This is a genomic window from Nocardia sp. NPDC050413, assembly GCF_040655475.1.
Taxonomy (GTDB): Bacteria; Actinomycetota; Actinomycetes; order Mycobacteriales; family Mycobacteriaceae; genus Nocardia; species Nocardia coubleae.
In genome coordinates this window covers 514,460-570,119 of record NZ_JBFAJZ010000003.1, presented here as the reverse complement: position 1 = coordinate 570,119, position 55,660 = coordinate 514,460, and the positions used below count along the sequence as shown (strand labels likewise).

The following is a 55,660-nucleotide window of genomic DNA, read 5'->3' as shown; positions in this document are numbered from 1 at the left end:
TCGAGGTAGAGCCGGTGCGTCCAGGCGACTGGCTGCGCATCGCCGAACTCGTTGCGCGCTACCGTGACTGGCCGCTGGGAACGGCGGACGCGTCGGTTGTCGCTACCGCCGAGAGATTGGGCATCACCGAGATCGCGACAGTCGACCGCCGGCACTTCGGAGCGATCCGCCCTGCTCATACCGAGGCTTTCCACCTCTTACCGTGAGCTCGACGTTGTAGGTGCGGTAGGCCGATGTCGGGTGGCGTCTCGCGGGCGCCACACTTGTGGGCGATGAGACTTCCCGAACTGCCCGATCTTCCGGTGCGGCCCGCGCTGGCGGACATCACGCGCACCCTGGCCGATCGGGGTGTCGCGGTGCTGGTCGCGCCCCCGGGGACCGGGAAGACGACGCTGGTGCCGTTGGCCTTGGCTGCGGACGAGTACGTGGGGCCAGGGATGGCGGTGCCGTCGGCCTCGGCTACGGACGAGTTCGTCGGATCGGGGAAGACGGCGCCGTGGGCTTCGGTGGCGGGCGGTGGGCGGGTTGTGGTGGCCGAACCGCGGCGGTTGGCGGCGCGGGCGGCGGCCGCGCGCATGGCCGGGCTGCTCGGGGAACGGGTCGGGGAGACCGTGGGGTACGCGGTCCGTGGGGATCGCAAGGTAGGGCCGCGCACGCGGATCGAGGTGGTGACCTCCGGTCTGCTGGTCCGGCGGTTGCAGCAGGACCCGGAGCTCGCGGGTGTCGGCACGGTGATCCTCGACGAGTGCCATGAGCGGCACCTCGACGCCGATCTGCTGCTTGCCCTGCTGCTCGACGCCCGGTCGGGTCTGCGTCCCGATCTGCGCGTGCTCGCCACCTCGGCGACCGTCGCCGCCGACCGGCTCGCCGAACTGCTCGGTGGTGACGAGCGGGCCCCGGTGCTCGAGGTGCGGGGACGGACGTACCCGGTCGACATCGGTTATGTGCCGGCCTTGCCCCGGGAACGGGTGGAAGGCCATGTCGCCCGGGCGACGCGTGTCGCGCTGGATCAGACCGAGGGCGATGTCCTGGTTTTCCTGCCGGGTGTCGGTGAGATCAACCGGACGGCCGGGTTGCTGCGTGATCTCGATGTGGATGTCGTGCCGTTGCACGGTCGGCTGGCCGGGGCGGCGCAGGACAGTGCGCTACGGCCGGGCGCGCGTCGACGGGTCGTGTTGTCCACTGCCGTAGCGGAATCCAGTCTCACCGTGCCCGGTGTGCGTGCCGTTGTCGACTCCGGGTTGTCACGGGTGTCGCGGGTCGATCATCGGCGTGGGCTTTCCGGCCTTGCGACAGTGCGTGTTTCGGCCGCGGTCGCCGAACAGCGTGCCGGACGTGCCGGTCGTGAGGCGCCCGGTCGGGCCTGGCGTTGCTGGCCCGAATACGAACACCACACCCTGCCCGCCTACCCCGACCCCGAGATCCGCACCACCGAATTGACCCGCCTCGCACTCGAATTGGCCTGCTGGGGCACCCCCGACGGTTCCGCCCTCGCCTGGTGGGACGCCCCACCCGAAGGCGCGCTCACCGCCGCCCGCACCGTCCTGCACGCCCTCGGCGCCCTCGACGGCAACGACCACATCACTGCCCGCGGCCGCGCCATGGCCACCCTGGGCCTGCACCCCCGCCTGGCCCGCGCCCTCCTCGACGGCGCCGCCCACCTCGGCCCGAAACTCGCCGCCGAAATGGTCGCCCTGATGGACGACGACACCCTCGCCCCCGGCGCAGATGCCACCGCGGCCCTGCGCACTCTCCGCACCGAACGCCCACCCCGCTGGACCCGAGAAGTCACCCGCCTCACCCGCCTCGCCGGCGAATCCGATGGCTCGGCCGTGCCCGGCGAGAATGCCTATGGCGCAATCGCATCGGGCGCGGAGACCGGCGGCGCGGTGCCGGCCGGCGCGGAAAGCCGTGCTGTGGGGGTGCTCGAAGAAGGGGTGGCGTTGATGATCGCGTTGGCGCAGCCGGAGCGGTTGGCGCGGCGGCGGGGGAGTGGGTCGGGGTCGTATTTGATGGCGGGTGGGACGGCGGTTTCGTTGCCTGCGGGGTCCGGGTTGGTGGCGGCGGAGTGGTTGGCTGTTGCCGTGGCGGATCGGGATCCCGGGCGGGCAGAGGGCCGAATTCGGCTGGCGGCCATCGCTTCTGAGGATTTGGCGCGGGAGGCGGCGCCTGGGCTGGTCAGCGTGCGGGAGGAGGTGCGGTGGGACGGCGGGGATGTGATCGCGCGGCGGGTCGAGCGGTTGGGTGCGATCGTGCTGTCCGAAAAGCCGCTGCGTGAACCGGATTCGGCGTTGGTGGGCGCGGCGTTGCGGGAAGGACTGCGCGCGGAGGGGATCGGTCTGCTCCGCTGGTCCGACGACGCGCGCAACCTGCGTGATCGCCTCGCCTTCCTGCACCGCACGCTCGGCGCACCATGGCCCGATGTCGACGACGACGCCCTCCTCGCCGACCTCGACTCCTGGCTCGGCCCCGAACTCACCACCGCCCGTCGCCGCGCCGACCTCGCCCGCATCGACGCGGGTACCGCCCTGCGCCGCCTCCTGCCCTGGCCCGAGGCCACCCGCCTCGACGACCTCGCCCCCGAGCGCCTCGAGGTCCCCTCGGGCAGCCGCGTCCGCGTCGACTACAGCGCCGACCAGCCGGTCCTCGCGGTGAAGGTCCAGGAAATCTTCGGCTGGACCACCCCGCCCACCCTCGCCGACGGCCGCGCCACCCTCCTCCTGCACCTGCTCTCTCCAGCCCAGCGCCCCGTAGCCGTCACCGCCGACCTCCCCTCCTTCTGGCAAACCGGCTGGCCCCAGGTCCGCGCCGACCTCCGCGGCCGCTACCCCAAACACGCCTGGCCCGAAGACCCCACCCGAACCCCCGCCCACCGAGGCACCGCCCGCCGCCTCCGCCCCACCTGATCGGCACCGCCGCATGGATGGCGGCATCGCCCCGATCAGCTGAACTCAACGAGCTGGGCACCCGATCACCGCTGTCTGATGGCGGCATCGACCGAGAAGCGAACACCACCAGAGCGTGGTGATCTCGGTTCAGGGGGTGGGGGTGAGGTGGACGGCGAGGAGGTCGCCCGAGGTGGTGGGTTCGCAGGTGAAGCCGGCGGCGGCGCAGCGGTCGGTGAGGCGGGTGGGGGTGGGTTTCGGGGAGGTGGGGGTATCGGTGGGGGTGCCGTAGCCGTAGCAGAGCCAGAGGTGGCCGGTGGGGGACAGGCAGGTGCGGAGCGTCGCCCAGGCTTGGGGTGCGGGGGAGGTCCAGAAGAGGTTGACGTTGACCGCGTAGATCAGGTCGAACTGCTCGCCGGGATCGAGTTCGGCGAGCAGGCGGGATGGTGCGATCTTTCCGATCTCGCCCTCCACCAAACGGATTCGGCCTGCCGCGATCTCGTCGGCACAACGCTGCTCGGCTCGCGCCAGCGCGGTCGCCGAACGCTCCACGCCGACGATCCGCCCGTCGCCGAGCCGCTCCGCCATCCGCGCCAACGACGCGCCGTTACCTGGCCCCACTTCGAGGACCCGCTCACCGGCCCGCACTCCCATGACATCGGCGAACCACTCGAACCGCGCATCATCAGCCACCTGCCGCGCCCCTCCCGCACTCCGAGAACCACCAGTACTCAGCCACGATCATCCCTCCGGAGGAAAGGTTTCCGCAGGCCATCCATCCACCGGCCCGGGCGGATCGTCGGCCAACCGCGCCGCATGCCACTCGTCGACGCGAACCCCACGCTGCACGCCACCCAACCGGGCTTTCCCTTCATAGTGGAATCCGTTGCGACGAGCGGCGGCGGCCGAGGCGTGATTGCCCACCATCGCGCGCCACGTGATGCGTTGCAGACCAAGCCCTTCGGGTGCGAAGGCGAAATCGCAGGCGAGGCTGATGGCACGTGACATCAGGCCGCGACCTCGATGTTCGGGGCTGAGCCAGAAGCCGATCTCGCAGGCGCCCGGACCCCGGCCGTGCAGGCCGACCATCCCCTCGACGCGGCCGTCGGCTGCGGTGCGAATCGACCAGATCGGCTCGTTGTTGAGCCAGCCGCCCGCCACGTTCCGGTCGAGGAACTCCTCGGCGTCGGTACGGCCGTAGGGCACGGGGATGGTGGTCCAGCGCCCTACGGCGGGGTCTTGGCAACACTCGACGATGCGGTCGATGTCGGCGGCGGTCGGCCGGATGAGCCACACGGTGCCGTCGGTGAGCGTGTGCTGGTACATCACCTCATCCTGGCAGGACGGGCGCATAGTTCTCACCGCATTTTCCGCGCGCGACGGCAAAACCGGTACACCCGTGCAACCAGCGGGAACCCACTCCGTAGGATCAGCGGCGATGGTTTCCCCGCTTCTCGCCGACCTGTTCGAATCGCATCGAGCACATCTCATTTCGGTGGCCTACCGGCTCACCGGAAGCGTCGGCGACGCCGAGGACGCGGTGCAGGAGAGCTGGCTGCGGATGGCGGGCGCCCACCAATCCGAGATCGAGGACCTGCGTGCCTGGCTCACCACCGTGGTGAGCCGGATCTGCCTCGACCACCTGCGCAGCGCGGCGGTGCGCCGGGAAACCTACGTGGGCCAGTGGCTGCCGGAACCGATCGTCACGGGGCAGGCCCGTACCGACGACCCGCTCGAGGTGGTCGTCCGCAATCAGGACAACCGGATGGCGGCGATGGTGGTGCTCGACGCGCTCACCCCACAGCAGCGGGTGGCGCTGGTGCTGCACGACAGCCTCGCCGTCCCGTTCGACGAGATCGCCGACATCCTCGGCGTATCGCCCGATGCGGCAAGACAATTGGCGGTACGTGCCCGCAAGACCGTGGCCCGCACCCCACCCCCGGTGACCGACGACGCGCACGACGAGGCGGTGCAGCGTTTCCTGGCCGCACTCGCCACCGGCGATATCGCCGCGGTGGCCGCCACGCTGCATCCGGACGTGAATTTCATCGCCGACGCGGGCGGCACGGCACGCACGGCGCTCAATGTCGTGGAGGGTGCGGAGAAGGTGGCGCGGCTGGCGGTCGGCCTCTGGCGCAAGCAGCTCGAGGAGCCGGCGCTGGAGATCGGTTTCGCCGCGGTGAACGGGCAATCGGGTCTGGTACTCACCGATCCGAACTCGCCGTTCGGCCGGGCGGTTCGGGTGCTCGCGTTCTCGGTGCGCGATGGGCTGGTCTGTGCCGCTTACGATTTCGCCAACGTGGCGAAGCTGTCGGGCGCCCGGCTGCGCACCTAGCCGGACCGGACCCGCGCGATCCGATCCGGCGCTGCGGTGTCTACGGGTAGGTGGACCCCCACTGGTGGTCGCCGGTGGACGACCCGAGGTTGTGGTCCCCGGTGGAGGAGCCCATGTTGTTGTCCGGCGTGGCCGACCCGGTGAAGAAATCGACGATCGGGCTGGCTTCGAGCTGTTCCTGGATGAAGCGAAGTGCCGAACCGGCGACCTCCGACGCGGCCGGTTGCAGGATGAAGTCGAGCAGAGGTGAGGCCATGCGAGCCCCTTTCGATATGCCACCACGCTGTGGTGTGTGAGGTAGAACACGGCGAGGCTAGCTGAGGTTGAGTGATCGCACAATACCGCAGGTCAAAGGCCAAAAACGTTTGTGAAACATAGGTGTTCGCTATCGTGCGGCAACGGCTGGGAAAGGTGGGATACGCTGCGGAGATGTCGTCTGTGCCGCCCACCGTCGCCCGCTTGCGCCCCTTCGGCTCGACCATTTTCGCCGAGATGACCGAACTGGCCGTGCGCCACGACGCGGTGAATCTCGGACAGGGATTCCCCGACACCGACGGTCCGGCGAGCATGCTCGAGGTGGCCCGCGCCGCCATCGCCGACGGCCACAACCAGTACCCGCCGGGCCGAGGGGTGCCCGCCCTGCGCCGCGCCGTCGCCGACGATCGTGCCCGCCGCTACGGCACCCGCTACGACCCCGACACCGAGGTCCTGGTCACCGTCGGTGCCACGGAAGCGATCAGCGCGACGCTGCTGGGCCTGGTCGAACCCGGCGCGGAAGTGGTGCTGATCGAGCCCTACTACGACTCCTACGCCGCCGCGGTCGCCCTGGCGGGTGCGCAGCGCCGGACCGCGCGGTTGGTTCCCGACGGCGACCGCTTCGTTCTCGACCTCGACAGCCTGCGCTCCGCGATCACCCCGAAAACCCGCATGCTGGTGATCAATTCACCGCACAACCCCACCGGCTCGGTGCTCTCGCGCGACGAACTCGCCGCGATCGCCGAGCTGGCGCGCGAACACGATCTGCTCGTGCTGGCCGACGAGGTGTACGAGCACCTCGTGTACGACGGCGTGGAGCACATCAGCATCTCGACGCTGCCGGGGATGCGCGAGCGGACCATCGTGGTGTCCAGCGCGGCGAAGACTTTCAATGTCACCGGCTGGAAGATCGGCTGGGCGTGCGCGCCCGCGCCACTGCTGAACGCCGTGCTCACGGCGAAACAGTTCATGACCTTCGTCGGTGGCGGGCCGTTCCAGCCCGCCGTCGCCCACGCGATCGATACCGAGCTGGACTGGGTGCGCGGCATGCGTGACGGTCTCGCCGACAAACGTCTCCGGCTCTCGGATGCGTTGCGCGACACCGGCTTCGCCGTCTCGTCCACCGCGGGCGGCTACTTCGTGTGCGCTGATGTGCGACCGCTCGGCATCGACGACGGGTTGACGTTGTGCCGGGAGATGCCTGCGAGGTTCGGTGTGGCCGCCGTACCGGTGAGCGCGTTCGTCGACCATCCCGACGAGTGGAAACACTTGGTGCGCTTCACCTTCAGCAAGCGGGACGAAACCATCGACGAGGGCGCGCGCCGATTGCGTGCGGGAGTCGCGACACGCTGATCGTCGAGATTGCCGGTCAGTCGCGGGCGTGGCGTGCGGTCGGTGCGTGCCAGCCGTAATGCCTTGCGAGCAAACGGAATCCGACAGCTCCCGCGGCGGCGAGCAATCCTGTCCAGGTCTGGTAGATGTCCAGGTGCAGCAGGACTGCGGTGGTCGCGGCGCCGAACAGGGCCGGGATCGCGTAGAGATCCTGGTCGGGCCGCAGGACCAGGGGGACCTCGCCGCTGAGCACGTCGCGCAGCACGCCGCCGCCGATGGCCGTCGTCATGCCGAGCAGGGCGGCGGTCGGCGCGCCGAGCCCGACCGAGTCGGCGATCACGGTGCCGGTGACACAGAACAGTCCGAGCCCGATCGCGTCGGCCACTTCGAGCGGGCCCTTGGTGAGCCGTGGCGAGGGCGCGATGAAGTACAGGATCAGCGCGGTCACGATCGACGCGGTCAGGAAGGTCAGGTCGGTGAACGCGGCGGGCGGGGTGCGTCCGATGAGCAGGTCGCGCACGATGCCGCCGCCGAGCGCCGTCGCGCAGCCGAGCACGACCATCCCGAACAGGTCGAGCCGCTTGCGCACCGCGACCAGCGCACCCGACGCGGCGAACGAGATCACCCCGAGCAACTCGCCGCTGCGATGCACCACGGTGACCGCCTCGTCGAGCTGCGCCGCCAGCGCGCCCGCCATCACCACACCACTCACCACCCGCTCCTTTCCGCTGCAAGCAGGGTGGCATGGCGACCCCCGGCGACCGCACACCCGCCCATGTGTCGCAGCGCACGCCCGCCGGCGCGCCGGGGCCGGTCGGTGCGCGCCTTACACCGGAGCGGGGCGGGTGCGGTCGGTAGCGAGGAGGACCGCGATGCTGCCGAGGGCGGTGCCCATCAGATAGCGCTGGATGCGCAACCACAGCGGTCGGGCAGTCAGGAAAGCAGCCAAGCCCGCGGCTCCGAGGACGATCAGCGCGTTGACCGTGAGGGCCACGGTGATCTGGATCGCGCCGAGGGACAGGCTCTGCAACCACAGCGATCCGAGGGCCGGGTCGATGAATTGCGGGATCAGGGCCATGTACATGATCGCGATCTTGGGATTGAGCAGGTTGGTGACCAAACCCATCGTGAACAGGCGCCGAGCCGGATCGGCGGGCAGCGCGGCGGGCGCGAACACCGAGACTCCACCGGGCCGGACCGCCTGCCACGCCAACCACAACAGGTAGGCGGCACCGGCCAGCTTGAGCGCCAGGTACAGCCCGGGAACCACCGCGAACAACGCCGTGATCCCCGCCGTCGCGGCCAGCAGATACACCCCGAACCCGGCCGCCACACCCGTGAGCGAGATCATGCCCGCCCTTCGCCCCTGCGCTACCGTGCGCGAGACCAGGTACATCATGTTCGGCCCCGGCGTGAGTACCATCCCGAGCGCCGCCGCACCCACACCGAAAACCGCCGCCGTCTGAAGCATGAGTCGAGTCTGACCTGGTCAGCGAGGCATGTCGCGGTCCAGTCGACGATCGCTGGACCGCTGTCACCGGCTTCTATCCGAGATCCGCACCGCCTCGGTCACGAGCCACAGAGCGGTGGGGTTCGCGACCCGGCGCTCAGCAGCCGGCCGTCGCGACGCCGAACCCTGTCACCGCAGGTCCGTACAATCGATCGAGCTGCCGAACCTCCCCGGAACGGCTCATCAATCCCGACAAATCCCGGCCGAACGCAACCCCGCACCCGCGGCCCCGGCCGCCAAGGAGTGCTGTGACAGACGGTCCGTTGATCGTGCAGAGCGACAAGACCCTGCTGCTCGAGGTCGACCACGAGCTGGCAGGCACCGCGCGTCAGGCCATCGCGCCGTTCGCGGAGCTCGAACGTGCCCCCGAGCACGTGCACACCTACCGCATCACCCCGCTGGCGCTGTGGAATGCCCGCGCGGCTGGTCACGACGCCGAGCAGGTGGTCGACGCGCTGGTGAACTTCTCGCGCTACGCCGTGCCGCAGCCGCTGCTGGTCGACATCGTCGACACCATGGGCCGTTACGGCCGGTTGCAGCTGGTCAAGCACCCCGCGCACGGCCTCTGCCTGGTGAGCCTCGACCGCGCGGTGCTCGAGGAGGTGCTGCGGCACAAGAAGATCGCGCCCATGCTCGGTGCCCGCATCGACGACGACACCGTGATCGTGCACCCGTCCGAACGCGGTCACATCAAGCAGATGCTGCTGAAGATCGGCTGGCCCGCCGAGGACCTGGCCGGGTACGTCGACGGCGAGGCGCACGACATCGGCCTCGACTACACCGAGGGCAAATGGCACCTGCGCGACTACCAGGAGATGGCCGCCGACTCGTTCTGGGCGGGCGGTTCGGGTGTGGTCGTGCTGCCGTGTGGTGCGGGCAAGACGATGGTCGGTGCCGCCGCGATGGCCAAGGCCAAGGCGACCACGCTGATCCTGGTGACCAATACCGTCGCCGGCAGGCAGTGGCGACGTGAGCTGCTGGCGCGCACCACCCTCACCGAGGACGAGATCGGCGAGTACTCCGGTGAGCGCAAGGAGATCCGCCCGGTCACCATCGCGACGTACCAGGTCATCACCCGCAAGTCGAAGGGCGAGTACAAGCATCTCGAACTCTTCGACAGCCGCGACTGGGGACTGGTGATCTACGACGAGGTGCATCTGTTGCCCGCGCCCGTCTTCCGGATGACGGCCGATCTGCAGTCGCGCCGCAGGCTCGGGCTCACCGCCACGCTCGTGCGCGAGGACGGCCGCGAGGGCGACGTGTTCTCGCTGATCGGCCCGAAGCGCTACGACGCGCCGTGGAAGGACATCGAGGCACAGGGCTGGATCGCCCCCGCCGAGTGCATCGAGGTGCGCGTCACGCTGACCGACGCCGAACGCATGGCCTACGCGACGGCCGAACCGGAGGAGCGCTACAAGCTGTGCTCTACGGCGCGCACCAAGATCCCGGTCGTCGAGTCCATCCTGGCCAGGCACGAGGGCGCACCGACCCTGGTGATCGGTGCCTACCTCGACCAGCTCGAGGAACTCGGTATCGACCTGAACGCGCCCGTCATCACCGGGGCGACGAAGAACCGCGAACGCGAGGCCCTCTTCGACGCCTTCCGCTCCGGTGAGGTCCCCGTGCTCGTGGTGAGCAAGGTGGCGAACTTCTCCATCGACCTGCCGGAAGCCTCGGTGGCGGTGCAGGTTTCGGGCACCTTCGGTTCACGGCAGGAGGAGGCCCAGCGTCTCGGTAGACTGTTGCGGCCGAAACAGGATGGGGGACAGGCACATTTCTATTCGGTGGTCGCCCGCGACACCCTCGACGCCGAATATGCCGCGCACCGTCAGCGTTTCCTCGCCGAACAGGGGTATGCCTACCGCATCACCGATGCCGACGACCTGCTCGGGCCGGCCATCGGGGACAGCGGCGTGTAGCGCCGTTTCCCCGCTCAGCTGCCGGTAGCGTGCGGGTCGGAACCCCGGCAGATAAGTGGAGGCAACACCTCCGCAACTTGTGCTAGGAAGGAAACGTGCGCCGCTTCGAATTCGAGGTCGACCGTGAGCATGCTCATGCGGTCAACGAGACCTTCACCGGATTACGCAGGATGCGGGTGCTCGCCCTGCTCGCCGCCGGGCTTGCCGTCGCGGCCACCGCCGCGTTCCTGTGGAGCGGGCAGGCCTGGGGGTATCTGTTGGCCTTCGTGTGTGCCCTCGCCGCTGTCATCGCCCTGTGGGTCGCGCTGTGGACACCGCACCGCTCCGATATCGAAAAGCTCTACCGTGACGGGGTTCTCGTGCCCGCCGTCGTCTGCGCGGCGGAACCGAACGGGATCATCCTGCTCGCCCTCGTCGACACCGCCGAAGCCACCGCGTCCGCGCGGGGCTGGGCACTGGTCACCCGCAAGGTGCGCGCGCTGCCCGGCCACGAACCGACACCGGGGGAGCGGGTGCCGTCGGTTGCGGTGCGCACCGATGGCGCGCCCCGTCAGGTCGGCGAACGCTGGCAGCTGGTGACGGCCATGCCGATCGCCTGGGGCACCCGCGATCGCACGGTGATCGAGCGGGCCCGCGACACCATCTCCGACCTCGAATGGCGCCTGCTCACCGACAATCTCGCCCTCGCCGCGCGAGTGCGGCGCACCGCGACCAAGCGGCTGATGCTCGACCCGCAACACCTGCCGCCGGAACTGGCCTGAGCGCCGCTCGCCTGCGACGATACTCGGATCCGAGTCGGCGAGAATGGGGGTCCGCGGCATGCGATGGTCGGCAGGTTCGGTGGTGGTGCTGGCGCTCCTTGCACTGGGAATCCCGCCGGTAGCAGCGGATCCGGGCCTGGTCGGTGCACCGGGGCTGGGCGATCCGTACTACCCGCTCGACGGCAACGGCGGCTACGACGTGAGCCATTACGACATCACCGTCGACTACGACCCACCGACCCATCAGCTGCGCGGCACCGCGCGCATCGATGCGCGGGCGAATCAGCCGCTGGCGCAATTCAATCTGGACTATCGCGGGCCCGACGTGCTCATGGTGACCGTCAACGGCCAGCCTGCCGGGTTCGCGCGCGAGGGCGACCACGAACTCGTCGTCTCCCCACTGCTGCCGCTGCTGCCCGGGCTGCCGATGCGCATCGTCATCCACTACGCGGGCGAGGCGGCCGACACCGAGGGCGAGGGGTGGACGTACGCGCCGAGCGGTGGCGCCTTCGCCATCGGCCAGCCGCACAGCGCGAGCAGCTGGTACCCGCTCAACGACACACCCTTGGACAAGGCGACTTTCACGCTGCACGCCACGGTGCCCGCCGAATGGGAGGTGATGTCGACCGGTGCGCGCACCCGCCACGAGGCACGCGACGGCAAGCTGCACACCAGCTGGGAAACCCGCAGCCCCGTGCTCGGCTACCTCACCACCATCGCCGTCGACCACTTCACCTTCCTCGAACAGCACCGTGCCGACGGCACACCGGTGCTGAGCGCGTTCGCCCCCGATTCCGACGACAATCGCGCCGACGAACAACGCCTCCCCGAGATCCTCGACTTCCTCGAAAACCTCTACGGTCCTTACCCGTTCGAGGTAGCCGGCGGCATCTACGTCGACGCCGAAGTCCCGTTCTCGCTCGAAACCCAGACCCGCCCCACCTACGCGCCGTGGGCCGATCTCAATACCGTGGTGCACGAGCTGGCGCATCAGTGGTGGGGCGACACCATGTCGGTACGGCAGTGGTCCGATATCTGCCTCAACGAATGCTTCGCCAGCTACACCGCCGACTACCTGTGGATCGAGCGCGTCGACGGTGCCGATGTGGATGCGAAGTACCGCGAGGACATCGCGAAATACCGGTGGGAGCAGGACTTCTGGACGTACCCGCTGGCCGACCCCGGCGCCGGCAGCGAGTTCACGTCCGTCTATTGGCGTGGCCCCCTATTCCTGCACGCCCTGCGCAAACTGATCGGTGACGACGTGTTCTTCACGGCCGTCAAGGATTTCGTGAACGCCCACCGCGACGGCCATGCCTCGATGCCGGAATTCCGCGCGTTCGTCCAGAGCCGGACCTCGATGCCACTCGGCGAGTTCCTGTCCGAATGGCTGGACGGTACGACCCCGCCGCGCGAAGCATTCCTGTTCCCGGGGACATTGCGCCGATAGAGTCAGTCCTCCTCGAGGCGGGAGCGTGCCCGCTCGACCCACCGCTGCATCCGCTCGAATTGCGTTTTCGCCGACGTCAATTCACCACGTGCACGGTGCTCTGCGGTGCGCAGGAAATGCCGTTGCTGCTCGGCGTGCTCGAGGTCGGCGCGCAACTGCTCGATCCGCTGCTCGACCTCGTCGAGTTCGGACTTGGCCTGCGCTGCGGCCTCTTCCGCTTCCTTGCGGGCTGATTCGGCCTCCGCCAAACCGGACTCCGCGTCGTCGAGTTCCTGCTTCGCCTCGGCACGCCGGGCCGCCTCGGCGTCCTCCGTCGACTTCCTGGGGCGAGCCTTCTTCGCCGGAGCCTTGCCCTTGCCGCCCGTGATCGCGACCAGCCCGGCCGGACCGAAACCGTCATAGGTGACCGTGGCGGGCAGCACCCCGGCTCGCACCTGGTCGGCGACATCCGGGTCGGCCAGCGCGGCCGTGAGCGTCTGACCGACCTCCCGTAACACCTGCTCGCTCGCGGGTCGGTCGTGCTCGGCGGCCAGCTCACCCGCCCGCTTGGTCATGGCGTTCACCACCTGCTGACGTTGCGCACCGAGCGCGCGCAACTTGTCACCGGAGAGCTGACGTTGCGCCGAGCGCAGCGCGTCACCCAGATCCAGCAGCGCCGCGATCTCCTTGGGCGCGTGCCGGGCCAGCAGATTCACCGTCCACGCCGCGACCGTCGGCTTGCGCAGGGTACCGATGGCCTTGGCCAGCTCGCGATCGCCGTCGTCACGGGCCTGGGCCGCACGTTCGGTGCGTGTCGCGACGAAGTCGGCCGGGTCGAGACCGTACAGCTCGCCCGCGACATCGTCGATGGTCATCTTCCGATCGTATCCATGGGGGGAGCGGCGGAGGTGGGCGTTTGGGTATCGTCACCGGCGGTCATATCGGCTGAACCGTTCGGTGAGTGAGGTTTTGGAGTGTTTTTCCCAGGAAAGCGGCTGCTTGTCCGGCTCGTGTTCGCGCCAGTGGCGGCAGTCGCGCTGGTCGGGGCGGTAGCGGCGTGCTCGGGTGACAGCGAGGCGTCGTCGGCGCCTGCCGTCGGCTCGTGCGTCGAGGTCACCGACAACGCGGTCGACGCGATGAAGGCCACCGTCGGCGACTGCTCGTCGGCGAAATCGAACTACCGGATCGCGCAGGTCGGCGCCGCGCCGCTGAACTGTACGGCCCAGAACGCCACCTTCAACGGCACGGTCGGCGACACCAAGACCGGCCTGTGCCTGTCACCCAACTTCGCCCAAGGCGCCTGCTACGCCGACGCGGGCACCCGCCCGGTCGAGGCGGTGGACTGCACCGCGCCCGAAGCCACCTTCAAGGTGGTCAAGCGCATCGACGGCGAGACCGACGAGATGTTGTGTGGCATGGACGCGACGCTGTATCGCACGGTCCCGGACCCCAAGACGACGTTCTGCATGGCCAAGCCCTGACGGGTCAGTCCAGGAGAGCCACCGACGCGATGCGGTGGAGGGTGAAGTGGCGGGTGGCTCCGGTCACCGGGTCGACGGCGTCCAGTTGCCCGTTGCCGACCCGGACGGGTTCGACCACCCGCTGACTCGCCACGCCCTGGGCGTCGACGTAACCGATGTTCACCGGGCGGCCCACCCGGGCGGCCAGCTGGAGTAGCGCCAGGGTGGCCTGGGTGCCCGTGCGGGTGCCGTCGGCACGGACCGACTGGGACGTGCGGGCACCCGCCGCGCGCTCGCCCGCGCGCAGTTCGGTGACCAGCTGAGCGAGCTGATCGTCCGACGGCGGATTGGGGCGGTAGGGCCTGCGGGCCAGGGGGCGAACGGCGATACGGGCGCCACGCGGCCGCAGGTCGACGATGGCTCCGCCGGAATCCTCGCCCGCGGGCGTGAAGCCCGCCGCCCGCAGCCGCTCGAGCAGTTCGCCGAGCGGCGCCTGTGCGATCGCGACCGTGGGGGCGATCGCGCGCAGCGCCAACGTCTCGGCCACAGGGGCCGACAGCACCTGGGCGAGCAGCGCCGGGTCGTCGCTGCGCAGGAACGATTGCGCCATCCCCGCGCGCAGCTGCCCGTGCCGGCGGGCCACGTCGTCGATGAGATAGGTCAGCGACTGGGGGACCGGGGTGCGGGAGTGGTTGGCGAACAAGGCGTGCAACTCGGCGGCGGTGAGCCCGGCGTCGAGCGCGCGACGCACCGAGGCGTCCCCCACGCGATACACCGTCGCCGCACCCGCGGATTCCACATCGGCGACCAGCGCGATGCGGCTGCGCAATTCGGGCACGAGCGGGCCGGGTGCGATCACCGTGAGGTCGGCCTGCACGAGTACATGATCGACGGGGTCCGGTAGGGCGGCGGCCATCTCGGCCTCGGCATCGGCCACGCTGGTCGGGCTGCCGTGCAGCAGGGCACGGGCGGCCGAATCGAGCGCACCGCGTCCGAGCAGCCCGACGGTCGCCGCCTCGGCCAGGGTCGCGGTCACCACGTCGAGCCGGAAGTGCCTGCGCCGCCTCGGCATTCGCCAGGCGAGCAGTTTCCCGAGATCGGCGGGCGACACCTGGGTGCCGCTGGGGTATTCGGCGAGCAGGCCGAGAATCGCGTGCCGGTCGCGCACCGCGTGCGGGATCCGCAACTCGGCCGACAGCGCCGCGATCGGCTTGTCGGCGGCGTCGCGCAACCCGATCATCCACGGCATCCGGTCCAGCTCGAGCCACGCCTGGGCGAGCGTCACCCAGCGCGTGGCGGGTGGTGCGTCGAGCCAGGCGTCGGCGGCGGGTGTCGGTGCCCAGAAGTCGTCGGTGGAATCCAGGTCCGGCGGCGGTTCGGGCAGACCCTTCTCGACGAGCTTCGCGGCGGCGAGCAGTTCGAGCAGCAGGCCGGTGCGCTGCTCGTCCACGCCGGTCTGCTTGGCCAGCCTGCGCAGCTCGCGCACCCCGAGTCCACCGGCGCGCAGCGCGGGTGCGGGGAGTTTGCCGAGCGCGTCGAGCAGGTCGGCGCAGTCGCGCAGCAGCTCACCGACCTCACCCGCGCCGACGGCGTTCACCTCGGCGGGCGCGTGCTTGGTGAGTGCGGGCTTGGGCGGGGCGAGGGCATGCGGATCGGTGACGGGTTCGCCACGCAACACCTGCCCGACGGTGACCGGCAGTTCGACGGTCTCGTCATCGATCCAGCGCAGCAACCGCGCCGCGAGCAGCCGCTGCACCGGGCGGTCGGCGGGCGCGTCGGGCGCGGCGTCGCGTGTGCGCCCACGCGGACCGGTCGTCGCCAGTTTGTCCAGCAGCGCCCGCTCGGCGGGGCCGGCCGCGTTCAGCGCCGTGCGTACTTCCGGTTCGGTGAGCGCGTCCGGCAGCGCTGTCGTCGCCCCGAGCGGCCACGGGAGGGCCTCCACGGCACTCGGCGCCAGGTGTAGGCCGTCACCGGTCTCCCACACGAGCGCGCGGTCGAGCAATCGGGTGAGCGCGGCGGTGAACGCCGTCTTGGTGACCCGGTCCTTCAGCTGCGCGTGCAGCGCGGTCCGGGTGAGCGGGGTGTGCGCGGTGCCGATCGTGCGCGCGTCCTCATGGGCCGCCAGCGCCTCGATGATCGCGAACTCGAGGGTGTCCAGGTCGTCGGCGGCGCGCAACACCGAGGCCCGCTGCTGAGCCCGCACCGCGAGCACCGACATCGACGCGGGCAGCGGCACCGCCAGATCGGGCCGCAACTGCAGCAGTTTCACCAGCTGGGCGTCGGTGCGCGCACCTAGCCAATCGGCGAGAGAGTCGGTCGCGATCATCGGATTCAGCGTACGTGTTCGATATGCCAGAATGAGCCCGTGGTCAACAAATCGAAGAAACCCTACGTCGACAACGGCTGGCCCGAGGTGGCCGACGGCGAGCACGCCGTCACCGAACTGTCGGCGACCCGCGCCGGTAATCTCTCGCCTTTCGGTGAGGACACCGAGTTTCCCGTTCCGGCCGCGACGCTGCCGTATGTGCACCCGCAGACTGTCATCAATCGGGTGTGATTCGAACGGGAAAGACAAGAGCCCGCATCCTGGACAAGGATGCGGGCTCTTGTTGTAAGGCGGATCAGGAGGGCAGCAGGCCCTTGTTCGCCTCGAAGAAGTCGATGACCGCCGGGTCCAGCTGGGTGCCCTTGGCGTTGTTGACGAAGTCGATGGCCGCCTGCGGCACGGCGACGCCCTGCTGCTGGGCGACGGTGAGGGCGCGATCGACGGCCGAGAAGACTTCCTGGCTCGGATCCTGCACCTGCGGGACGCTGACCTCGGGGACCCAGCTCGGGGTCGAAGGCACGGCGCGCTCGGTCGGACCGCTGCTCAGGCCGAGCTTGGCCGAGCAGGAGGGCCAAGCGCCCCAACCCTGGGAAGCGAGAACCTTTTCGGCGACCGCGATCTGCTGTTCGCGGGTGGCCTGGTTTGCGGTGGCGGCGTACTCCCCACCGCCGTGTGCGGCCCAGGTGGAGGGCGAGAACTGCAGCCCACCCTGGTAGCCGTTGCCGGTGTTGATACCCCAGTTGCCGCCGGCTTCACACTGTGCGAGGCGATCCCAGTCGGAGTCGGGGGCCGCGCTGGCGTTTCCGGCGAGGGCAGCGGCTGCGGTGCCGAAGATCGCGCCGGTGACGGCGACCTTGGCAGCAGTGCGCCCGGTGGAAGTCGGCTTGCGGTGGCGTCCACTCATATCGGGTTTCTTCCTCTCGTTCGCACCTGCATGTGGTCCGGACTGAGAGGTCTCCCGGTCCGCCCTCACCCCTTGATTCCAATCGGGGTCCGGTACCCGCGGGGTGAGGTTCGGTGCGGCGGGCCGGTGGTTCCGGGGGCCTGCCCCGGCTGAGAGAAACGGTACGACGGTCAGCGGGGAAAGTCACTATTTGGTAACCGGCGTGTGCGGGTGGGTATCAGGGTGGTCTCAGGGTTGTCCCGGAGGCGTCCGCGCAGGTAGTCGCGGCGCCGGGTGTACGTGACCGTTGCACGCACAGTTCGTTACCCGGCCGTGATGTGACGAGGATCACACAAGAGATTGGGTATCGAACCCTCGGGATAACCGGTTCACCGTGCCCGTCGACCCGACCACAGGGCGAACACGATCGCGAGCAGAAAGCCCACCGGCGCGAGCATCGCGAGCAGATACAGCCACAGGCCCGGTTCCGAGTCGGAGACGATCGGCGTCACGAAGATGGCGACGACGGCGAGAATCCCGATGCCGAACAGCGCCACCGCCACTTGCAGCAGCCGATCACTGGAACGTCGCGCGGGCGGTTGAGGTGAGTTGGTCACGGGTGCACCGTAAAACTGATGTGCTCGCGGTATAGCCACCGGGGTAGACTCTGACCACATCGCGTCCTGCCTTGTTGTGGGGCGCGTTCTTTTCGCGACAAGCAGCAGGTAGTAACCCGGGCCACAAGGGTTCGGGTATCGAATGATGAACGGGTGAGCGCAGTGCCGACCGGCCGGGTGAAGTGGTACGACGTCGAAAAGGGCTTCGGCTTCCTTTCCCAAGACGAGGGCGAGGACGTCTACGTCCGTTCTTCCGCGCTGCCCGAAGGAGTCGAGGGCCTCAAGCCGGGCCAGCGGGTCGAATTCGGAATGGCCGCCGGTCGTCGCGGTCCGCAGGCGCTGAGCCTCAAGCTGCTCGAGGCGCCCCCGACCGTCGCCCGCGGCGAGCGTGGCGCGCAGCCCGCCCGCAAGGACGCGGGCCCGCGCAAGTCACCCGACGAGCTGCACGGCCTGGTCGAGGACATGATCACCCTGCTCGAGACCAAGGTCCAGCCCGACCTGCGCCGCGGCAAGTACCCGGACCGCAAGATGTCCCAGCGCATCTCCGAAGTGGTCCGCGCGGTCGCCCGCGAACTGGATCACTGAGATCGGCGCCTGGTGAAGCCAGGCGCCGATTCCCTCAGGGCTGCGGGGTGCCGACGCGCCAGAGGCCGTGCACGTCGTACATCTCCTGGCCGGTGGCCGGGTCGGTGTAGACGATCGGCAGCCGCACCTCGAAACCCGCCAGGCGCAGCTCGGGTTCGGGCTGGGTGTCCAGGCTCAGGAAACGCGTCTCGGCCGGGTAGTCGATGAAGCTCAGGATGCGTTCGAACTGCTCGCCGTTGGGGCGTTCGTACACGGTGACGACGATCCACGGCGCCTCGGCGACGCTGGTCGGCAACGACACCTGCACCGGCTTACCCGAGGTGGCCGGGATGTAGTACGTCGACTCGTCGTTGACGCACTCCCCGTTCGACAGCTCGCAGTACCCGTACGGCTCGACGACGACGGACTCGCCGTTGGCGAACACGGTGAGTTCGGGATAGTGCTTCGGCGCCTTGGACACGGCGTAGGCCACCACGCCTGCGGTCACCGCGGCCAGGGCCAGCAGGCCCACCGCGACCAGCGCGAAGATCGTGCGGACGTTGGGCTTGCTCACCAGTGCGGTTCTCCTGTTTCGCGGGGATGGGTCGGCACTTCCTGCTCGGCGTGCTGGGGGCGGTTGCCGCCGAAGCCCGGCAACAGGGTGTGCCCGGTATAGCTGACGAAGGTCTGCGCGAGCCCGGCAACCAGGATCACGCTGATCACCGCGAAACCCTTCCAGAACTCGGTCGGCAGCAGCACACCGGCCGCCCCGCCGATCACCCAGCTCAACTGCAGAACGGTCTCCGACCGGCCGAAACCGGAGGCGATTGACTCCGGTGGCAGGTCGTCCTGGATGGCCGCGTCGAGCGACACCTTGGCCAGCGCGCTGGCCGCCGACGCGACGAGCGCGGCCACCGCGGCGCCGAACAGGTTGCCGGTGAACACCGCGAACAGCGCGACCGCCACACACGCCGCGGTGCAGCCGAGCACCACCAGCGCCGGCCTGCCGAGCTGCAATCGCGCGCCGGTGGCGTTGCCGCCGAAATTCCCGAAACCGGCCGCCACGCCGACGAGGCCGAGCATGGCCGCCTGCTCGGTCGGACTGCCGCCGGAACCCTTGGCGACGAAGGCGATGTAGAAGGTGAGAAACCCGGTGAGCACCCGGATGGAACTGTTGCCCCACAGCCCGGTGACCACCGCACGGCCGAGCGGTTGCCTGCGTTTCCTGGCGGGCACGGCCGATTCCTTGCCCGGTTCGAGCACCTCGGTGCGCGCGTCGGCGCCGTGATAGGTCAGCGTGGCGGGCACCTCACCCTCGGTGACCTCCACCCACGACGGGATCCGCAGGCTCAGGTAGGCGCCCGCGATCGCGATGCCCGTGGCGAACACCAGTGCACCGGTGGAGCCCGCGGCGAGCGCTGCCAGCGCGGCCAGCGCACCCGCCCCGATCGTGCCGCCGACCAGGCCGAACACCGTCAGCCGCGAATTCGTGCGGACCAGGTCGATGTCCGGTGGCAGCACGCGCGGCGTCACCGCGCTCTTGAGTACCGCGAACGATTTCGAGCCGACCATCATGCACAGGGCGAGCGGATACAGCCCCCACGTGTCGATATTGAAGATCAGCAGCACCGCGAACAGCGCCCGCAACCCGAAGGTCGTGGCCAGCGCCAGCCTGCGACCGCGTTGCAGCCGGTCGAGCAGCGGCCCGATCAGCGGCGCGATCACCGCGAACGGCGCGATGGTGATGAGCAGATACAGCGCGACCTTGGTTTTCGACTCGGCGGTCGCGCTCGCGAAGAACAACGTGTTGGCCAGGGCGACGGCGATCGCGGCGTCGAGCGCGAAGTTGGCCATCGTGGCGTAGGTGAGGGCGGTGAGCCCGGACTGGTCGGCGCCGTCGGCCTTGGCCGCGCGCTGGAAGGTGGCGATACCGCGTTCGGTGAGTTCGCGGCTGCGCATCGCGGCCACGCGGGTGACCGTCAATTTGCGCGGCACCCGCTGCTTGGGCGGTTCGTCGGCGGGTTCGTCGGCCCGGGGGAGCGGGCGGGTTCCGGCCGGTCCGTCGAGTGGATCGGGGTGTGGGTGGCTGCCTGCCGGTCCGTCGTGGTCCGGGTGCGGGCGGCCGCCTGCCGGTGTGTCGGGGCGCGGGGGACCGGCGCCGTTGCGTTTCGGGCTCGCCAACGGCGTGGTGGCGCCGGGGTCGGGATCACGGCCGAACCGGCCGCGCGAGCGAACCGGCGTGGTCGGTGGCTCGATGTGCGGGAAGACCTTGCGCGGCGGGGATGGGGGCGGGTAATGCCCGAAGCCGGGGTGCCGACCGGGTGGTGCACCCGAGGCACTGCCGTCCCGGCGACCACGGTCAGGACCGGATGGATCGCGGGGAGTAGTCACAGCCCAATTCTGTCGTACTCGGGCTTTCGGCGTTCACTCGCGGGCGAGCAGTGTCGGCCACACCCGCTCACCGGGGCACGAAGCGCACCTCGAACAGTCGAGGCCAGTACTTGCCGGTGAGCAGGAATCGGTCGGTGCCCGGCAGGTGGGCGATGCCGTTGAGGACGTCGGTGCGCCTGCGTTCCGCGGCGGTGAGCAGGCCGCTCGCGTCGATGACGGCCGTGATGTGGCCGGTGTCCGGGTCGATGCGCAGGATGTCGTCGGTGGGGAAGTTGTTGGCGTAGACGGTGCCGTCGGGTGCGCAGTCGAGTTCGTTCGGTTTCGGGTCGTCGAGGCCATGCAGGGTCACCGACCCGGTTTCGGCGAAGGTCAGCGGGTCGCGGAAGGTGAGTTTCGGGGTGCCGTCGCTCATGACGAGGCGGCCCGGTTGAGCGCACAGCCCCCAGCCCTCGCCCTCGTAGGTGGCGCGACCGGTTTCGGCGAGGGTGTGTGGGTCGCGGGCGAAGGCGACGCCGTCGCGCCAGGTCAGTTGCCAGACGATGTCGTCCGCCCGGGTGAGTCCCTCGCCGAACATCCGGCCGGGCAGGTCGACGCGCGCCCGCTCCACACCCGAGACCTGGTCGCTGACGCGGACGTTCGACACGCCCCACATGCCGGTGCCTTCGTAGCGCAATCCGTCGACCACCTCGAGACCCTGGGTGAACGCCGACGGATCGTGCGGTGACGAGCCGATCACCTCCACCCGCCAGCGCGGCGGACCGGACTGATCCTGGCCCCCGCAGGAGCTCACGCCGAGCACGCTGACCAGCACTGCGACGGCCAACGAACTCCGATTGCACTTCATACGGCAAAATGTATGCCGTGAGCGCAGTATCTGTTTCGGAGTCCGGCGTGCGTCCCGTTCTGGCCCAGGCGGCCGAGGTCGCACTTCGTGCGCTCGTCGAGCTGGAACCCGACGGGGTCGGAGCCCATCTGGGGGTGACCGCCGAGGACGACTCGTCGGCCACCCACCGGTTCGAGGCGACCCTGCCCGGTTACCGGGGTTGGCAGTGGGCCGTCGTGGTGGCCGCGCCGCCCGGTGCCGACCACGCGACCGTCAGCGAGTCGGCCCTGCTGCCCGGCCCCGACGCCCTGATCGCCCCCGAGTTCGTCCCGTGGGAGCAGCGCGTACGCCCCGGCGATCTCGGCCCCGGCGACCTGCTCGCCCCGCCCGCCGACGATCCGCGCCTGGTCCCCGGTTACGTCGCCACCGGCGACCCGGTGATCGACGAGGTGGCCCGCGAGGTCGGCCTCGGCCGCACCCAGGTGCTCAGCCTCGAGGGCCGCCTCGAAGCCGCCCAGCGCTGGTACAGCGAATACGGCCCCGACACCGAGATGGCCAAGGCCGCCCCCTCCACCTGCGGCCTGTGCGGCTTCTTCCTGCCCCTGGCAGGCGCCCTGCGCGAAACCTTCGGCGTGTGCGCCAACGCGATGGGTGCCGACGGCCATGTCGTGCACGTCGAATACGGCTGCGGCGCCCACTCCGACGTCGTCGCCCCCTCCGGCAACGGTTCCCCCCGCTACGAGGCCTTCGACGACCACGCCGTCGACTACATCGACATCGCCCCGCAGGAAACCGCCGAAGCCGAAGCGGTCGACGCGGCGGCGGCCGCCCGCAAGGCCCGTGCCGAAGGCGAGCTCCCGGAATCCCCGGAAGAGGTCATCGCCGCCGAAGTCGACACCGACCTCGCCGCTTTCGCCCCGCTCGTCGGCCTCGCATCGGCACCGGCGACCACCGACCCGGCCGAGGCACCGAGCAACCCTGAATCCGTCGCGGACGCAGCGGTTTCCCCTTCGACAGCCGAATCCACCACGGAGGCGGCCGAGTCGACCTCGATCGCGGCCGCCGCTGAGGCGACCGGTACCGCCGACGCGGGAGTGTCGAGCGCCGCGGACGTCGTCACCGAGGCCGATGCCGCCGACCGGGTCGGCGATGCTGCTGCGCCAACCGAGCCGGTCGGCGAGGCCGGTGTTGCCGCCCAGCCCGGCGATGCTGCTGTGCCAACGGAGTCGATCACTCAGGCCGATGTCGCTGATACTCGCAACCAGGACGCCGCCCAGCCTGCGGATGCCCCCGTAACCGATTCCGCTGCAGCCGAAGGTGTTTCGACTGAAGCGGTTGTCGAAGCGACCACCGAGAATATCGAGGCGGATTCCTCGAATGGTGCCGGCGCCGGTGTAGATGCTTCGGCCGACGCCGCTGCGGCGAATGTCGAATCGGATAGCGGTGCGGCGCAGGAGTCTTCGGCTGCCGGAGCTGCGCACCGACCCGAGTCGGCCGCGGCGGATTCGGCCGCTGATGCTGCTTCCGCCGAGGGTGATCCCGGTGTGACGCACGTCGTGGGCGCCGGGGAGCGCGGATCGTCGGTGGGGCGCTGAACGCTGGGGCGGACCCGTTCGGTACCGCGGGGCTGCGGGCCGGAGTTCTTGCCGCGTGGCGGGATTCGCCGACGCGGTTGCGCGAGGACAGTGCCGGTGAGGCCGATCTGGTCGCCGCGGGCTATCGGGACCGGGTGCTCACCGAGCTGGCGCAGAACGCGGCCGATGCGGCGGTGCAGGGCGGTGTGCCCGGTGAGCTGACGGTGCGGATCGTGGACCGGCGGTTGCACGTCGCCAATACCGGTGCACCGCTCAGTGTTTCGGGTGTGCACGCGCTCACGGCACTGCGTGCCTCGGGCAAGGACGACGGCGCGCAGGTCGGCCGTTTCGGTGTCGGCTTCACCGCGGTGCGCTCCGTGGGCGACGAAGTGGAGATCCGCTCCACCACGGGTTCCATCCGCTTCTCCCTCACCGCCACCCTGAACGCCCTGCACGACAACGGCATCACCCACCCCGAAGACCTCACCCCACCGGCCCTCCGCCTGGCCTGGCCCATCCCGACCACCCCACCCTCGGGCGCCGACACCGAAGTCATCATCCACCTCCGCGACGACATCGACCCCACCGCCCTTCTCGCCGCGATGCGCGCCGAGGCCCCCGACCTCCTCCTCGAACTGCCCGCCCTCCACCGAATCCGCATAACCGACAGCGAATTCACCAGCATCACAACCCTTCTCGACCGCCCCGCCCCGCCACACGGCAGCGCGAACGCCACACGTGGCGAGGCTGCCCACGTCGATACGGCCCCACGCCCTCACGCGGAGCCGGGCGACGAGATCTCGATTACCGCGCCGACGTTCGAAGGTGGCGCGGAAATTGCCCACGCTCCTGGACTCGATACGAGGACCCATGTGGACCCGCCGGTGGGCACCCTCACCAAGCTGACCATCACCGGCCCCGACGGCACCCAACACTGGTGGCAGTACCGCACCGCCCGTGCGCGCTGGCTGCTCCCGCTGACCAACGGTCGCCCGGTCCCCGCCGCGCCGGATGTCCTGCGCGCGCCAACTCGTTCGGATGAGGAACTGTCCCTCCCTGCGATCCTCGTAGCCGACATCGCCATGCAACCCGACCGACGCCGCCTCCTCCCCGGCGCTCGCCTGCACGAAATCGCCTCGGGCTACGCCGATTTCGCCCGCGCCTTGCCGCCGGAGGACCGCCTCGTCCTCGTCCCCACCCCCGCTTTCGCCCGCAGCGAGGCCGACGCCCTCCTCCGCGAAGCGATCATCACCGAACTCCGTACGAACCCGTGGCTCCCGGTCTGCCCGACCCGCGACCGCTCAGACCACGAATTCGATCCGAACCAAGAGGAATTCCACCCCCTCACCGGGACGAATTTCGAGTCCACTGATCGCCACAACTCAACCGCCGGAGCCGACCAGGACGCCTTCGGTACGGACATGGTCACCGTCGATGTATCCGCCCCCGACAACTCGTCCGTCGGCACCGCGCAGCACCTCGGCACCTTCGAGCTCGCCGACCCCACCCGCTCGGCAAGAGTCGAAATCCCCACTCGCGCCTCCGTATTCCCTGACTTGACGCCCGAACTGGCCGCAATCCTCACCGACCTCACCGGCCCCCTGGTCATCCCGGAACTCTCGACCCGCTCCGCGCAGGAAAAGCTGACAGTCCTCGACGTCCACCGCCTGTCGTCGGCGGCCCTGGCCGGCCTCACCACCGGCCTCGAACGAGACCCGCACTGGTGGCGCACCTTCTACTCCACGCTGGAACCCTTCGTCACCGATTCGAGGACAGCCGAGGAGTTCGGTGCCCTGGCCGTCCCCCTGGCCGACGGCCGCCTCGTCACCGGCCCGCGCACTGTCGTCCTCGACGATCAGCTCACCGTCGCGGTCCCGGTCCATTGGGCCCGTCTGGTACACCCGGACGCCACCCACCCGCTGCTGGCCCGCCTCGGCGCCCGCAGCGCCTCGGCCACCGACCTGCTCACCGATCCCGGCTTGCGCGACCTCCTCGAACACGACCCGGCCGACCCGGACACCGTCACCGCGGTCCTGCATCTGGCCCAGTTCGTGAGCGCCGACGAGCTCCCCGACTGGCTCGGCCTGCTCGAATTGCTCGACGACACAGGAGAACTGCGTCCAGCCGACGAACTCCTCCTCCCCGGCGCACCGCTGGCCGACGTGCTGGTCGACGACTCACCTTTCGGTACGGTCGCCGAGGCGACGGTCGCCGAGTTCGGCGAACAGGCCTTGCGCGCGATCGGTGTGGGTTGGGATTTCGCCGTCCTCACCGACCCCGACCCGCTCGGCCCCGACCACGACCTGGACGACGAATCCGCCTGGTGGAACAGCCTTCCCGAGGACCCACGCGAACTCGTCGCCGTCCGCGACCTCGACCTGGTCGACGACACCCGCTGGCCGCAGGCCCTGCGCACCCTGCTCGCGCAACCACGCACCCGCGCCCTCCTCGCCGACCGCGACGGCTACACCACCTGGTGGCTGCACCGCCACGCCCACATCGACGGCATCTCCCTCGGCCGTTACCGCCACCCGGACGACACCGAATTCGCCGGTCTGCTCCCGCCTTTCACGGCAGCCGACCCCGACGCCCTACGTCAGGTCCTCGTCCGTCCCGACGTGATGACACCCGAGCTGGCCGAGGAACTCCTCGACGCCCTCGCCGACCCGTCGAAAACTCCGACCCCCGAAACGGTTTCGCGCACTCATGCCCGCCTGGCCGCCGCCGTCGCGTCCGGCGCGCTCGACCCACGCGAGCTCGACCTCCCCGAGCAGGTCAGGACGCTGGCGGGAACAGTGGTCGACGCCGAGTCGGCCATGGTCCTCGACCGGCCCTGCTTCGGCCTCGTCATCCCGGCCGAGCGCCTGGTGGTAGGCGACCCGGACCATGCCGAGGCCCTCGCCGCCCTGCTCGACCTGCCGCTGGTGTCCGACCAGGTGAGCGCCGAGGTGCTCGGTGCGGGCAGGCAGAGCACCTGGGCCACGGAACCGCTCGGCGTGGTGCTGCGCCAGCTGTGGTCACCGCCGCACACCACCGGCGCGCTCGTGCTGCACGAAGTACTCGAGGTATTCCTGCGCGGCGAGTTCTCGGGCACGGTCCGGGTGCCGTGGTGGGACGCCGACGGCACCGTGCACGTGCAGGTGCCGCGCGGTTAGTTCGCGTGCGCGGTGACCATCTCGGCGAGCAGGTCGAGCTGGGCCTGCACCGCGTCGCTGTCGTCGTCGACGAGCCAGCGCAGCACGATGCCGTCGATGACGCTGAGGATGAAGCGGCTCAGCTGGGGCAGCGGGATGTTCCAGTCGCAGCCGGTGGCGTCGCGGCAGTGGTCCATCACGTCGGCGACGGTGCTGTCGTTGAACTTGTACTGTTCCCGGGCGATGGCGAGTTTGGCCGGGGTCGACTCACCCTCGCGCAGTGCGTAGGTGGTGGTCTCGTAGGTGAGCAGCTGACGTTCCGGAGTGGCCTCGATGTTGCGCCACATCAGTTCCAGCCCCTGGCGAACCAATTTGTGAAGCGCTTCTCTTCCTGTTCCGGTATCGGCCCAGACAGTTTCATCGGCATCGACGGAATCGCGTAATTCCATCGAGAGCGCTTTGACCAGCTCGGTCATCAGCGCGTCCTTGTTTTCGAAACAGTAATGCACCACACCGAGCGAGACGCCCGCCGCTTGGGCGACATCGCGTGTGGTCACGCCCGCCACGCCCTTTTTCTCGGCGAGACCGATCGCTGCCTCTATCAGGTGGGCTCGTCGTTCTTCGACGCTCAATCGGGAGGACACCTGTGCGAGTTAAGCGCTCACGTCGCGAACAGTCAATTCGCCGAACCGCGCCGAATTCCTGGACAGACGACCAGTTGTATGGTTGTCTGCGTCACATCACCCGTGAAGGAGCTGTTCGGATGCCTGTGAACCGTCGTACCGTGCTCGCCGCCTCGACCTTGGGGGTTCCCCTCGCCGCGGCCATCGGAGTTCACGGAGCGTCGAAGGCGCGGGCCGAATCCGCGCGCGGTGGATTCGAATTCGGGCTCGGTATCGCCGATCTCACGGGGCCCGCCGCGGAATGCGGCATGATGGGCTACTCACAACTCGAACAGACGACCGCGGGAATTCATCTGCGGCCGCGAGCGCGCGCGTTCGTGATCGAATCGGGTGGAAATCGGGTCGCGTTCGTCGCGGTGGAGAACGGTGCGTTGTTCCAGTCCGTGCACCGGGGTGTACTGCTCGCGCTGGCGCGCCGATTCGGTGATCGGTATACCGAACGAAATGTCGTCCTCACTTCGACTCACACGCATTCCAGTTGTGGCGGTTCCGCGCACGATTACGCCTATACGCTCGCGACGCTCGGATTTCAGCAACAGGTCTACGACACCGAAGTCGACGGCATCGTCGAGGCGATCGCCGCCGCCGACGCCGACCTCGCGCCGGGCACGCTGGCGCTCGGCCGCACCGAATTGCGCGACGCGAGCGTGAACCGTTCGCGGGTGGCCTTCGACCGCAATCCGGCGCAGGACCGCGCGGCTTTCCCGGACGCGATCGATCCGGCGGTCACCACCCTCGTCTTCCGCCGTGGTGCGAAGGAGGTCGGCGCGCTCACCTGGTTCGCCACCCACAACACGTCGATGACCAACAAGAACCGGCTCATCAGCTCCGACAACAAGGGTTACGCCAGCTACGCCGCCGAGCACCTGGAGCACGGCGTGCGCCATCTCGACGGCGAGCCGTCGTATCTGGCCGCGTTCGTGCAGACCAATGCCGGTGACATGTCCCCGAACCTCGCGCTCGCACCGGGCATCGGCCCGACCGACGACGAGTTCGACAACACCCGGATCATCGGCGAACGCCAGTACGCCGCCTCGCGAGCCGCCGCCGACCACGCGGCACCGATGACGAGCGCGATCGATTCGCTGCTGTGCTACGTCGATCTCGCGGCCGTGACGGTCGAGGGCCGTTTCACCCCCGACGGCGCACCGCATCGCACCGCTCCGGCCGCCGCGGGCCTCTCGCTGGCGGCGGGCAGCGTGGAGGACGGCCCCGGCCTGCCCGGCGGACCCATTCCCGAGGGTATACGTAACCCGCTGGTGGACTTTCTCGGCGGAATCGACCATCCCCACCCGGCGTGGCTGGCCGACGCGCAGGCGCCCAAGGCGATCTTCGCCCCGCTCGGATTGATGCCGCCGGTGCCGTGGGTACCGAATGTGGTTCCGCTTCAGCTGATTCGGCTCGGCGACCTCTACGTGGCCGCCGCCGGAGCCGAGTTCACCATCGTCGCCGGCTTGCGGGTGCGACGGGCGGTCGCGCAGGCGCTCGGTGTCGGCGTGGAACAGGTGCTGTTGCAGGGCTATTCGAATGCCTACCACCAGTACGTCACCACGCCGGAGGAGTACGACGCGCAACAGTACGAAGGCGCGTCGACGCTGTTCGGTCGCTACACGTTGTGCGCGTATGTGCAGGAATTCACCAGGCTGGCAGAGGCTTTCGTGGCGGGCGCGGTCCCGGGTCGCGGTCCCGCACCGCGCGACGTCTCCGCCATGCAGCCGAATCTCGCCGCCGCGCCGGGCCCGGACACGACACCGTCCGGCCGGAATTTCGGTGATGTCGTGCGCCAGCCCGAGCGCACCGCTCGGGGCAGCCGGGTGGAGGCCGAATTCGTCTCGGCCCATCCGAAACACAATCCGCGCCGCGGCGGCACCTTCCTCGAGGTGCAGCGCCGAACCGGGAACGGCTGGCTCCGGGTGGCCAACGAGGGGGAGTGGGATGTGCGATTCCACTGGCGGAAACAGGACGCGGCGGTCTCGATCGCCCGTTTCGTCTGGGACATCCCGGTCGGCGCGGAACCGGGAACGCACCGGTTCGTGCACTTCGCCGACGCGCTCGGCGCCGACGGCGTGCTGCGCCCGTTCACCGGGACCAGCGACGAATTCGAGGTGGTCTAGTCCTCGGTGAGACCCACCTGGGCGCCCTTGTCGCCCCGCAGGGCCGACCGCCGCTGCGCCAGCCAGATCGACGAGCCGAGCACGCCGACGAACAGGCCCATCAGGCACACCGGCCGGGCATCAGCCCAGGCCGGGACCACGAAAGCCAGCACGCTGGCCACCGCCCAGGCGGCGAAGCCGATCAGCACAACCGGGCGCGGATCAACCAGGCTTCGCGGCAGGTGCGGCATCTCGCGGCTGACGGGTCCGGCATCCATACCCAAACAGTAGCGCCATGAAACCCATCAGGGGGCACAGCCGTACCGTAGAGTTCTGCACTGTGACAGTGCCATCCGACGTCCGTGCCCTCGCCGGTGATCTCTCGCTGGCGGTTGTGCGGCTCACGAGACACCTGCGCGGCCGCCGTGCCGAAGCGCAGATCTCGCTCACTCAGCTGTCGGCCCTGGCCACCCTCGCTCGCGACGGCGCGATGACGCCCGGCAATCTCGCGGGCAAGGAGCGCGTGCAGCCGCCGTCGATGACCCGCGTGATCGCCTCCCTCGCCGACCTCGAGCTGGTCCAGCGCAGACCGCATCCCACCGACGGGCGCCAGATCATCGTGTCGCTGTCACCGGCGGGCCGGGCGCTGGTCGCCGACGAGACGCACGCGCGCGAGGCCTGGATGACCGAGCAGCTGTCCAACCTGAGCCCGGAACAGCTCGCGGTGCTCGATCAGGCCGTGGCGATCATGAATCAGATCATCGCGGGTTCGGAGTAGTCAGCCCTGCTGCGGTACCACCTCGTGGCCGAGCGGGAACAGCGACAGCGGAACCAGTTTGAGATTGGCCCAGGCGAACGGCAGCCCGATGATCGTCACCGCCAGCGCCACACTGGTGAACACGTGGCCGAGCGCCAGCCACCAGCCGGCGAAGACGAACCAGATGATGTTGCCGAGCAGCGACCCCGCCCCGGCGCTCGGTTTGTCGACGACCGTGCGCCCGAACGGCCACAGCACGTAACCGGCCAGCCGCAACGACGCGATGCCGAACGGGATCGTGACGATCAGGACGAAGCAGATCAGCGCCGCGAACAGGTAGCCGACTGCCATCCAGAACCCGCAGAGCACCACCCACAGAATGTTCAAGATCAACTGAACCAGCTTCATGCTTCCAGCATGCCAGGATGATCCGGTGGCCGAAGTAATTCCCATCGACGATCCCGCCGACCCGCGTGTCGACGACTTTCGCGATCTGTCCTCCGCCGATCGCAGGCCCGACCTGCCCGGCCGCAAGGGACTGGTCATCGCGGAGGGGGTCGTGGTGGTGCAGCGCATGCTCGACTCGCGTTTCACCCCGAGTGCGCTGCTCGGCGTCGCCAAGCGCCACGAGGCCCTCGCCGACGACCTCGCGGGGCTCGATGTGCCGTACTACCAGGCGACGGCCGAGGTGATGGCCCAGGTGGTCGGCTTCCACCTCAATCGCGGTGTGCTCGCGGTCGCGCCGCGCCCGGCCGAGTTGACGGTCGACGAGGTGCTCGACGGTGCGCGCACGGTGGCCGTGCTGGAGGGCGTCAACGATCACGAGAACCTCGGTTCGATGTTCCGCAACGCGGCCGGGCTGGGCGCCGACGCGGTGCTGTTCGGTGACCGCTGCTCCGATCCGCTCTACCGGCGTTCGGTCCGCGTCTCGATGGGCCACGTGCTGCGGGTTCCGTTCGCCCGGATTCCGCAGTGGCCGGGTGGACTGGAGTTGTTGCGGGAGCGCGGTTTTCAGGTCATCGCCCTCACCCCGAATCCGGCGGCGGTGAACCTGGCGACCGCGATGACGGGCGAGCGGGTCGCCCTGCTGCTCGGCGCCGAGGGCCCCGGCCTGACCGAGGAGGCCATGCGCGCCACCGACATTCGCGCACGTATCCCCATGTCGCCCGGCACCGATTCGCTCAATGTCGCCACGGCTGCCGCGATGGCCTTCTATGAACGAGTCCGCACGTCATGAGCCCGGACGGGCCCTGTCGGGCGGGGTCGGGTTCGGTGCCGTGGGCGTTGGGCGGCACGGTGATCGCGCTCGTCGCGGCGCTCGGCGCGGTAGCGGTGTACGCGTTCGGTGTCGCGCTCGCCGATGTGCATCCGCTGCTCGCGATCGCGGTGAACGTGATCGCGGTGGTCGGTGTCGCGCCGACCGTGTGGCGGTGGCGGTGCACGCCGGTCGTGCGCTGGGTGCTCGCGGGGGCGGTGGTCGGCGTGGCGCTCGGCTGGATCGCGCTACTGGTCTACCTGGTCGTCGGCTAGCCGACCGGGCCTGCGCAGCCAGCGGGACAGACCGCGCCGGGGAGGCGCGGTCGACACAGGTTCGGGCGCCCGGCCTTTCGGATACAGCGTGAATCCGCAGACGGGCAGGTCGCCTAGCCTGGGTGCCTCGAGGTAGCGGAAGCCGAGCCAATGAGCATTGGCCGCGTCGGCGAAATCGGGTGGATCGAAGGGCAGCGATTGCGGGCGCGGCCGGTCGTCCCGATCCCACGGCACCGGATGGTCTCCCGCCCAGAACTCGCGCTCCCACACCATGGGCAGTCCCTCGTTCTCCAGGATGTCGACCCTGGTCGAGCTGAACGAGCGCCGGAATTCCCCACGTTCCCAGTGGGCGAACGCGCCCCAGTGCACGGTGGTGTCGAACGAGATCAGGTAGGTGTGTTCGGAAGCGAGCGGGCGCACGAGCAGATCGGGCAATCTGGTCGGCTCGATCAACGCGGCCTCGGCGGTGCACACGACCGTCACCCCGGGATAACACCCGATATAGACCTCGTCGCGATCCGGACCAGCGCAGCCGTCGAGTGTTCCGACCACGATCGGGCGAACATCGTTGTCGGCGTACAGCTCACCCGCCAGTGCCTGCGCGGCACCGGGATCGGACGCGGGCCGCTCGCGCAGGACGGCGGCGGGATCAGCGGTATCGACATACCAGAGCGTGGAAGCCGATTTCACGTGTCACCTCCGACTGTTATCGGAACCCGCGGTGCGGTGGCTGCCGCCGCGCCGGGCGTGCGCTCGACCCTGCTGTCGATCAGCACGGCCCCGAGTTCTCGGGAGAACTCGGGGCCGCCGGTGCACAGTCAGTTGCCGGAGCTGCGTACGCCCAGCAGGACGTCTTCCCAGGACGGCATCGGTGCCTTACCGCGCTTGTTGCGTGGGGGCTTCGGCTTTTCCGGCTCGGGCTTGGCGGCGGGCTTGTCCTGCTGCGCGGCGGGCGGCGCCGGTGTGGCCCGCTCGCTGGGCGCATCGGGGGCCGTCGCCGCCGGAATCGGCGCGGCGGGCTTGGGTGCCGCCGGGATCGGTGCGGTCGGCATCGGTGCGGTAGGCATCGGCGAGGCAGGCATCGGCGTGGCGGGCATGGCCGTCGGCGCAGGCTTGGCCGGAATGGCCGCCGTCCCACCGCCTGCCGCGACCTGACGCTGCTCGTAGTACTCGTCCAGCGCGGGCTGCGGGCGGCTCTGCGGGCGCGGCGCGGGCGTCATCGGCTCACGCGGACGCGGCTCCACCGGAACCGGCGCCTCGACCACCGGGGCCGACGGTGCGGGCATGGTGGCCAGACCACGCAGGGCGCGGCCGAAATCCGGATCGATCAGGTCGTTGGCCGGGTCGTCGAGCGGGGAGACCGAACCGCCGTGCGCGTCGGGCTGGTAGCGCCAGTGCGCGGCGATCTCGGAGTGCCCGTGGCGCCACTGCAATTGCGCGACCCAGAACCCCTTTTCGTCTTTCCAGGCATCCCATTCGGCGTGTTCGATGGTGTGCCCGCGCTCGGCGAAGGCCGCGGTGACGATCTCGTGCAGCGTTTCCAGCGCCGGACCGTCCGGCCGCACCGGATGGGCTTTCTGCGCCAGTTCGGCGGCGCGAGCACGCTCGAGCAGCACCGGATAGGCGAACCGCTCGACTTTGCTCGCCGGCATGCCGGACTCCGCCGTGACCTGCTCGACGGACGCGCCGGCGCGAATACGGGCCTGGATATCTCTAGGACGCATAGACGCTTCCATTTCGATCTCGATCTGGCCGAATCGTGCGAGGTCGCCGCGCGCCGCCGCGCGGAGCTTGTCGTCGGCGGGCAGCCGGAACTTGGTGCCGGACTCGAGGTCGCTGCACACGATGTGCGTGGAGTCGGGCGTCACCCCGATCACTCGAAGTTCACGCACCGTTACCTCCCTATCGCGTCGGCTCCGTCTGTTAGGACACCGCCCACTTTCCTAGACAGTAGTGCACATTACTTGGCCGCGGCAGCAGACACGCACGTCCAAATCGCGCACGCGGGCACCCCGGACGGCTAATCTGATCAGCTCCCCGCGCGAATCCTGGTCGTGTACAGGCGTTTTGGTGATAGATCAACGGCTCGGCGCCGGATGGAATGTCGCGAAGAATGCGAACTTTGCGAAGCGTGTCAACGCTGACGAACGACGTGTGTCAGCGCCGGAGAATACTGAATGGGTTTGCGCCGACCGGGAGTTGCGGGTGCGATTTTTGCGACGAAGGAACAAAAATCGTGCCCGCAACTCCCGGTCTTACAGGGCGCAAACCCCGCGGCGCCGCAGGCGCCGCCAACAACACAGCGCCGCAAAAATTACAGCTGACCGACGACCCAGTCGATCGAACGGGTCAGCTGGGAGACATCTTCCGGGTCGATCGCCGGGAACATGCCCACACGCAGCTGGTTGCGGCCCAGCTTGCGGTACGGCTCGGTGTCGACGATGCCGTTGGCCCGCAGGATCTTCGCCACCTGGGCGGCGTCGACCGAATCGTCGAAGTCGATGGTGCCGACGACCTGCGAACGGTGCGCCGGATCGGTGACGTACGGGGTGGCGAAGGAGCTCTGCTCGGCCCAGGTGTAGAGGCGCGAGGACGAGTCGAGGGTGCGCTTCACGGTCCAGTCCAGGCCGCCGTTGGTGTTCATCCACTCGATCTGGTCGGCGAACAGCAGCAGGGTGGCGATGGCCGGGGTGTTGTAGGTCTGGTCCTTGGTGCTGTTGTCGATGGCGACGGGCAGCGACAGGAATTCCGGGGTCCAGCGACCCGAGGCCTTGATCTCCTCCACGCGGGCCAGCGCGGCCGGGCTCATGATCGCGACCCACAGGCCACCGTCGGCGGCGAAGCACTTCTGCGGGGCGAAGTAGTACACGTCGGAGTCGGCGATGTTCACCGGCAGACCGCCCGCACCGGAGGTGGCGTCGATGGCGATCAGCGCGTTCTCCGAACCGGCCGGACGCGACACCGGGATGGACACACCGGTCGAGGTCTCGTTGTGGGCCCAGCCGATGAGGTCGACGCTCGGGTCCGACACGGGCTCGGGCGCGCTGCCCGGCTCCGACGACACGACGATCGGGTCACCGATGAAGGGGTTGCCCTTGGCGACCGAGGCGAACTTCGAGGAGAACTCGCCGTTGGTCAGGTGCAGCGAATGCTCACGGATCAGGCCGAAGGCGGCCGCGTCCCAGAACGCGGTGGTGCCACCGTTACCGAGCACCACCTCGTAGCCCTCGGGCAGCGAGAACAGCTCGCGCAGGCCGTTGCGCACCCGCGCCACCACGTCCTTGACCGGCTTCTGGCGATGAGAGGTGCCGAAGACCGAGGCGCCGACAGTCACCAGCGACTGCAGCTGCTCCGGGCGGACCTTGGACGGGCCGCAGCCGAACCGTCCGTCGGCGGGCTTGAGGTCGGCGGGAATTGTCGGGAACGCACTGGTCATGCGGGGGAGTTTAGTGGTGGGCGGATGACGGTGGTCGCGGTGGGTGCGGGTCTGTGAGCCGCCCCACGTCGGACCGGGGATCCTGTCGGCGCCCCCGCCCGCCGACAGGCCGGGCGCGCGTGGAAGTGGCCTCTCGGTGCTCCGCCTTAGCGGCGTCCGGATGCTCTGTCCCGCGGGTCACCGGTCCGGGTGCGGGGAATTTGCCCTGGCGCCAACGTAGTTGGCAGTACTCTTCCGCTATGAGTCTGCTCGCGGTCGATTCCGGACGGAACCTGCTCGACCGATGGCTGTGGGTTTTCGGGCGGCGGCCGGGCTTGTTGTCGGAGGGGGCACGCCGGGAACTGCTGCTCAGGGGGTTGCCCGCCAGTGCGACGATCTTGTCGGTGTGGTCGCGCCGCGGTGAGGGTGGCTACCGCTTCAGTGTGCGAGTGCAATTGCCCGACGAACTGCCCTACGACGTGCGGGTGCGGCAACGGATCCGTAGCCAGGACCTGGAATGGATGCGCCCCGGCGACACCATCGGCTGCCGAGTCGACCCCGGCGACCCCGACCGCGTCGTCCTGTACCTCCCCGAACCGACGAAATCCACCCCCGGCTCCACCGCCAAGATCCTCGCCAACGGCCGCCGCGCCGAAGCCACAGTCCTCGCCGTAGCCCCCATAGCCACCGACTACACCGCCCGCGAAGACCCGGTCCTACGCCTCGACCTGGAACTCCGAGCCTGGGACGAACCAACCCCCTGGCGAGTCCGCCTCATCCAACCCGTCCCCTTGACCGCCGTCGGCCAAATAGAACTCGGCACCCGCCTGGAAGCCGCCTTCTTCACCGTCGACCGAGGAAAGTCCGTAGCCCTCGACTTCACCTCCCTGAGCTGACCCGACAACCTCTGCGTTTGTATTCGCGCACATGGCATTCGAGCCCTCGGTAAGAAGAACTACTGTGGTGACGTGATAGTGCGACGCGCAGCGAAGACCGGCCTCCGGGAGCTGTCAGCGATGCCGACATTCTGGGCGGCCGCGACCCTAGGGGTACCTATCTCTGCGGCTGCCGCGATGTTCATTTTCGGGGTTGCGGCAAAGCTTGCCGATACCGCATATCCAGCGGTCGACGTCCCGGCCGGCAGCCTGTTCGGCTTGCTGACGGTGACAGCGGCGTCGGTGATCTGCTTACTCGCGTGGAAAAGAAGTCCGCGTTCGCTGGGCGCAGCGCTCGGCCTGTCGGTGATTCTGCTGTTTTCCGCGCTCTTCTGGGCGCTATCCCTGTGAAGAACGAATTCATGTATCGACGCGAAGAATGGTTCGGTCCAGAGAGTTGTCTGGCCGTCGTGGCGGGGACGGTGTGCCTCTCCCTGCCTTATCTGGTGGCCGACTTACGGGACGCGATATGGCTGATTTGCGCACCGCTGATCCTGGGAATCACCCTCACCGCGATCGGATCGCTCCCTACACCGTGGCGCCCACATGCCCGCCGTACAGGCGTGGGTTTCCTGGCCGCCTTCGCGTGCCTCGCCCTCGGCATCCCGTGCTTCCTGGCAGGACTCGCGACAGCATCGCTACTCTCCTGACCTGGGCTGAAGACTTGTTCACCGCAGGTGAGCCTGCAGGCTCGGAGGTAGACGTGCCGACCGGACTCGCCGGTTGAGCGAACAAAAAACCGGGCACCGATGCGTTCGGTGCCCGGTCGGGGAGTGGGGGTCAGTCGGCGATGGCGGACCAGCCGGCGACTTCCTCCGGCTTGCGGGGGCCCGGCCCGGTGTAGATGGCGGCGGGGCGGACGAGCTTGCCGAGCTGCTTCTGCTCGAGGATGTGGGCGCACCAGCCGGCCGTGCGGCCGCAGGTGAACATGGCGGGCATCATGTGGGCGGGGACCTCGGCGAAATCGAGGATGACCGCGGCCCAGAATTCGACGTTGGTTTCGATGGCGCGGTCGGGGCGGCGTTCGCGCAGTTCGGCGAGGGCGGCCTGTTCGAGGGCGGCGGCTACTTCGTAGCGGGGGGCGGCCAGGCGCTTGGCGGTGGCGCGCAGCACGCGGGCGCGGGGGTCCTCGGCGCGGTAGACGCGGTGGCCGAAGCCCATCAGCTTCTCTTTGCGGTCGAGGATGCCCTTCACCAGAGCCCGTGCGTCGCCGGTCTTTTCGACTTCCTCGATCATCGGGAGCACGCGGGCGGGGGCACCACCGTGCAGCGGACCCGACATGGCGCCGATCGCGCCCGACAGCGACGCCGCCACGTCGGCGCCGGTGGAGGCGATCACGCGGGCGGTGAAGGTCGAGGCGTTCATGCCGTGCTCGGCGGCCGAGACCCAGTAGGCGTCGATGGCCTCGGTGTGGCGCGGGTCCGGGTCACCCTTCCAGCGGGTCATGAACCGCTCGGTGACGGTGGAGCACTCGTCGATCTTGCGCTGCGGAACGGCGGGCTGGTAGATGCCGCGCGCGGACTGCGCCACATACGACAGCGCCATCACCGAGGCACGCGCGAGGTTCTCGCGGGCGGTCTCGTCGTCGATGTCGAGCAGCGGCTCGTAACCCCAGATCGGGGCGAGCATGGCCAGGCCGGCCTGCACGTCGACGCGCACGTCGCCGGTGTGCACGGGCAGCGGGAACGGTTCGGCCGGCGGCAGGCCGCGACCGAACTGGCCGTCGACGAGCAGCGCCCACACGTCACCGAAAGTCACCCGGTTGGCGACCAGATCCTCGATGTCGACGCCGCGATACCGTAGGGCGCCACCGTCCTTGTCGGGCTCGGCGATGTCGGTGGTGAAGGCCACCACGCCTTCCAATCCGCTGACGAAATCCTGTGGTACCGAGCTCGCGGTCATGGTGACTCTCCTTGCAGGGGCAGGCCGATCTTTCGCAACGATAGACCCGCTGGTACTGCGGAGTAACGTCGCCCCTATGCGTGAACTCGACCCGTCCTCGGCGGCCGCGACCGAGCCCGCCGCGCAGCCTTCCGTAACCTTGTCCGACGCCGCGATTTCCGGCGCTGTCGACCTGAGCACGATGCGTGTCGACTACGGCGATCCGCGGGCGGTGCGCACCACCGAACCCGATCTGGACGAGTCGTGGGTGGCCGGTGGCTGGGAGCCGCTGCTGCGCCGCTGGATCGAACAGGCGGGCACCCTCGGGGTGGCCGAACCGAACGCGATGGTGCTGGCCACCGTCTCGCTCGCCGGTCCGGCGCCACGGCCGGTGGCGCGCACGGTGCTGTGTAAAGGCCTCTCGCCCGAGGGTGTCGTCTTCTATACGAACTACGACTCGGCCAAGGGCAATCAGCTCGCCGCCGACCCGTACGCAGCCGCCACCTTCGTCTGGCCGTCGCTGGCCAGGCAGGTGCACGTGCGCGGGGTGACCGAGCGGGTCGCGCCCGAGGTCACCGAGGCGTACTGGCAGACCCGGCCGCGCGAATCCCGGCTCGGCGCCTGGGCCTCGCAGCAGTCGCGGCCCGCGGCCACCCGCGCCGACCTCGATCGCGCCCTGGCCGAGACCACCGCCCGGTTCGCCGATGTCGACGACATCCCGGTTCCGCCGCACTGGGGTGGTTATCTGCTGCGACCCGACGAGGTCGAGTTCTGGCAGGGCAGGCACGGGCGGCTGCACAACCGGATCGTCGTCCGCATCGACGGCGAACGGACGACAGTTCTGCGGCTACAACCCTGACGGTGGGATATCTCACCGAGCGCAAACATGGGACGTTTCAGCGCAACTGGCTAATCTCCGGCGCGTGAAACTGCTCGCCGATACCCGGCCCCTGCGTAATCGCGACTATCGCAGGCTGTGGACGACCAACATCGTCACCGTCATCGGCGCGCAGCTGTCGGTAGTCGCGGTGCCGCAGCAGATCTTTCAGATCACCGGCAGCTCCGGGTACGTGGGTCTGGCCGGACTGTTCGGCCTGATTCCGCTGGTGGTGTTCGGGCTGTGGGGCGGCGCGCTGGCCGACGTGATGGACCGGCGCACCCTGCTCGTCATCACCACCGCGGGCACCGGGGCGACGGCGGTCGCGTTCTGGGTGCAGGCCGCACTCGGCCTGAACAACGTGTGGCTCGTGCTCGGGTTGTTCGCCACCCAGCAGGCGTTCTTCGCGGTCAACCAGCCGACCCGCGGCGCGCTGATCGCCCGGCTGCTGCCGCCCGAGCAGATCGCCGCCGCCAGTTCGCTGAGCATGACGGTGCAGAACGTCGGCATGATCGCCGGACCGGTCCTCGCCGGTGTGCTGATCCCCGTGCTCGGTCTGCCGACGCTGTACCTGCTCGACGCGATCGCCCTGCTCGCCACCCTGTGGGCGGTGTGCCGCCTGCCCGCCTTCCCGCCGAGCGGTGAGCAGCGCCGGGCCGGTCTGCGCGCCGTGATCGACGGCTTCCGCTACCTCACCGGCCAGCGGATCCTGCTCGCCTCCTTCGTCGTCGACATCATCGCCATGGTGTTCGGCATGCCGCGCGCGCTGTTCCCGCAGATCGCGCACGAGACGTTCCACGATCCGGCCGAGGGCGGGGTGGCGCTCGGTCTGTTGTTCGCGGCGATCTCGGCGGGCGCGGTGCTGGGCGGAGTGTTCTCCGGGTGGGTGCCCCGGGTGCGCAGGCAGGGGTTGGCGGTGATCGTGTGCATCGCGATCTGGGGCGTGGCGATGGTCGGTTTCGGCCTCGCGGTCGGGCTGGCCGGGCACCTGTTCGGGCTGGGGGTGTGGTTGTGGATCGCGCTGGCGTTCCTGGCGCTCGGCGGTGCGGTCGACATGGTGTCGGCGGCGTTCCGGACGGCGATGTTGCTCAACGTGTCGACCGACGAGATGCGCGGGCGGCTGCAGGGGGTATTCATCGTGGTTGTCGCCGGTGGACCACGGGTCGGTGATGTTGCCCACGGTTTTGCCGCCGCCAGCCTGGGTACTGCTGTTGCCGCCGCGGGTGGTGGCGTACTCGTGGTGATCGGGGTGCTTCTCGCCGCATTGGCCTTCCCCGCCTTCGTCCGCTACCGCGTGGCTCGCGCGCACGCCGAGGTTGTCGCCGAATAAGTTGGGAGACAAGGAAATACATGGTCGACGCGGGTGGTGGGCGAGTTCGGGCCGTGACCACCGGTTCCGGCCCCGCCGCGCGCCGTGCGAACCCGGATCCGCGCAGGTGGAGCACCTCACCACGGATTCGCCCCGGTGTGAGCACAGCTCAGGCCAACCCTGATTGCTCATCCACGGCCGACAAGAGTTAGCGTTACACCAAGCGCGCCGTCTGCCGACCGCAAACGGCGCACGGTTCGGCGCCGGGTTTCAGGGCTCGGCGAGAATCTCAACTAGCCTGAGAGGGATCCTTCCGTGCCCGCTGAGAACATCACCAACGTCGCCGATGACGCCAAGGCGGTACTGCAGTACCCCGGTGGCGAGTTCCCGATCTCGGTCACCAGGGCCGCAGAGGGCAACGACGGACTCGACTTGGGCAAGCTGCTGGCCAGCACCGGTTACGTCACCTACGACCCCGGTTTCATGAACACCGCGTCGACCAAGTCGGCCATCACCTACATCGACGGCGAAGCGGGCATCCTGCGCTACCGCGGCTACCCGATCGACCAGCTCGCGGGCCGCTCGACCTTCATCGAGGTCAGCTACCTGCTCATCTACGGCGAGCTGCCGACCCAGGCCCAGCTCGACGACTTCACCGATCGCATCCGCCGCCACACCCTGCTGCACGAGGACCTGAAGCGGTTCTTCGACGGCTTCCCGCGCAACGCGCACCCCATGCCGGTGCTGTCGTCCGCGGTGAACGCGCTGTCGGCGTACTACCAGGACTCCCTCGACCCGCGCGATCCCGAGCAGGTCGAGCTGTCGACCATCCGCCTGCTGGCGAAGCTGCCGACCATCGCGGCCTACTCGTACAAGAAGTCGGTCGGTCAGCCGTTCCTCTACCCCGACAACTCGCTGTCGCTGGTCGAGAACTTCCTGCGGATGACCTTCGGCTTCCCGGCCGAACCCTACGAGGTCGACCCCGAGGTCGCCGCCGCGCTCGACATGCTGCTGATCCTGCACGCCGACCACGAGCAGAACTGCTCCACCTCGACCGTGCGCCTCGTCGGCTCCTCCGACGCCAACCTGTTCACCTCGGTGTCCGGCGGCATCAACGCGCTCTGGGGCCCGCTGCACGGCGGCGCCAACCAGGCCGTGCTCGAGATGCTCGACGAGATCAAGGCCAACGGCGGCGACGTCAAGGAATTCATCCGCAAGGTCAAGAACAAGGAAGACGGCGTGAAGCTCATGGGCTTCGGGCACCGCGTCTACCGCAACTACGACCCGCGCGCCACCCTGGTCAAGCAGGCCGCCGACAAGATCCTGTCGAAGATCGGCGGCGACGACCAGCTGCTCGACATCGCCAAGCAGCTCGAAGAGGCCGCCCTCACCGACGACTACTTCGTCTCGCGTCGCCTGTACCCGAACGTCGACTTCTACACCGGCGTCATCTACCGCGCGATGGGCTTCCCGACCCGCATGTTCACCGTGCTGTTCGCCATGGGCCGCCTGCCCGGCTGGATCGCGCACTGGCGCGAAATGCACTCCGAGCCGCTCAAGATCGGCCGCCCGCGCCAGATCTACACCGGCTACGGTGAGCGTGACTACCGCGCGATCGACAACCGCTAGTCATCTGGACAACGCACACTATCGAAGGGGATAGCCCGCAATGACCAAGCCGGAAATCGAATTCCAGGAGGGCCCGCCGCCCTCTCAGCTCGTCATCAAGGACATCGTCGAAGGCGAAGGCGCCGAAGCTGTGCCCGGCGGCACCGTGGAGGTCCACTACGTCGGCGTCGAGTTCGAGACCGGCGAGCAGTTCGATTCCTCCTGGGACCGTGGTGAATCCATCACCTTCCCGCTGCGCGGCCTGATCCAGGGCTGGCAGGACGGTATCCCGGGGATGAAGGTCGGCGGCCGTCGCCAGCTGACCATCCCGCCGGAGCTGGCCTACGGTCCGGTCGGTGCGGGTCACCACCTGTCGGGCAAGACCCTGGTCTTCGTGATCGACCTGCTCGACGCCAACTGAGCTGAGCTACCGACGGCCCGTGTTTCCCTCAGGGAGACACGGGCCGTCGACGTTTCACACCTTGTCGATCGCGGCGGCCAGCCAGCGGTCGTCGACCTTGCGCATGGTCAGTGCGAAGGTGGTGCGCTGCGACCGACCGTCGGGTGCGGTGCCGTTGGTCAGCCGCTGACCGACGATGGCGACGACGACGTACTCGGTGCCCGCGCCGGACCTGGACAGACACTCCGGCTCGCCCTCGACCGTCGAGGACACCTGAGCGGTCTCCATCGCCGCCCGCAGCCCGGCGGCGCCCTCCACGAACTGGTCGTGGAATTCGCCGGTGGAACCGGCCCGCATCTGCTCGAAGTAGCCGTCCAGGTCGCTGTGGTGATAAGTCACCATCAACCGCGTGAACGCGCAGGCCGCGAGGCGGGCCGCCTCCTGGGGCAGGACGGTGGGCTCGCCCGGCAGCGCCACGGGAGCGGCGGGTTCGCGAAACACGGCCACCGCGCCTGCCGAGCCGCCGATCAGGGCCGCGACGAGCACCAGGAGGCCGACGACGATCCAGCCGACACCGGGCGAGCCGCCCGGCGGGCGCACCGGTCCGGTGGGTGCGACATTGTGTGTACCAGAGCCGGTTTCGATCATCCTGCCCCCCTTCCCGCGCGTCAGCTTACGGGCTGCGGCCACCCGTGGCGCGGCGCGGTCGGGCATCGGGGTAATGTGCGGCGAGTGTGACCGGAGCCATAGCTCCCCGTGTGTCTCGTTTCCAATGCGTTGTCCATGACAGTGACTTGAGGGAGATTCTCGATCATGTTCCACCACAAGGTTGTCCGTCACGCGCTGGCCGCCGTGCTGCCCGTCGCCGTCGCGGTGAGCGTGGTCGGTGCCGGGACGGCTTCGGCTGAATCCGATCAGGTGCGCTTCGCGCAGGGGCTGGCCAGCACCGGCGAAGGGTTCAGCACGACTGTCGCCCCGGATCTGCGCACCGTGTCGGCCTCGCTGTCCGAAGGTCGTTTCGTGCTCGGCCCGCAGGGTGTTGTCGTCGAATCGGCCGCGGGCGAGCAGACCGGGCAGATCCCCACCTCGTTCACCACGGCGGGCGGAAACCTCATCTCCCTCGCCACCGAGATCGCCGCCGACGGCCACAGCCTCACGGTGACCCCGCAGCCCACCCCCGCCGCGACGACCGAACTGCGCACCATCGCCACCAACCCCGCCGCCCAGTTCCCCGACCCGGTCCAGAACGCCGCCGCCATCGGCGCGGGCATCGGCCTCATCGCCGCCGCCGTCGTCTGCATCCCGATGATCACCACGATGATCCTCTACCTCCCCTGCGTAGGCCTCGTCGGCCTCCCCAACGCCCTGGTAGGCGCCCTGATCGGCGCCATCGTCGGCGTTGCGGCACCGGATGTGATCCCCCAGGTCCTGCCCTGATCCTGAAAACCCGTGCCGCCCGGTCGACTTCGACCGGGCGGCACGGGTTTCAGCGCATCAGTTCGTCGAACGGTATATCCCCGACGATCACATGCTCGAGCCGAAGCAACCCTTCCCGGTGGATCTGGTGCAGCCGGTACTCACGGGCGTGGGCGTCGAGCCGGAATTCGAGTACCTCGGCGATCCCGAATTTCGTATCGAGCATGACGACCAGGTAGAGCGGAATGCCGACTCGCGCGTACTGCGCCTTCTTGTCGAGGAGGTCCTCGGCGGCTGTCGACGGCGAGGACACCTCGACGACGATCAGCGCATCGCCCGCCTCCGGTTTGTCTCCTGGTTGCTCCAGGCACCGGTAGACCGTCACATCCGGTCGGCGGAAGGTGAATTTCGGGACCCGCCAGAGCACCAGATCGATGTCGGTCTCCACGCGAATGCACGGTTCGGTGCTCGGCAGGTCTTCCATGGCACCTGCCAGGCGCCGGGCGACGCGGTTGTGTTCGGGCGTCGGTGATTCGCAGAGAATGACGTGTCCGTGCACCACCTCGATCACCCGCGAGATGTCCTCGGGAAGCTGACGGTACTGCTCTTCCGTCATCTGGTGGGGTAGCGAGTCCAAGGCCTGGATCGTCATAGGCAGAGCTTACCGACTGTGTGGTATCGGGCAGCTACTCGTGGACGACCTCGACGGGGTCGGTGAGGGCGAGGGCCAAGGCGGATTGTTGCGATTGGCCGCGTGGGGGGAGGGCTTCGAGGGCCTTGGTGGTTTGGGTGTTGAGGTTGCCGACGATGTTCTGGAGGGCGCCTACGCCGCCGGTGAGTTGTTCGATGGCCGAGACCAGTTGGGCGCCGCCCTGTTCGGCGAGGGTTGGGAGGTCTTTGGCGAGGGCGGCGCCCTGGGTGAGCTGGTCGCGGGCGCTGTTGAGGCGGGCGACGACGGTGCGCAGGAGGGTGCCGAGGTCGGTGTCGGGATCTACTGCTGCGCCGGTCAATTCGCTCAGGCCGGCCAGTTGGGTGCCCGCCTGGTTCGAGACTGCCTGGAGCGCTTCGAGTTTGGTGATGATGCCGGCCAGCTGGGGGTCGGCGGCGAAGGGGAGCGCCTTCAGTGGCGGCAGGATCTGGTCGAGACCGGAACCGAGGGCGGCCGCGCTGTTCTGCACACCCGCGATGGTCACGCCGGTGGAGCTGAGGGCGTCGGCGAGCTGGGTGGCCTGCAGTGCCGCGCCGTCGACGGTCTGGTTCAGCAGCTCGATCGCTGAAGTGAGCTGTCCCGCACCCTGTTTGGCGAAGTCGAGGAAGCCGAGCAACTGCTCCGCCCCGCCGCTGAACTGGTCGGCCCCGTCGGCGGCCGCGTTCACGCCCGCGCTCAGGAGCTGGGCGGTGAACTGCACCGAGGTCATCTGATTGCGCGCCTGCGACACCGCCGCCAGCGCGGCATCCACGCCGGACGCGCCGATCCGATGAGTCACCACGTCGACCGCGCCGTTCACCGTGCCCCGGTTGGCGCCTTCGTGAGTGGTGACGGTGACCTTGGCGCGCTGCGGTGTCGGTGTGGCGAGGGTGGCCATGGCCGAGGTGAGATCGGCGGGCAGCGTGATCACCGCGGCGTAGTCGCCGGGATCGACCTCGCCGGGCTTCGCGAGCGTCCACTCGTAGCCGCCCGCCTCCTGCACCGCCTTGGCGACTCGTTCACCGGTCGGTCCGGTGTCGGCGTTGACCAGTGCGATCCCGGTCGGCGCGGAATCCGTTGTGGCGCAAGCGGCGACGGTGGCACCGGTGAGCAGGACGGCGGTGAGCAGGCAGAGCAGGCGGGCGCGTGTGTGGATCACAGCCGTGACGGTATCGGGACAGTCCGGTGCGGGTGGTGGGGGTTGTCTGAGAGTTCGTTGAGGAACACCAGTTCCCACTCATCGAGACTGTTAACCCCCGAATGCTATGTGCTGTGTCACAGTTCCCGTTTCGCAGCTGTTCTATTCGGTACAACTCTCGAGTCAATCGACATCGAGATTTCTTCGATTCGTCCGGGGGTTCGGGGGTCGCCGGAGGCATCGGGAGGGAGACATTTTCATGTTCCGCCACACCATCACCCGTGCGAGTCGCCGCGTGTTCGTCGCCGCGCTGCCGCTGGCAGTCGCCACCTCGCTGGTCACCGCGGGCACCGCTGCCGCCGATGTGACCGAGCGTCAGGCGCAGATCGCCACCGGCCTGTCCAGCGTCGTCTCCGAGGGTGGTGTCGACTTCCGCAGCTCTGTCTCGCCCGACCTGCGCACCATCTCCGCGACCGTCGAGAACGGCCGCTTCGTGCTCACCCCCGACGCGCTGACCGTGGTCTCCGCCGAGGGCGTCACCGTCGGTGAAGTGCCGCTGAAGCTGAACACCGTCGACGGCAACGCCATCGCGGTCGCCTCCGTGGTCTCGGCCGACGGCAAGAGCGTGTCGATGGCCCCCGCGCTGTCGGCCGACACCAGCACCGAGCTGAAGAACATCGCCACCGATCCGGCCGCCGCCAACCACGACCCGGTCCAGAACGGTGCCGCCGCGGGCGCCACGATCGGTGCGATCGCCGCCGCCATCCTGTGCGTCCCGGCCCTGGCCGCGTTCATCATCGGCTACGTCTTCTGCGCCATCCCCGGCGTGATCTCCACCGCCATCACCGGCGCGGTCATCGGCGCCGTCATCGGTCTGGTCATCCCGGAAGCCGTTCCCCAGGTCCTGCCCTGATGATCCGCACCCGCGGACGGTAGTTCTCGGTTCGACACACGAAAGCCCCGCACTCACCCGTGCGGGGCTTTCGGCTACCTGGCGCGCTTGGTTCTGCCTCGATCGGCGATCCGGAATTCGACGCTCACCGGAATCGCGCTGAGCTCCAAGGCCGTTCGCAACCGCGGAACGGCGTGACCGAGTATCCGTTTGCGCAATGCGGTCAGATCGGCGTCGGGGGCGGTCTCGACCAGCAGATGCAGATCGGGTGCCAGCTGTGTGCCCGAGAGCCGGGCAGTGGCCGAGCGGACCCCGTCGTAGGTCTCGATGTCGGCGGCAACCGGTTCGGCCGCGGCACCGGAACCGAGGCGGGTGTACCCCTGCTCGGTGGAGTCCCCGAGCTGCCACACCGTCTGCTTGGGCAGGCGCGTGAACTGGGCGGCCAGCCACCGCAACGCGGCGAGCGCGAGGACGACGGCTCCCGCCACAGCGAGGAAGAAGACCCATCGCGGTGGTTCCGCCGTCCCGGGGACCAGCGGTGAATCGCGCGAGATCCGGGCGAAGGCACCGAGGTGTGCCGCGATCAGCAGCCCGCCCGCCGTGGCGAGCGTGAGGCCGAGCAGTCCGAGCAGTCCGCGATTGAGCCGGGCGGGCCGGTTGGCGACGGTCATCGCGTACCTCCTGGTCCGATCGTGCGCAGACTTGTGCGCAGGCGGGGGACAACGGCTGGTCTGATGCGGTCCAGCCGGGCGGCCACGGCCGTGCCGAGGTTCTCAGCGGTCCGCTCGGCGGTGTGACGAGTGTGCCCGGCGATGTGGATCTTCTTGCGACGCAACCGGACCCGCGCCTTGTCGACACCGTCGACGGCGCCCGCGGCATCAGTGAGCGCGTGCCGCAGGCTGCGCCGGGCGATCCCGGCCTCGAGATCGTCGCCGGGTTCCAGTGCGAGCACCACCGGCTTGCCCGGCGTCACCGCGGCCGAGAGCAGCGCCGACCCCACCGCGACGAGGACCGCACCCGCACCAAGCACCCACACGCTGTCCCACGACGTGTCGTGCAGCCGGGTGGCGAGGCTGTCGTAGGAAACCCATTCCCGTGACCCGGTGAGCCGCTGGATCAGCGACACCGCGACGAGCACGGCGGCGCCGAGCAGCGCCAGCGCGACGACGACGGCCGGGACGACCCGGCGGGGGCGACGCGTCATCGGACTCTCCTCTCCGGCGGTTCGGGAACCATGGCCGACACCTCGATGTCGACCCGTGGCACGGTCAGACCGGTCAGCGCCTCGGTTCTGGCGATGAGGTGCGCGCGGCACGCGTCGGTGACGCGCGCGACCGGCGACGGATAGCGGATCGGGAGCCGGACGTGCAGGGTGGCGCCGGTCCCGACGACCTCGGCGCGCACCCGCACATCCGGTTCGACCCCGTCCACCTCGGTCGCGGCCCGAGCCGCGATGCGCCGCACGACGCGCTCGTCGATCGTCGTCGCCCCTGGCAGCTCGGCGGCCTCGGGACGCGCGGTGACGCCTGCGAGCTCGGTGGCGGCGCTGGTCACCGCCTGCTCCGATCCTGCGCCGACCGCAGCAGCCCGGACAGATCGACTTCGCCGTCGAGCCAGCGCCCGATCAGCAGGCCGAGGCCACCGAAGATCAGCACAACGGCGAACGCGCCGAGCCCGCCGAAAGCGGCGGCGAAGCCGAGGGACAGGCCCATGACGAGGCAGATCGTGGTGGCGTTCATGTCACTGCACCCGGTCGCGGGTCGGCTGCTGCTGGTCGTCGGACTCGTCTTCGATGTAGACGTCGTTGACGTTGATGTTGACCTCGACGACCTCGAGTCCGGTCATCTGCTCGATGGCCGTGATCACGTTGCGGCGCACCGCGCGCGCCAATTCGGCGATGGCGACGCCGTATTCGACGACGAGTTCCAGGTCGACGGCGGCCTGCTTCTCGCCGACCTCGACCGAGACACCCTGGCCGATGCTCGAGGAAGCGCCCGGAATGCGGTCACGCAGTGCGCCGATCGCGCGGGCGGTGCCACCACCGAGGGCGTACACGCCGCGCACCTCACGTGCCGCGAGTCCGGCGATCTTCTGGACAACGGTATCGGCGATGGTCGTCGTGCCCTGGTCGGTCGCCAGCGCGCCCGTACCCTTGCCCGGTGCGCCGGTCTTCTCGACGGCCTTGCTGTTCTCGGTGCTCGTGCTGGTCATAGCTTCCTCCGATGGTGTTGTGCTCCAACATTTCTCGAACTGACACTGGTAAGACACCGTGGCCGGGCTTTCGTCACGGGCGGGGAACGTGATCTGGATCGCTCCCGTCGGCAACGGTTTCGGCATGCAGGTCGACCACATGGATCCGCAACCCCGCGCCTGCCCACGGGGTTTCGTCGAGCAGGGGGCGAATCGCGGCCTCGAGCTTGTCGATCAGCGGGCGCAACGGCAAACTCGCCGCGACCACGCGCAGCTGCACCGCCGTCTCATCGAGATCCACCGCCGCGCTGCCCGCGTTCCACGGCAGCCAGCGACTGTTCTCCAAGCCCATCGGGACAGCGGGATGTACGCCGTCGACGGCATCGATGGCCGCGACGATCCGGTCGATCAATTCGGTCTCACCGCTCACGATCGCCCCGGTTCGATATCGAGAACCCACACCGTCACCTCGTCGACCTCGGTGCCGGTGTCTTCGGTGACCGCTCGCGCGACAGCCTGCTGCACCGCCCGGCCGACCTCGCCGACATGCGCCGACGCCGTCAGCGCCAGATCGACCTGGAGGCTGAGCAAACCGCCGGTCCGCCGCACCCGGACACCGGCCGAAGCGGCGGGTTCCTGTCCGATCCAGAGCCGGCGCCCGGTGCGGGCGAGCTGACCGACCAGGCCGAGTACGCCGGGCTCGAGCCGGGCGACCCCGGACACCGAGGCCGCCGCCCGCGCGGCGACCGCGGCGATCACGGCGTCGCCGACGATCAATTCGGTTTCGGGGAGCATGCCGGTCACCGGTCCTCCTCGTAGATGTCGACAACGGTGAGGTCGAGCCTGCCCAGGTGCACGCCGACCCGTGCGGTGGCCGCGGCGCGCACCCGCTCGCGCACCAGCGAGACGACGTCCTCGATGCGCGGCACGCCGTGGCGCACGGCGATGGTCATGTCGACGGCGATCACCTGCTCGCCGTCCGCGCCGGGCTCGCTGCTCTGCACCCGGCAACCGCGGGCGCGCACGCCGTCGACGGTGTCGGCCGCGAACCGCAGCACAACGGCCACCGCCTGCTCGCTGACCTGGATGGCGCCGGGATGAGGAGTATCGAGAGCGAGGGTGCGGCCACGGCGCACATCGGCGCGCACGGCCGACATGATGCGCCCGAACAGATCGGGTGGGGGTGGGTCGGGTTCCTCGATCAGTTCGCGGGTGGCCGTGCGCAGGGTCAGCAGGCTCTCCCTGGCAGCGGCGCACTGCGGGCACGTTGCCTCGTGGCTGTCGATGTCGTTGTCGTCGAGTCGCTCCCACACCTGTTCGAGACCGCGTCCGCACGGGAGCAGGTAGTCGTTGTCGTTGTGGGTCACCGCCATGGCTTCATCACCTCTGCCAGTTGGGCTCGGGCACGCGCGATCCGTCCGCGCACCGCAGTGCTGTTGGTGCCGACGATCTCGGCGATCTCGTCATAGGAACGGCCGTGCACTTCGCGCAGCAGCCAGCAGGCCCGCTGTTCGGGCGTGAGCAGTTGCAGCGCGTCGGTCAGCGCGGCCATCTGGCTGCTCACCTCGGTGGCGTGATCGGGTCGGGTGTCGGTGCGGGTCGACGCCGTGGTGTCGGGGTCGACCTCGGTGGAGGGGCGGCGCGCGCGGATGACGTTGAGACACCGGTTGGTCGTCATCCGGTAGAGCCAGCTCGCGAACGCGGCGTCGTCCTGCAGGCGCGCGATCGTCCGCCAGGCCTTGAGGAACACCTCCTGGGTGACGTCCTCGGCCTCGGCGCGGTCGGCCAGCATCTTGGCGGCCAGCCGGAACATCGGTCCTTGATAGCGCAGCACCAGCTGCTCGTATGCGCGGACATCGCCGTCACGCGCCCGACCTGCCAGGGTCGCGTCGTCCAGCTCTGTCTCGGCCGCGGGTGACACCGTCACACGCCCACCTCCTCCGCTGCTCCTGTGATGGACACCGACGCGCAGGACATCGTCACGGCGAATTATGAGTGATCGTCGTCTCTGTGCCGGTTCCCCGCAGGTCCAGGGGTGTCGCGATCTCAGACGGCGGGGCGGATCGGCAGGTCGAGGACCAGCCGTGCGCCGCCGAGGGAGCTGTTCTCGAAGTAGGCCCGGCCCCCGTGCAGCTGGGCCTGCTGGGCGACCAGCGCGAGGCCGAGGCCGGAGCCGATCTTCGTGGCGTTGGAACCACGGGCGAACCGCTCGAACACCCGGTCGCGTTCGGCGGCGGGAACGCCGGTGCCGTTGTCGTCGACCGCGATGACGACGCGGTCGGCACCCACACGGTGAGCCGAGACGACGGCCTCGGTCGCGCCGCCGTGTTTCACCGAGTTGGTCAGCGCGTTGTCGACGGCCAGGCGCAGGCCCGCGGGCAGACCGCGGGTGATCAGTTCGGCGTCGGTATCGATGCGCACCGACAGGCCGGGGTTGTGCCGCATGGCGTCGTGCGCGGCCTGGTCGCACAGGTCGGCCACATCGGTGGCGACATGGTCGGCTTCGGCGGTGAGGTCACCACGGGCCAGCCGTTCCAGTGCGGAAAGCGTCGTCTCGACGCGGGTTTCGGTGCGGGCCAGATCGTCGAGGATCTCGCGGCGCTGGGCGTCGGTGAGATCGAGCGTGCGCAGTACCTCGAGGTCGGTGCGCATCGCGGTGAGGGGTGTGCGCAGTTCGTGGGCGGACACGGCGGCGAAATCGCGGGCGGTCTCCAGCGCGGCGGCGGTCTCGGCCTGGGCCTGATCGACGCGGGCGAGCATGGTGTTCACCGCCTCGGCGAGTTTCTCCGCCTCGTACACACCGGAACCGTCGACCGGTTGGGCGGGGTGGTCGGGATCGGGGAAGGCGCTGCGCGCGGAGACCTGCCGGGTGAGTCGCACGATCGGGTCGACGGCCCGACCGGCGAGGAGCCAGCCGAGGGCAGCCGCCGCGGCGACCGCGATCGCGGCGCCCGCGAGTACCCAGCGCTGCTGATCGGCCGTCGCCTTCGCCGCCTCGGTGGTCGGAATGGCAAGCGACACAGTGCGGCCGGCGGGCTGGTTCTCGGTGGTGGTCAGCACCCGGTAGGGCTGGTCGTTCACCTCGACGGTCTGCGAGCCGGGCGCGAGATCCGGCAGCTGGGTGGAGCTGGACGCGGTCACCTGGCCGTTGTCGCGCACGGTGAGCGCCATCGTGTTCTGCAGCCCGGTGAGGTTCACGAAGCCGGTGGCGAGCACCGGCTCGATCAACACGATGCGCGAGGCGATTTCGAGTTGCTGATCCGTCTGGGTCACATTGTTGCGTTCGATCGCCTGAAAACCCACGAACGCGGCAATGCTCACGATGATCACCGCACCAGCCGCCGCGGCCGCCGCGACCCGTGTTCGCAACGAAAACGATTGCCTGCGACGGACTTTCGGCGACCGCACGGTCATTTAGGTTCCCGCAACACGAATCCGACGCCGCGAATAGTGTGCAAAATCCTTGGCGTGTCATCTATTTCGAGTTTGCGGCGAAGGTATCCGACGAACACGTCGACCACATTCGTATCCGCTATGAAATCGTAGCCCCACACCAATTCCAGCAGCCGCTCACGCGTGAGCACCACACCCGCATTGCGCGCCAGGGTGGACAGCAATTCGAATTCCCTTTTGGTGAGCTCGATTTCCCGCCCGTGCAGCAGTGCGCGATAACCCGCGACATCCACCTGCAGCGGACCGACGGTGATCGCGCCGGGCGCCGCCTGATCGGGAGTGTCGGTTCGCCTGCGCAGCAGGGCGCGGATGCGGGCGACCAGTTCGGCCAGCTCGAAGGGTTTCACCAGGTAGTCGTCGGCACCCGACTCCAGCCCGGCGATCCGGTCGTCCACCGAGGCGCGGGCGCTGAGCACGCAGATCGGCACGTCGTTGCCCATGGCCCGCAGCGCCGTCACCACGCCGGCGCCGTCGAGGACCGGCATGTTCATATCGAGCACAACCGCGTCGGGCGCGTGCTCGGACACCGCCCGCAACGCGGCACCACCGTCGCGGGCGACGAGCACCTGGAACCCGGAGAGCCGCAGACCGCGCTCCACCGAGGCAAGCACGTCTTCGTCGTCGTCGACGACCAGCACAGTAACGGCAGCGGCACGTTCAGTCACGCCGCAATCCTAGGGGGACTCGAGCGTCGAGAACCGCGGCGCCAGCCGCCGATGTCCTGTTCTCGGCGTCAAGCGCCGAGAACCGCGGCGCCAGCCGCCGATGTCACGGCGCTACCTGGTCGCCGTCGTGGTCGGGGGTGGTCGGCCTGCCGAGCGGGGGGTTGGCGAGGATGCGGTCGGCCAGGGCGGTGAGGACGGCCGGGTCCTCGATGGTGGCCGGGGGTTCCACGTGTTCACCGGCGGTGAGCTGGCGGATGGTCTTGCGCAGGATCTTGCCCGAGCGGGTCTTGGGCAGGCCGGTGACGACGATCGCGTCGTGCAGGGTGGCGATGGCGCCGATCTGCTCGCGTACCCGTTCCACGAGCTCGTCGCGCAACAGGTCGGGCTCGATCTCCACACCCTGCTTGAGCACCACATACGCCAGCGGCAGGCTGCCCTTGAGCTCGTCGGGCACACCGATCACGGCGCACTCGGCGATGGCCTCGTGCCCGGAGATGGCGGCCTCGATACTGCCCGCCGAGAGCCGGTGCCCGGCGATATTGATGACGTCGTCGGAGCGGCCGAGGACGTAGAGGTAGCCGTCTTCGTCGAAGTAGCCGGAGTCGCCGGTGAGGTAGTGGCCGGGGAACGCCGAGAGATAGGAGCGCACGAATCGCTCCCGGTTGCGCCACAGGCCGCTCAGGCAGCCGGGAGGTAGCGGCAGGCCGATGACGATATTGCCCTCGGTGCCGTTGGGTACCGGGTTGCCGCTGGCATCGAGCACCCGCAGGCGGTACCCGGGCACCGGCACTCCGGCGGAACCGGGCTTCACGGGCAGTTCCTGCAGGCCGAGCGGGTCGGCGCAGATGGGCCAGCCGGTCTCGGTCTGCCACCAGTGGTCGACCACCGGGGTGTCGGGATGACCGGCGAGCAGGGTGTCGCTCGCCCACTCGAAGGTGGCCGGGTCGAGTCGTTCGCCCGCGCAGAACAGGGCACGCAGCCGGGACAGGTCGTGGCGATGGGCGGCGGTGGCCTCCGGGTCGGCGCGGCGGATGGCACGCAACGCGGTGGGGGCGGTGAACAGCACCCGCACGTCGTGTTCGTCGACGATGCGCCAGAACGCGCCCGCGTCGGGGGTGCCGACGGGTTTGCCCTCGTAGAGCACCGTGGTGGCACCAACGAACAACGGCGCGTAGACGATGTAGGAGTGGCCGACCACCCAGCCCACATCCGAGGACGCGAAGAACACCTGACCCGGGCCCACGTCGTAGATGTTGCGCATCGACCAGGTGAGGGCCACCGCGTGGCCGCCGTTGTCGCGCACCACGCCCTTGGGCTTTCCGGTGGTTCCCGAGGTGTAGAGGATATAGAGCGGGTCGCAGGCGCCCACTGTCACCGGCTCGGCGGGTTCGGCGTCGGCGACGGCGACGTCCCAGTCCAGCCAGCGCGCGGCGACGGTCTGATCCGAGGCGGGCAGCACGTCGGTGGCGGGCTGGTCCTGCGCGAACTCGATGGTCGGGAACTGTGGGCGCTGTTTGACGAGCACCGTGCGCACCGAGGTGCTCTCGGCCAGGTCCAGGGCCTGCAGCACGATCGGCGGGTATTCGATGCGGCGGCCCGGTTCGAGCCCGCCCGACGCGGTGACGACGAGCACCGGCTCGGCGTCGTCGATGCGAGCCGCCAGCTCGGGTGCGGCGAACCCGCCGAAGACCACCGAGTGGACCGCGCCGATGCGGGCGCACGCGAGCATGGCGATCACGGCCTCGGGGATCATCGGCAGATAGATCACGACTCGGTTACCGGCGACCACGCCGAGGTCACGCATCGCCCCGGCGAAGCGTTCCACCTCGCTGAGCAATTCCGCATACGTATAAGTCGTTGTGGTGTCGGTCATGGCCGACACATAGATCAACGCGGCCTGATCCGAACGTCCACCTTCGGCGAGAGTTCCGCCGCGCACATGCCGATCGAGGGCGTTCACACAGGTATTGAGCTTGCCGTCGGGATACCAACGGGCCGAACGTTTGTCGGCGGCATCGAGAGTGTGCTCGGGGGCCAGATCCCACTCGATCTCGCGAGCGGCGGCTGACCAGAAGTCGGCTGGATCGACCAGGCTGGTCTGATAGACCGGCCGGTACTCGTGTTCGGTGTCCAAGCCTGTGACTCCTAGCCTCGCTTCGTGCCCGCTCGATAGATCCTGATGATTGTGGCAGACTTCACGCGACACCCGAGGGGGTGCCGCGACCTTTGGTTTTGCCTGTAACGGGCAGGTCATCGCGCGGACCTCTACCGGGAGTCGGCCAAGAAGTTATTGATCCGTTAGAATCTGTTGTCACTTATTCGGGCAGTCGTAGACGCAATTTCTCGGCCAGCCGCAGTTCTCGGCCAGCACCGTCTGGCGAGCCACCATTGCGCCTGTGGAGGTTCGTGATGGCGCACGGTACGAGGCCAGTTTGGAAAGTGAGTGGGAGATGCGTGACGCCGCTAGGTCCGGCAGCAAGCGCTGGGCGCTCGGCAACTGGGACCTGCGTTGGAAGGTTACGGCCGTCTTGGCTGTGCCTCTCGCGGTCGCGGTCGGGCTCGGCGTGTCGAGGATTACCTCCGAGTTCACCGAGGCCAACCGGCTTTCGAGCATCAACGAGCAGGTAGACGCGATTCCGTCGGTCACCTCGCTCAGTGCTGTGACCGCGCGGGTGACCGGTAGCCAGACGGTGCCCGCCGGTCCTGGGGTCACCTTGGTTACCGATCAGGACCTCGTCGACCTCGACGCTGCCATCGCCGAGGGCGAGGCCGAGCTCGGTCGACTCGTCGACCTGCCGAAGGCGCACTCCGCGCTCGAGCGGATGATCGCCCAGGCCAAGAATGTGCGTGCCCAGGGCAAGGGGCTCACGGCCTCGCCCGATACCGCGCTCGCCTCGGTCGAGCAGATGCGCAAGGACAGTGTCTCGATCGTCGAGTCGACGATCGCCCAGGTGAGCAACCCGGTGATGGACACGGCCAAGCTGCGCCTGGTCGACTCGCTCAACACCCGGTCGATCCTCGTCGATCAGCTGGCCGCGATCTCGGAGATGCTGCGTGGATCGCCCGCGGGCCCGCAGAACTACCTCACCGGCGTGGCAACCGAGCGTCACCTGCTCGACGTGCTCGCCAACCGCTTCCCCGACGGCGACCAGGTGCTCGCCGACCTCAAGACCCAGGCCGACATCCGCCAGAACCTGGTGAGCGGGCCCGACGTGGCCGCAGGCAAGCTGCCCATCGGTGAGATGCGTACCTCGCTGGTCACCAGTCTCGTGGCCTACGAAACCGTCGTCGACGAGTCGACCAAGGCCATCGAGACCTCGATGGACGAACTCACCACCTCGGCCGCCACCGGCGCCTGGACTTACACCGCGGTCGTCATCGCGACCATCCTCGCCGCGCTGCTGCTCGCCGTGTTCGTCGCCCGCTCGATGATCGTGCCGCTGCACCGCCTGCGCCTGGCCGCGCTGCGCGTTGCCGAGTCCGACCTGCCCCACGAGGTCGCCCAGCTCCGCAACGGCGCCGCCCCCGAGGA

Annotated in this window: 58 protein-coding genes and 1 pseudogene (2 of these 59 cut by a window edge); 25 read left to right on the top strand and 34 right to left on the bottom strand. The window is 69.1% G+C overall.

Annotated elements, in window-relative coordinates; translation table 11 throughout:
• Positions 1-206: the 3' portion of a PIN domain-containing protein gene (locus AB0I19_RS12260; RefSeq protein WP_357147687.1), read on the top strand. The gene continues 220 nt to the left of window position 1, outside the view; the window shows 206 of its 426 coding nt (coding positions 221-426); its start codon lies off the left edge, out of view; the stop codon is at positions 204-206.
• Positions 207-272: 66 nt separating this feature from the next.
• Positions 273-2,906, top strand: coding sequence for an ATP-dependent helicase HrpB (hrpB, locus tag AB0I19_RS12255; protein WP_357147684.1), 2,634 nt, complete (start codon positions 273-275; stop codon positions 2,904-2,906).
• Between the two features lie 129 nt (positions 2,907-3,035).
• On the opposite strand, the gene AB0I19_RS12250 is transcribed toward hrpB, so the two are convergent.
• Both AB0I19_RS12250 and AB0I19_RS12245 read right to left on the bottom strand, forming a co-directional pair.
• Positions 3,036-3,578 carry a class I SAM-dependent methyltransferase gene (locus AB0I19_RS12250; protein ID WP_357147681.1) on the bottom strand — a complete coding sequence of 181 codons (543 nt, stop codon included), beginning with the start codon at positions 3,576-3,578 and terminating at the stop codon, positions 3,036-3,038.
• Between the two features lie 48 nt (positions 3,579-3,626).
• A complete protein-coding gene (locus AB0I19_RS12245; protein WP_357147679.1) occupies positions 3,627-4,211 on the bottom strand; it encodes a GNAT family N-acetyltransferase in 585 nt (194 codons plus the stop codon).
• A gap of 112 nt (positions 4,212-4,323) precedes the next feature.
• Between AB0I19_RS12245 and AB0I19_RS12240 the strand changes: the two genes are divergently transcribed.
• Positions 4,324-5,220, top strand: a complete 897-nt coding sequence (locus AB0I19_RS12240) for a sigma-70 family RNA polymerase sigma factor (RefSeq protein ID WP_357147676.1) — start codon at positions 4,324-4,326, stop codon at positions 5,218-5,220.
• Between the two features lie 40 nt (positions 5,221-5,260).
• Here AB0I19_RS12240 and AB0I19_RS12235 read toward each other — a convergent pair whose 3' ends face one another.
• Positions 5,261-5,476 (bottom strand): hypothetical protein, encoded by a 216-nt coding sequence (locus tag AB0I19_RS12235; protein WP_067492380.1) that lies wholly within the window; start codon positions 5,474-5,476, stop codon positions 5,261-5,263.
• 173 nt (positions 5,477-5,649) lie between these two features.
• Here AB0I19_RS12235 and AB0I19_RS12230 point away from each other — a divergent pair, with 173 nt between their 5' ends.
• The gene (locus AB0I19_RS12230; protein ID WP_357147673.1) at positions 5,650-6,828 is read left to right on the top strand and encodes a pyridoxal phosphate-dependent aminotransferase; all 1,179 of its coding nucleotides are present in this window, start codon (positions 5,650-5,652) and stop codon (positions 6,826-6,828) included.
• Between the two features lie 16 nt (positions 6,829-6,844).
• Here AB0I19_RS12230 and AB0I19_RS12225 read toward each other — a convergent pair whose 3' ends face one another.
• Together AB0I19_RS12225 and AB0I19_RS12220 are read right to left on the bottom strand one after the other, a co-directional pair.
• Positions 6,845-7,522, bottom strand: coding sequence for a trimeric intracellular cation channel family protein (locus AB0I19_RS12225; protein WP_166655758.1), 678 nt, complete (start codon positions 7,520-7,522; stop codon positions 6,845-6,847).
• Positions 7,523-7,633: 111 nt separating this feature from the next.
• Positions 7,634-8,278 carry a LysE family translocator gene (locus AB0I19_RS12220; RefSeq protein ID WP_357147670.1) on the bottom strand — a complete coding sequence of 215 codons (645 nt, stop codon included), beginning with the start codon at positions 8,276-8,278 and terminating at the stop codon, positions 7,634-7,636.
• 287 nt (positions 8,279-8,565) lie between these two features.
• Between AB0I19_RS12220 and AB0I19_RS12215 the strand changes: the two genes are divergently transcribed.
• From AB0I19_RS12215 to AB0I19_RS12205, 3 genes are all read left to right on the top strand, one after another.
• On the top strand, positions 8,566-10,236 hold the full coding sequence (locus AB0I19_RS12215) for a DNA repair helicase XPB (RefSeq protein WP_357147667.1): 1,671 nt from the start codon (positions 8,566-8,568) through the stop codon (positions 10,234-10,236).
• A gap of 95 nt (positions 10,237-10,331) precedes the next feature.
• Positions 10,332-10,997 carry a DUF3239 domain-containing protein gene (locus AB0I19_RS12210; RefSeq protein ID WP_357147664.1) on the top strand — a complete coding sequence of 222 codons (666 nt, stop codon included), beginning with the start codon at positions 10,332-10,334 and terminating at the stop codon, positions 10,995-10,997.
• A gap of 58 nt (positions 10,998-11,055) precedes the next feature.
• Positions 11,056-12,447 carry a M1 family metallopeptidase gene (locus AB0I19_RS12205; protein ID WP_357147661.1) on the top strand — a complete coding sequence of 464 codons (1,392 nt, stop codon included), beginning with the start codon at positions 11,056-11,058 and terminating at the stop codon, positions 12,445-12,447.
• A gap of 2 nt (positions 12,448-12,449) precedes the next feature.
• Here the strand turns inward: AB0I19_RS12205 and AB0I19_RS12200 are convergent, their stop codons facing one another.
• Complete coding sequence (locus AB0I19_RS12200) at positions 12,450-13,301, bottom strand: hypothetical protein (protein WP_357147658.1); 852 nt, start codon at positions 13,299-13,301, stop codon at positions 12,450-12,452.
• Between the two features lie 99 nt (positions 13,302-13,400).
• On the opposite strand from AB0I19_RS12200, the gene AB0I19_RS12195 reads away from it, so the two are divergent.
• Entirely contained in the window at positions 13,401-13,907 is a 507-nt protein-coding gene (locus AB0I19_RS12195) for a hypothetical protein (protein ID WP_357147655.1), read from the top strand.
• Between the two features lie 4 nt (positions 13,908-13,911).
• Here the strand turns inward: AB0I19_RS12195 and AB0I19_RS12190 are convergent, their stop codons facing one another.
• Positions 13,912-16,212, bottom strand: coding sequence for a helicase-associated domain-containing protein (locus AB0I19_RS12190; protein ID WP_357147652.1), 2,301 nt, complete (start codon positions 16,210-16,212; stop codon positions 13,912-13,914).
• A 39-nt stretch (positions 16,213-16,251) separates the two neighbouring features.
• On the opposite strand from AB0I19_RS12190, the gene AB0I19_RS12185 reads away from it, so the two are divergent.
• Complete coding sequence (locus AB0I19_RS12185; protein WP_225281749.1) at positions 16,252-16,443, top strand: hypothetical protein; 192 nt, start codon at positions 16,252-16,254, stop codon at positions 16,441-16,443.
• 64 nt (positions 16,444-16,507) lie between these two features.
• Here the strand turns inward: AB0I19_RS12185 and AB0I19_RS12180 are convergent, their stop codons facing one another.
• Both AB0I19_RS12180 and AB0I19_RS12175 read right to left on the bottom strand, forming a co-directional pair.
• A complete protein-coding gene (locus AB0I19_RS12180; RefSeq protein ID WP_067982614.1) occupies positions 16,508-17,116 on the bottom strand; it encodes a transglycosylase family protein in 609 nt (202 codons plus the stop codon).
• A 368-nt stretch (positions 17,117-17,484) separates the two neighbouring features.
• The gene (locus tag AB0I19_RS12175) at positions 17,485-17,712 is read right to left on the bottom strand and encodes a hypothetical protein (protein WP_067492399.1); all 228 of its coding nucleotides are present in this window, start codon (positions 17,710-17,712) and stop codon (positions 17,485-17,487) included.
• A 162-nt stretch (positions 17,713-17,874) separates the two neighbouring features.
• Here AB0I19_RS12175 and AB0I19_RS12170 point away from each other — a divergent pair, with 162 nt between their 5' ends.
• Entirely contained in the window at positions 17,875-18,297 is a 423-nt protein-coding gene (locus tag AB0I19_RS12170) for a cold-shock protein (protein ID WP_174550347.1), read from the top strand.
• Positions 18,298-18,331: 34 nt separating this feature from the next.
• On the opposite strand, the gene AB0I19_RS12165 is transcribed toward AB0I19_RS12170, so the two are convergent.
• The 3 genes from AB0I19_RS12165 to AB0I19_RS12155 form a co-directional block, all read right to left on the bottom strand.
• Positions 18,332-18,850 carry a DUF2771 family protein gene (locus AB0I19_RS12165; RefSeq protein ID WP_067492403.1) on the bottom strand — a complete coding sequence of 173 codons (519 nt, stop codon included), beginning with the start codon at positions 18,848-18,850 and terminating at the stop codon, positions 18,332-18,334.
• On the bottom strand, positions 18,847-20,667 hold the full coding sequence (locus tag AB0I19_RS12160; protein ID WP_357147648.1) for an MFS transporter: 1,821 nt from the start codon (positions 20,665-20,667) through the stop codon (positions 18,847-18,849). Before AB0I19_RS12160 ends, AB0I19_RS12165 begins: the two co-directional genes overlap by 4 nt.
• A gap of 67 nt (positions 20,668-20,734) precedes the next feature.
• Positions 20,735-21,511 carry a glutaminyl-peptide cyclotransferase gene (locus AB0I19_RS12155; protein WP_357147645.1) on the bottom strand — a complete coding sequence of 259 codons (777 nt, stop codon included), beginning with the start codon at positions 21,509-21,511 and terminating at the stop codon, positions 20,735-20,737.
• 8 nt (positions 21,512-21,519) lie between these two features.
• Between AB0I19_RS12155 and AB0I19_RS12150 the strand changes: the two are divergent.
• A pseudogene (locus tag AB0I19_RS12150) lies at positions 21,520-22,284 on the top strand (DUF3027 domain-containing protein); the annotation flags it as partial.
• Between the two features lie 797 nt (positions 22,285-23,081).
• Positions 23,082-26,219 carry an ATP-binding protein gene (locus tag AB0I19_RS12145; protein WP_357147750.1) on the top strand — a complete coding sequence of 1,046 codons (3,138 nt, stop codon included), beginning with the start codon at positions 23,082-23,084 and terminating at the stop codon, positions 26,217-26,219.
• Here AB0I19_RS12145 and AB0I19_RS12140 read toward each other — a convergent pair.
• Positions 26,216-26,842 carry a TetR family transcriptional regulator gene (locus tag AB0I19_RS12140; RefSeq protein ID WP_357147642.1) on the bottom strand — a complete coding sequence of 209 codons (627 nt, stop codon included), beginning with the start codon at positions 26,840-26,842 and terminating at the stop codon, positions 26,216-26,218. The two genes, AB0I19_RS12145 and AB0I19_RS12140, sit on opposite strands and share 4 nt — an antisense overlap.
• A gap of 119 nt (positions 26,843-26,961) precedes the next feature.
• Between AB0I19_RS12140 and AB0I19_RS12135 the strand changes: the two genes are divergently transcribed.
• Positions 26,962-28,995, top strand: a complete 2,034-nt coding sequence (locus AB0I19_RS12135) for a neutral/alkaline non-lysosomal ceramidase N-terminal domain-containing protein (RefSeq protein WP_357147639.1) — start codon at positions 26,962-26,964, stop codon at positions 28,993-28,995.
• On the opposite strand, the gene AB0I19_RS12130 is transcribed toward AB0I19_RS12135, so the two are convergent.
• The gene (locus AB0I19_RS12130; protein WP_067492412.1) at positions 28,992-29,252 is read right to left on the bottom strand and encodes a DUF2530 domain-containing protein; all 261 of its coding nucleotides are present in this window, start codon (positions 29,250-29,252) and stop codon (positions 28,992-28,994) included. The genes AB0I19_RS12135 and AB0I19_RS12130 overlap by 4 nt on opposite strands.
• A 68-nt stretch (positions 29,253-29,320) precedes the next feature.
• Here AB0I19_RS12130 and AB0I19_RS12125 point away from each other — a divergent pair, with 68 nt between their 5' ends.
• Positions 29,321-29,752 (top strand): MarR family transcriptional regulator, encoded by a 432-nt coding sequence (locus AB0I19_RS12125; RefSeq protein WP_067492414.1) that lies wholly within the window; start codon positions 29,321-29,323, stop codon positions 29,750-29,752.
• On the opposite strand, the gene AB0I19_RS12120 is transcribed toward AB0I19_RS12125, so the two are convergent.
• Positions 29,753-30,139 carry a YccF domain-containing protein gene (locus AB0I19_RS12120; RefSeq protein ID WP_067492416.1) on the bottom strand — a complete coding sequence of 129 codons (387 nt, stop codon included), beginning with the start codon at positions 30,137-30,139 and terminating at the stop codon, positions 29,753-29,755.
• Between the two features lie 25 nt (positions 30,140-30,164).
• On the opposite strand from AB0I19_RS12120, the gene AB0I19_RS12115 reads away from it, so the two are divergent.
• Both AB0I19_RS12115 and AB0I19_RS12110 read left to right on the top strand, forming a co-directional pair.
• Positions 30,165-30,968 carry an RNA methyltransferase gene (locus tag AB0I19_RS12115; RefSeq protein WP_357147634.1) on the top strand — a complete coding sequence of 268 codons (804 nt, stop codon included), beginning with the start codon at positions 30,165-30,167 and terminating at the stop codon, positions 30,966-30,968.
• A complete protein-coding gene (locus AB0I19_RS12110; protein WP_067492420.1) occupies positions 30,965-31,261 on the top strand; it encodes a DUF2537 domain-containing protein in 297 nt (98 codons plus the stop codon). Before AB0I19_RS12115 ends, AB0I19_RS12110 begins: the two co-directional genes overlap by 4 nt.
• Here AB0I19_RS12110 and AB0I19_RS12105 read toward each other — a convergent pair.
• From AB0I19_RS12105 to serC, 3 genes are all read right to left on the bottom strand, one after another.
• Entirely contained in the window at positions 31,235-31,951 is a 717-nt protein-coding gene (locus AB0I19_RS12105) for a hypothetical protein (RefSeq protein ID WP_357147631.1), read from the bottom strand. The genes AB0I19_RS12110 and AB0I19_RS12105 overlap by 27 nt on opposite strands.
• A gap of 128 nt (positions 31,952-32,079) precedes the next feature.
• Positions 32,080-33,153, bottom strand: a complete 1,074-nt coding sequence (gene sepH / locus AB0I19_RS12100; protein WP_357147629.1) for a septation protein SepH — start codon at positions 33,151-33,153, stop codon at positions 32,080-32,082.
• A 422-nt stretch (positions 33,154-33,575) separates the two neighbouring features.
• Complete coding sequence (gene serC, locus AB0I19_RS12095; RefSeq protein ID WP_357147626.1) at positions 33,576-34,697, bottom strand: phosphoserine transaminase; 1,122 nt, start codon at positions 34,695-34,697, stop codon at positions 33,576-33,578.
• Between the two features lie 239 nt (positions 34,698-34,936).
• On the opposite strand from serC, the gene AB0I19_RS12090 reads away from it, so the two are divergent.
• The gene (locus AB0I19_RS12090) at positions 34,937-35,572 is read left to right on the top strand and encodes a hypothetical protein (protein ID WP_357147623.1); all 636 of its coding nucleotides are present in this window, start codon (positions 34,937-34,939) and stop codon (positions 35,570-35,572) included.
• Positions 35,573-35,692: 120 nt separating this feature from the next.
• The gene (locus tag AB0I19_RS12085; RefSeq protein ID WP_357147620.1) at positions 35,693-35,962 is read left to right on the top strand and encodes a hypothetical protein; all 270 of its coding nucleotides are present in this window, start codon (positions 35,693-35,695) and stop codon (positions 35,960-35,962) included.
• Positions 35,963-36,391: 429 nt separating this feature from the next.
• Here AB0I19_RS12085 and AB0I19_RS12080 read toward each other — a convergent pair whose 3' ends face one another.
• On the bottom strand, positions 36,392-37,513 hold the full coding sequence (locus AB0I19_RS12080; protein ID WP_067492434.1) for a citrate synthase 2: 1,122 nt from the start codon (positions 37,511-37,513) through the stop codon (positions 36,392-36,394).
• Positions 37,514-37,589: 76 nt separating this feature from the next.
• On the opposite strand from AB0I19_RS12080, the gene pdxH reads away from it, so the two are divergent.
• The 4 genes from pdxH to AB0I19_RS12060 all read left to right on the top strand — a co-directional run bounded on the left by pdxH (position 37,590) and on the right by AB0I19_RS12060 (position 41,707).
• A complete protein-coding gene (pdxH, locus tag AB0I19_RS12075) occupies positions 37,590-38,351 on the top strand; it encodes a pyridoxamine 5'-phosphate oxidase (RefSeq protein WP_357147617.1) in 762 nt (253 codons plus the stop codon).
• A gap of 64 nt (positions 38,352-38,415) precedes the next feature.
• Positions 38,416-39,699 (top strand): MFS transporter, encoded by a 1,284-nt coding sequence (locus AB0I19_RS12070; RefSeq protein WP_357147614.1) that lies wholly within the window; start codon positions 38,416-38,418, stop codon positions 39,697-39,699.
• A gap of 294 nt (positions 39,700-39,993) precedes the next feature.
• Complete coding sequence (locus tag AB0I19_RS12065; RefSeq protein WP_084457266.1) at positions 39,994-41,307, top strand: citrate synthase; 1,314 nt, start codon at positions 39,994-39,996, stop codon at positions 41,305-41,307.
• A gap of 40 nt (positions 41,308-41,347) precedes the next feature.
• On the top strand, positions 41,348-41,707 hold the full coding sequence (locus AB0I19_RS12060; RefSeq protein WP_357147611.1) for an FKBP-type peptidyl-prolyl cis-trans isomerase: 360 nt from the start codon (positions 41,348-41,350) through the stop codon (positions 41,705-41,707).
• A gap of 54 nt (positions 41,708-41,761) precedes the next feature.
• Here the strand turns inward: AB0I19_RS12060 and AB0I19_RS12055 are convergent, their stop codons facing one another.
• Positions 41,762-42,334 (bottom strand): hypothetical protein, encoded by a 573-nt coding sequence (locus AB0I19_RS12055; RefSeq protein ID WP_357147608.1) that lies wholly within the window; start codon positions 42,332-42,334, stop codon positions 41,762-41,764.
• A gap of 165 nt (positions 42,335-42,499) precedes the next feature.
• On the opposite strand from AB0I19_RS12055, the gene AB0I19_RS12050 reads away from it, so the two are divergent.
• Positions 42,500-43,123: a hypothetical protein gene (locus AB0I19_RS12050; RefSeq protein WP_357147605.1), complete on the top strand. Its 624-nt coding sequence runs from the start codon at positions 42,500-42,502 to the stop codon at positions 43,121-43,123.
• A gap of 49 nt (positions 43,124-43,172) precedes the next feature.
• Here AB0I19_RS12050 and AB0I19_RS12045 read toward each other — a convergent pair whose 3' ends face one another.
• Together AB0I19_RS12045 and AB0I19_RS12040 are read right to left on the bottom strand one after the other, a co-directional pair.
• On the bottom strand, positions 43,173-43,754 hold the full coding sequence (locus AB0I19_RS12045) for a Uma2 family endonuclease (RefSeq protein WP_357147602.1): 582 nt from the start codon (positions 43,752-43,754) through the stop codon (positions 43,173-43,175).
• A 34-nt stretch (positions 43,755-43,788) separates the two neighbouring features.
• Positions 43,789-44,949 (bottom strand): hypothetical protein, encoded by a 1,161-nt coding sequence (locus AB0I19_RS12040; RefSeq protein ID WP_357147599.1) that lies wholly within the window; start codon positions 44,947-44,949, stop codon positions 43,789-43,791.
• A gap of 238 nt (positions 44,950-45,187) precedes the next feature.
• Here AB0I19_RS12040 and AB0I19_RS12035 point away from each other — a divergent pair, with 238 nt between their 5' ends.
• A complete protein-coding gene (locus tag AB0I19_RS12035) occupies positions 45,188-45,841 on the top strand; it encodes a hypothetical protein (RefSeq protein ID WP_357147596.1) in 654 nt (217 codons plus the stop codon).
• A 74-nt stretch (positions 45,842-45,915) separates the two neighbouring features.
• Here the strand turns inward: AB0I19_RS12035 and AB0I19_RS12030 are convergent, their stop codons facing one another.
• From AB0I19_RS12030 to AB0I19_RS11975, 12 genes are all read right to left on the bottom strand, one after another.
• A complete protein-coding gene (locus AB0I19_RS12030) occupies positions 45,916-46,491 on the bottom strand; it encodes an alkaline shock response membrane anchor protein AmaP (protein ID WP_357147593.1) in 576 nt (191 codons plus the stop codon).
• Complete coding sequence (locus AB0I19_RS12025; protein WP_357147591.1) at positions 46,488-47,024, bottom strand: DUF6286 domain-containing protein; 537 nt, start codon at positions 47,022-47,024, stop codon at positions 46,488-46,490. The genes AB0I19_RS12030 and AB0I19_RS12025 overlap by 4 nt, the downstream gene beginning before the upstream one ends.
• Positions 47,021-47,374 carry an Asp23/Gls24 family envelope stress response protein gene (locus tag AB0I19_RS12020; RefSeq protein WP_357147588.1) on the bottom strand — a complete coding sequence of 118 codons (354 nt, stop codon included), beginning with the start codon at positions 47,372-47,374 and terminating at the stop codon, positions 47,021-47,023. The genes AB0I19_RS12025 and AB0I19_RS12020 overlap by 4 nt, the downstream gene beginning before the upstream one ends.
• Complete coding sequence (locus AB0I19_RS12015) at positions 47,371-47,559, bottom strand: hypothetical protein (RefSeq protein WP_067492453.1); 189 nt, start codon at positions 47,557-47,559, stop codon at positions 47,371-47,373. Before AB0I19_RS12015 ends, AB0I19_RS12020 begins: the two co-directional genes overlap by 4 nt.
• 1 nt (position 47,560) lies before the next feature.
• Positions 47,561-48,031 (bottom strand): Asp23/Gls24 family envelope stress response protein, encoded by a 471-nt coding sequence (locus AB0I19_RS12010; protein ID WP_067640974.1) that lies wholly within the window; start codon positions 48,029-48,031, stop codon positions 47,561-47,563.
• Positions 48,032-48,104: 73 nt separating this feature from the next.
• Entirely contained in the window at positions 48,105-48,440 is a 336-nt protein-coding gene (locus tag AB0I19_RS12005; RefSeq protein WP_357147585.1) for a hypothetical protein, read from the bottom strand.
• Positions 48,437-48,805 carry an Asp23/Gls24 family envelope stress response protein gene (locus AB0I19_RS12000; protein WP_357147747.1) on the bottom strand — a complete coding sequence of 123 codons (369 nt, stop codon included), beginning with the start codon at positions 48,803-48,805 and terminating at the stop codon, positions 48,437-48,439. Before AB0I19_RS12000 ends, AB0I19_RS12005 begins: the two co-directional genes overlap by 4 nt.
• A gap of 5 nt (positions 48,806-48,810) precedes the next feature.
• Positions 48,811-49,383 carry an Asp23/Gls24 family envelope stress response protein gene (locus tag AB0I19_RS11995; protein WP_357147582.1) on the bottom strand — a complete coding sequence of 191 codons (573 nt, stop codon included), beginning with the start codon at positions 49,381-49,383 and terminating at the stop codon, positions 48,811-48,813.
• Positions 49,374-49,937, bottom strand: coding sequence for a sigma-70 family RNA polymerase sigma factor (locus tag AB0I19_RS11990; RefSeq protein WP_067492462.1), 564 nt, complete (start codon positions 49,935-49,937; stop codon positions 49,374-49,376). Before AB0I19_RS11990 ends, AB0I19_RS11995 begins: the two co-directional genes overlap by 10 nt.
• Before the next feature lie 119 nt (positions 49,938-50,056).
• Entirely contained in the window at positions 50,057-51,331 is a 1,275-nt protein-coding gene (locus tag AB0I19_RS11985; protein WP_357147579.1) for a HAMP domain-containing sensor histidine kinase, read from the bottom strand.
• Positions 51,332-51,420: 89 nt separating this feature from the next.
• Positions 51,421-52,128: a response regulator transcription factor gene (locus AB0I19_RS11980; protein ID WP_357147577.1), complete on the bottom strand. Its 708-nt coding sequence runs from the start codon at positions 52,126-52,128 to the stop codon at positions 51,421-51,423.
• Between the two features lie 103 nt (positions 52,129-52,231).
• Positions 52,232-54,262, bottom strand: a complete 2,031-nt coding sequence (locus AB0I19_RS11975) for an AMP-binding protein (protein ID WP_357147574.1) — start codon at positions 54,260-54,262, stop codon at positions 52,232-52,234.
• A 316-nt stretch (positions 54,263-54,578) separates the two neighbouring features.
• Between AB0I19_RS11975 and AB0I19_RS11970 the strand changes: the two genes are divergently transcribed.
• A protein-coding gene (locus AB0I19_RS11970) for an ATP-binding protein (RefSeq protein WP_357147571.1) crosses the window boundary here: on the top strand, positions 54,579-55,660 show its 5' end (the start). Its footprint extends 2,599 nt past the window's final position; only the first 1,082 of its 3,681 coding nucleotides appear in the window; it begins with the start codon at positions 54,579-54,581; its stop codon lies off the right edge, out of view.

Bases quoted from the DNA above. Each gene is read 5' to 3' on its own strand.
- AB0I19_RS12045 (WP_357147602.1), bottom strand. From the start codon at position 43,754: ATGACGATCCAGGCCTTGGACTCGCTACCCCACCAGATGACGGAAGAG.
- AB0I19_RS12035 (WP_357147596.1), top strand. From the start codon at position 45,188: ATGTTCCGCCACACCATCACCCGTGCGAGTCGCCGCGTGTTCGTCGCC.
- AB0I19_RS12230 (WP_357147673.1), top strand. From the start codon at position 5,650: ATGTCGTCTGTGCCGCCCACCGTCGCCCGCTTGCGCCCCTTCGGCTCG.
- AB0I19_RS12025 (WP_357147591.1), bottom strand. From the start codon at position 47,024: ATGACGCGTCGCCCCCGCCGGGTCGTCCCGGCCGTCGTCGTCGCGCTG.
- AB0I19_RS11995 (WP_357147582.1), bottom strand. From the start codon at position 49,383: ATGGCGGTGACCCACAACGACAACGACTACCTGCTCCCGTGCGGACGC.
- AB0I19_RS12180 (WP_067982614.1), bottom strand. From the start codon at position 17,116: ATGAGTGGACGCCACCGCAAGCCGACTTCCACCGGGCGCACTGCTGCC.
- AB0I19_RS12205 (WP_357147661.1), top strand. From the start codon at position 11,056: ATGCGATGGTCGGCAGGTTCGGTGGTGGTGCTGGCGCTCCTTGCACTG.
- AB0I19_RS12155 (WP_357147645.1), bottom strand. From the start codon at position 21,511: ATGAAGTGCAATCGGAGTTCGTTGGCCGTCGCAGTGCTGGTCAGCGTG.
- AB0I19_RS12050 (WP_357147605.1), top strand. From the start codon at position 42,500: ATGTTCCACCACAAGGTTGTCCGTCACGCGCTGGCCGCCGTGCTGCCC.
- AB0I19_RS12220 (WP_357147670.1), bottom strand. From the start codon at position 8,278: ATGCTTCAGACGGCGGCGGTTTTCGGTGTGGGTGCGGCGGCGCTCGGG.
- AB0I19_RS12120 (WP_067492416.1), bottom strand. From the start codon at position 30,139: ATGAAGCTGGTTCAGTTGATCTTGAACATTCTGTGGGTGGTGCTCTGC.
- pdxH (WP_357147617.1), top strand. From the start codon at position 37,590: ATGCGTGAACTCGACCCGTCCTCGGCGGCCGCGACCGAGCCCGCCGCG.
- AB0I19_RS12130 (WP_067492412.1), bottom strand. From the start codon at position 29,252: ATGGATGCCGGACCCGTCAGCCGCGAGATGCCGCACCTGCCGCGAAGC.
- AB0I19_RS12015 (WP_067492453.1), bottom strand. From the start codon at position 47,559: ATGAACGCCACCACGATCTGCCTCGTCATGGGCCTGTCCCTCGGCTTC.
- AB0I19_RS12200 (WP_357147658.1), bottom strand. From the start codon at position 13,301: ATGACCATCGACGATGTCGCGGGCGAGCTGTACGGTCTCGACCCGGCC.
- AB0I19_RS12245 (WP_357147679.1), bottom strand. From the start codon at position 4,211: ATGTACCAGCACACGCTCACCGACGGCACCGTGTGGCTCATCCGGCCG.
- AB0I19_RS12235 (WP_067492380.1), bottom strand. From the start codon at position 5,476: ATGGCCTCACCTCTGCTCGACTTCATCCTGCAACCGGCCGCGTCGGAG.
- AB0I19_RS12000 (WP_357147747.1), bottom strand. From the start codon at position 48,805: ATGCTCCCCGAAACCGAATTGATCGTCGGCGACGCCGTGATCGCCGCG.
- serC (WP_357147626.1), bottom strand. From the start codon at position 34,697: ATGACCAGTGCGTTCCCGACAATTCCCGCCGACCTCAAGCCCGCCGAC.
- hrpB (WP_357147684.1), top strand. From the start codon at position 273: ATGAGACTTCCCGAACTGCCCGATCTTCCGGTGCGGCCCGCGCTGGCG.
- AB0I19_RS12085 (WP_357147620.1), top strand. From the start codon at position 35,693: ATGCCGACATTCTGGGCGGCCGCGACCCTAGGGGTACCTATCTCTGCG.
- AB0I19_RS12135 (WP_357147639.1), top strand. From the start codon at position 26,962: ATGCCTGTGAACCGTCGTACCGTGCTCGCCGCCTCGACCTTGGGGGTT.
- AB0I19_RS12080 (WP_067492434.1), bottom strand. From the start codon at position 37,513: ATGACCGCGAGCTCGGTACCACAGGATTTCGTCAGCGGATTGGAAGGC.
- AB0I19_RS12240 (WP_357147676.1), top strand. From the start codon at position 4,324: ATGGTTTCCCCGCTTCTCGCCGACCTGTTCGAATCGCATCGAGCACAT.
- AB0I19_RS12110 (WP_067492420.1), top strand. From the start codon at position 30,965: ATGAGCCCGGACGGGCCCTGTCGGGCGGGGTCGGGTTCGGTGCCGTGG.
- AB0I19_RS12010 (WP_067640974.1), bottom strand. From the start codon at position 48,031: ATGACCAGCACGAGCACCGAGAACAGCAAGGCCGTCGAGAAGACCGGC.
- AB0I19_RS12060 (WP_357147611.1), top strand. From the start codon at position 41,348: ATGACCAAGCCGGAAATCGAATTCCAGGAGGGCCCGCCGCCCTCTCAG.
- AB0I19_RS12190 (WP_357147652.1), bottom strand. From the start codon at position 16,212: ATGATCGCGACCGACTCTCTCGCCGATTGGCTAGGTGCGCGCACCGAC.
- AB0I19_RS12055 (WP_357147608.1), bottom strand. From the start codon at position 42,334: ATGATCGAAACCGGCTCTGGTACACACAATGTCGCACCCACCGGACCG.
- AB0I19_RS12030 (WP_357147593.1), bottom strand. From the start codon at position 46,491: ATGACCGTCGCCAACCGGCCCGCCCGGCTCAATCGCGGACTGCTCGGA.
- AB0I19_RS12090 (WP_357147623.1), top strand. From the start codon at position 34,937: ATGAGTCTGCTCGCGGTCGATTCCGGACGGAACCTGCTCGACCGATGG.